51 protein-coding genes (1 of these 51 cut by a window edge) are annotated in these 56206 nt (G+C 66.6%); 23 read left to right on the top strand and 28 right to left on the bottom strand.

Annotated features, from left to right (window positions below):
* Positions 1 to 501, bottom strand: partial view of an anhydro-N-acetylmuramic acid kinase gene (locus ACOMG5_RS05270; RefSeq protein ID WP_420342740.1) — the start only. Its footprint begins 594 nt before the window's first position; only the first 501 of its 1095 coding nucleotides appear in the window; its start codon is at positions 499 to 501; the stop codon falls past the left edge of the window.
* A gap of 59 nt (positions 502 to 560) precedes the next feature.
* On the opposite strand from ACOMG5_RS05270, the gene tyrS reads away from it, so the two are divergent.
* A complete protein-coding gene (gene tyrS / locus ACOMG5_RS05265; protein WP_420342739.1) occupies positions 561 to 1811 on the top strand; it encodes a tyrosine--tRNA ligase in 1251 nt (416 codons plus the stop codon).
* Positions 1812 to 1844: 33 nt separating this feature from the next.
* Here tyrS and ACOMG5_RS05260 read toward each other — a convergent pair whose 3' ends face one another.
* The 3 genes from ACOMG5_RS05260 to ACOMG5_RS05250 form a co-directional block, all read right to left on the bottom strand.
* Positions 1845 to 3212: a hypothetical protein gene (locus ACOMG5_RS05260; protein ID WP_420342738.1), complete on the bottom strand. Its 1368-nt coding sequence runs from the start codon at positions 3210 to 3212 to the stop codon at positions 1845 to 1847.
* A 102-nt stretch (positions 3213 to 3314) separates the two neighbouring features.
* Entirely contained in the window at positions 3315 to 3902 is a 588-nt protein-coding gene (locus ACOMG5_RS05255; RefSeq protein WP_420342737.1) for a peptidylprolyl isomerase, read from the bottom strand.
* A complete protein-coding gene (locus ACOMG5_RS05250) occupies positions 3895 to 4401 on the bottom strand; it encodes a peptidylprolyl isomerase (RefSeq protein WP_420342736.1) in 507 nt (168 codons plus the stop codon). Before ACOMG5_RS05250 ends, ACOMG5_RS05255 begins: the two co-directional genes overlap by 8 nt.
* Before the next feature lie 159 nt (positions 4402 to 4560).
* Here ACOMG5_RS05250 and ACOMG5_RS05245 point away from each other — a divergent pair, with 159 nt between their 5' ends.
* From ACOMG5_RS05245 to ACOMG5_RS05235, 3 genes are all read left to right on the top strand, one after another.
* Positions 4561 to 5751 (top strand): phosphoglycerate kinase, encoded by a 1191-nt coding sequence (locus ACOMG5_RS05245; protein WP_420342735.1) that lies wholly within the window; start codon positions 4561 to 4563, stop codon positions 5749 to 5751.
* A 130-nt stretch (positions 5752 to 5881) separates the two neighbouring features.
* Positions 5882 to 6769 carry a fructose bisphosphate aldolase gene (locus tag ACOMG5_RS05240; protein WP_420342734.1) on the top strand — a complete coding sequence of 296 codons (888 nt, stop codon included), beginning with the start codon at positions 5882 to 5884 and terminating at the stop codon, positions 6767 to 6769.
* Positions 6770 to 6897: 128 nt separating this feature from the next.
* Positions 6898 to 7218: a TM2 domain-containing protein gene (locus ACOMG5_RS05235; protein WP_420342733.1), complete on the top strand. Its 321-nt coding sequence runs from the start codon at positions 6898 to 6900 to the stop codon at positions 7216 to 7218.
* On the opposite strand, the gene mprF is transcribed toward ACOMG5_RS05235, so the two are convergent.
* The 3 genes from mprF to ACOMG5_RS05220 form a co-directional block, all read right to left on the bottom strand.
* Complete coding sequence (gene mprF, locus ACOMG5_RS05230) at positions 7215 to 9749, bottom strand: bifunctional lysylphosphatidylglycerol flippase/synthetase MprF (RefSeq protein WP_420342732.1); 2535 nt, start codon at positions 9747 to 9749, stop codon at positions 7215 to 7217. The genes ACOMG5_RS05235 and mprF overlap by 4 nt on opposite strands.
* Before the next feature lie 68 nt (positions 9750 to 9817).
* The gene (locus tag ACOMG5_RS05225; protein WP_420342731.1) at positions 9818 to 10600 is read right to left on the bottom strand and encodes a heme-dependent oxidative N-demethylase family protein; all 783 of its coding nucleotides are present in this window, start codon (positions 10598 to 10600) and stop codon (positions 9818 to 9820) included.
* A gap of 24 nt (positions 10601 to 10624) precedes the next feature.
* Complete coding sequence (locus ACOMG5_RS05220; RefSeq protein WP_420342730.1) at positions 10625 to 11044, bottom strand: DUF6314 family protein; 420 nt, start codon at positions 11042 to 11044, stop codon at positions 10625 to 10627.
* 99 nt (positions 11045 to 11143) lie between these two features.
* Between ACOMG5_RS05220 and purB the strand changes: the two genes are divergently transcribed.
* From purB to gap (ACOMG5_RS05190), 6 genes are all read left to right on the top strand, one after another.
* A complete protein-coding gene (gene purB / locus ACOMG5_RS05215) occupies positions 11144 to 12448 on the top strand; it encodes an adenylosuccinate lyase (protein WP_420342729.1) in 1305 nt (434 codons plus the stop codon).
* Positions 12449 to 12514: 66 nt separating this feature from the next.
* Positions 12515 to 12667 carry a hypothetical protein gene (locus ACOMG5_RS05210; protein ID WP_420342728.1) on the top strand — a complete coding sequence of 51 codons (153 nt, stop codon included), beginning with the start codon at positions 12515 to 12517 and terminating at the stop codon, positions 12665 to 12667.
* 73 nt (positions 12668 to 12740) lie between these two features.
* Positions 12741 to 13802 (top strand): flagellar motor switch protein FliG, encoded by a 1062-nt coding sequence (locus tag ACOMG5_RS05205; RefSeq protein ID WP_420342727.1) that lies wholly within the window; start codon positions 12741 to 12743, stop codon positions 13800 to 13802.
* Positions 13803 to 13994: 192 nt separating this feature from the next.
* The gene (gene gap / locus ACOMG5_RS05200) at positions 13995 to 14999 is read left to right on the top strand and encodes a type I glyceraldehyde-3-phosphate dehydrogenase (protein ID WP_420342726.1); all 1005 of its coding nucleotides are present in this window, start codon (positions 13995 to 13997) and stop codon (positions 14997 to 14999) included.
* A gap of 27 nt (positions 15000 to 15026) precedes the next feature.
* The gene (locus ACOMG5_RS05195; protein ID WP_420342725.1) at positions 15027 to 15170 is read left to right on the top strand and encodes a hypothetical protein; all 144 of its coding nucleotides are present in this window, start codon (positions 15027 to 15029) and stop codon (positions 15168 to 15170) included.
* An 81-nt stretch (positions 15171 to 15251) separates the two neighbouring features.
* A complete protein-coding gene (gene gap, locus ACOMG5_RS05190; RefSeq protein WP_420342724.1) occupies positions 15252 to 16253 on the top strand; it encodes a type I glyceraldehyde-3-phosphate dehydrogenase in 1002 nt (333 codons plus the stop codon).
* A gap of 35 nt (positions 16254 to 16288) precedes the next feature.
* On the opposite strand, the gene coaD is transcribed toward gap (ACOMG5_RS05190), so the two are convergent.
* The 3 genes from coaD to ACOMG5_RS05175 form a co-directional block, all read right to left on the bottom strand.
* Positions 16289 to 16783, bottom strand: coding sequence for a pantetheine-phosphate adenylyltransferase (coaD, locus tag ACOMG5_RS05185; RefSeq protein WP_420342723.1), 495 nt, complete (start codon positions 16781 to 16783; stop codon positions 16289 to 16291).
* Between the two features lie 102 nt (positions 16784 to 16885).
* The gene (locus tag ACOMG5_RS05180) at positions 16886 to 17320 is read right to left on the bottom strand and encodes a CBS domain-containing protein (protein ID WP_420342722.1); all 435 of its coding nucleotides are present in this window, start codon (positions 17318 to 17320) and stop codon (positions 16886 to 16888) included.
* Between the two features lie 79 nt (positions 17321 to 17399).
* Complete coding sequence (locus ACOMG5_RS05175; protein ID WP_420342721.1) at positions 17400 to 18299, bottom strand: LysR family transcriptional regulator; 900 nt, start codon at positions 18297 to 18299, stop codon at positions 17400 to 17402.
* Positions 18300 to 18401: 102 nt separating this feature from the next.
* Here ACOMG5_RS05175 and ACOMG5_RS05170 point away from each other — a divergent pair, with 102 nt between their 5' ends.
* The 5 genes from ACOMG5_RS05170 (at position 18402) to ACOMG5_RS05150 (ending at position 23544) form a co-directional block, all read left to right on the top strand.
* The gene (locus ACOMG5_RS05170; RefSeq protein WP_420342720.1) at positions 18402 to 19901 is read left to right on the top strand and encodes a CoA-acylating methylmalonate-semialdehyde dehydrogenase; all 1500 of its coding nucleotides are present in this window, start codon (positions 18402 to 18404) and stop codon (positions 19899 to 19901) included.
* Between the two features lie 114 nt (positions 19902 to 20015).
* Positions 20016 to 21158, top strand: coding sequence for an acyl-CoA dehydrogenase family protein (locus tag ACOMG5_RS05165; protein WP_420342719.1), 1143 nt, complete (start codon positions 20016 to 20018; stop codon positions 21156 to 21158).
* On the top strand, positions 21155 to 22192 hold the full coding sequence (locus tag ACOMG5_RS05160; protein ID WP_420342718.1) for an enoyl-CoA hydratase/isomerase family protein: 1038 nt from the start codon (positions 21155 to 21157) through the stop codon (positions 22190 to 22192). Before ACOMG5_RS05165 ends, ACOMG5_RS05160 begins: the two co-directional genes overlap by 4 nt.
* 37 nt (positions 22193 to 22229) lie before the next feature.
* Positions 22230 to 23102: a 3-hydroxyisobutyrate dehydrogenase gene (gene mmsB / locus ACOMG5_RS05155; RefSeq protein ID WP_420342717.1), complete on the top strand. Its 873-nt coding sequence runs from the start codon at positions 22230 to 22232 to the stop codon at positions 23100 to 23102.
* 61 nt (positions 23103 to 23163) lie between these two features.
* Positions 23164 to 23544 carry an RcnB family protein gene (locus tag ACOMG5_RS05150; RefSeq protein WP_420342716.1) on the top strand — a complete coding sequence of 127 codons (381 nt, stop codon included), beginning with the start codon at positions 23164 to 23166 and terminating at the stop codon, positions 23542 to 23544.
* 16 nt (positions 23545 to 23560) lie between these two features.
* Here ACOMG5_RS05150 and uvrA read toward each other — a convergent pair whose 3' ends face one another.
* On the bottom strand, positions 23561 to 26419 hold the full coding sequence (gene uvrA, locus ACOMG5_RS05145) for an excinuclease ABC subunit UvrA (protein WP_420342715.1): 2859 nt from the start codon (positions 26417 to 26419) through the stop codon (positions 23561 to 23563).
* 212 nt (positions 26420 to 26631) lie between these two features.
* On the opposite strand from uvrA, the gene ACOMG5_RS05140 reads away from it, so the two are divergent.
* Positions 26632 to 26994 carry a rhodanese-like domain-containing protein gene (locus ACOMG5_RS05140; protein WP_420342714.1) on the top strand — a complete coding sequence of 121 codons (363 nt, stop codon included), beginning with the start codon at positions 26632 to 26634 and terminating at the stop codon, positions 26992 to 26994.
* Here the strand turns inward: ACOMG5_RS05140 and ACOMG5_RS05135 are convergent.
* The 6 genes from ACOMG5_RS05135 to ACOMG5_RS05110 form a co-directional block, all read right to left on the bottom strand.
* Positions 26984 to 28144: an MFS transporter gene (locus ACOMG5_RS05135; protein WP_420342713.1), complete on the bottom strand. Its 1161-nt coding sequence runs from the start codon at positions 28142 to 28144 to the stop codon at positions 26984 to 26986. The genes ACOMG5_RS05140 and ACOMG5_RS05135 overlap by 11 nt on opposite strands.
* A gap of 79 nt (positions 28145 to 28223) precedes the next feature.
* Positions 28224 to 29618, bottom strand: a complete 1395-nt coding sequence (gene lpdA / locus ACOMG5_RS05130; protein WP_420342712.1) for a dihydrolipoyl dehydrogenase — start codon at positions 29616 to 29618, stop codon at positions 28224 to 28226.
* A 36-nt stretch (positions 29619 to 29654) separates the two neighbouring features.
* The gene (locus ACOMG5_RS05125) at positions 29655 to 30236 is read right to left on the bottom strand and encodes a DUF924 family protein (protein WP_420342711.1); all 582 of its coding nucleotides are present in this window, start codon (positions 30234 to 30236) and stop codon (positions 29655 to 29657) included.
* A 57-nt stretch (positions 30237 to 30293) separates the two neighbouring features.
* The gene (locus ACOMG5_RS05120) at positions 30294 to 31547 is read right to left on the bottom strand and encodes an MFS transporter (protein ID WP_420342710.1); all 1254 of its coding nucleotides are present in this window, start codon (positions 31545 to 31547) and stop codon (positions 30294 to 30296) included.
* A 49-nt stretch (positions 31548 to 31596) separates the two neighbouring features.
* The gene (gene queA, locus ACOMG5_RS05115; protein WP_420342709.1) at positions 31597 to 32661 is read right to left on the bottom strand and encodes a tRNA preQ1(34) S-adenosylmethionine ribosyltransferase-isomerase QueA; all 1065 of its coding nucleotides are present in this window, start codon (positions 32659 to 32661) and stop codon (positions 31597 to 31599) included.
* The gene (locus ACOMG5_RS05110) at positions 32658 to 35957 is read right to left on the bottom strand and encodes a hypothetical protein (RefSeq protein WP_420342708.1); all 3300 of its coding nucleotides are present in this window, start codon (positions 35955 to 35957) and stop codon (positions 32658 to 32660) included. The genes queA and ACOMG5_RS05110 overlap by 4 nt, the downstream gene beginning before the upstream one ends.
* A 76-nt stretch (positions 35958 to 36033) precedes the next feature.
* Here ACOMG5_RS05110 and ACOMG5_RS05105 point away from each other — a divergent pair, with 76 nt between their 5' ends.
* From ACOMG5_RS05105 to ACOMG5_RS05095, 3 genes are all read left to right on the top strand, one after another.
* Complete coding sequence (locus ACOMG5_RS05105; RefSeq protein ID WP_420342707.1) at positions 36034 to 36498, top strand: peroxiredoxin; 465 nt, start codon at positions 36034 to 36036, stop codon at positions 36496 to 36498.
* A gap of 207 nt (positions 36499 to 36705) precedes the next feature.
* Entirely contained in the window at positions 36706 to 38016 is a 1311-nt protein-coding gene (locus ACOMG5_RS05100) for a DUF5930 domain-containing protein (RefSeq protein ID WP_420342706.1), read from the top strand.
* Positions 38006 to 38494, top strand: a complete 489-nt coding sequence (locus tag ACOMG5_RS05095) for a bactofilin family protein (RefSeq protein WP_420342705.1) — start codon at positions 38006 to 38008, stop codon at positions 38492 to 38494. Before ACOMG5_RS05100 ends, ACOMG5_RS05095 begins: the two co-directional genes overlap by 11 nt.
* 70 nt (positions 38495 to 38564) lie before the next feature.
* Here the strand turns inward: ACOMG5_RS05095 and ACOMG5_RS05090 are convergent, their stop codons facing one another.
* Positions 38565 to 39338, bottom strand: a complete 774-nt coding sequence (locus ACOMG5_RS05090) for a DUF2189 domain-containing protein (protein WP_420342704.1) — start codon at positions 39336 to 39338, stop codon at positions 38565 to 38567.
* 277 nt (positions 39339 to 39615) lie between these two features.
* Here ACOMG5_RS05090 and ACOMG5_RS05085 point away from each other — a divergent pair, with 277 nt between their 5' ends.
* Positions 39616 to 40176, top strand: coding sequence for a manganese efflux pump MntP family protein (locus tag ACOMG5_RS05085; protein WP_420342703.1), 561 nt, complete (start codon positions 39616 to 39618; stop codon positions 40174 to 40176).
* Here the strand turns inward: ACOMG5_RS05085 and ACOMG5_RS05080 are convergent.
* The 5 genes from ACOMG5_RS05080 to ACOMG5_RS05060 all read right to left on the bottom strand — a co-directional run bounded on the left by ACOMG5_RS05080 (position 40168) and on the right by ACOMG5_RS05060 (position 46960).
* Entirely contained in the window at positions 40168 to 40716 is a 549-nt protein-coding gene (locus tag ACOMG5_RS05080; RefSeq protein ID WP_420342702.1) for an AAA family ATPase, read from the bottom strand. The two genes, ACOMG5_RS05085 and ACOMG5_RS05080, sit on opposite strands and share 9 nt — an antisense overlap.
* A gap of 4 nt (positions 40717 to 40720) precedes the next feature.
* Positions 40721 to 41848 (bottom strand): peptide chain release factor 2, encoded by a 1128-nt coding sequence (gene prfB / locus ACOMG5_RS05075; RefSeq protein ID WP_420342701.1) that lies wholly within the window; start codon positions 41846 to 41848, stop codon positions 40721 to 40723.
* 67 nt (positions 41849 to 41915) lie between these two features.
* Positions 41916 to 44456, bottom strand: coding sequence for a penicillin-binding protein 1A (locus ACOMG5_RS05070; protein WP_420342700.1), 2541 nt, complete (start codon positions 44454 to 44456; stop codon positions 41916 to 41918).
* Between the two features lie 98 nt (positions 44457 to 44554).
* The gene (locus ACOMG5_RS05065; protein WP_420342699.1) at positions 44555 to 45772 is read right to left on the bottom strand and encodes an N-acetylmuramoyl-L-alanine amidase; all 1218 of its coding nucleotides are present in this window, start codon (positions 45770 to 45772) and stop codon (positions 44555 to 44557) included.
* 48 nt (positions 45773 to 45820) lie between these two features.
* Positions 45821 to 46960: a pyridoxal phosphate-dependent aminotransferase gene (locus ACOMG5_RS05060; protein ID WP_420342698.1), complete on the bottom strand. Its 1140-nt coding sequence runs from the start codon at positions 46958 to 46960 to the stop codon at positions 45821 to 45823.
* A 139-nt stretch (positions 46961 to 47099) separates the two neighbouring features.
* Here ACOMG5_RS05060 and ACOMG5_RS05055 point away from each other — a divergent pair, with 139 nt between their 5' ends.
* Entirely contained in the window at positions 47100 to 47840 is a 741-nt protein-coding gene (locus tag ACOMG5_RS05055; protein ID WP_420342697.1) for a DsbA family protein, read from the top strand.
* Between the two features lie 86 nt (positions 47841 to 47926).
* On the top strand, positions 47927 to 48409 hold the full coding sequence (locus ACOMG5_RS05050; protein WP_420342696.1) for a hypothetical protein: 483 nt from the start codon (positions 47927 to 47929) through the stop codon (positions 48407 to 48409).
* Positions 48410 to 48414: 5 nt separating this feature from the next.
* On the opposite strand, the gene ispG is transcribed toward ACOMG5_RS05050, so the two are convergent.
* The 3 genes from ispG to hemA form a co-directional block, all read right to left on the bottom strand.
* Positions 48415 to 49536 carry a flavodoxin-dependent (E)-4-hydroxy-3-methylbut-2-enyl-diphosphate synthase gene (gene ispG, locus ACOMG5_RS05045; RefSeq protein ID WP_420342695.1) on the bottom strand — a complete coding sequence of 374 codons (1122 nt, stop codon included), beginning with the start codon at positions 49534 to 49536 and terminating at the stop codon, positions 48415 to 48417.
* Positions 49537 to 49616: 80 nt separating this feature from the next.
* Positions 49617 to 50858 (bottom strand): RodZ domain-containing protein, encoded by a 1242-nt coding sequence (locus ACOMG5_RS05040; protein ID WP_420342694.1) that lies wholly within the window; start codon positions 50856 to 50858, stop codon positions 49617 to 49619.
* 110 nt (positions 50859 to 50968) lie between these two features.
* Positions 50969 to 52195 (bottom strand): 5-aminolevulinate synthase, encoded by a 1227-nt coding sequence (gene hemA / locus ACOMG5_RS05035; RefSeq protein ID WP_420342693.1) that lies wholly within the window; start codon positions 52193 to 52195, stop codon positions 50969 to 50971.
* A 209-nt stretch (positions 52196 to 52404) separates the two neighbouring features.
* Here hemA and ACOMG5_RS05030 point away from each other — a divergent pair, with 209 nt between their 5' ends.
* The gene (locus ACOMG5_RS05030) at positions 52405 to 53781 is read left to right on the top strand and encodes a M20/M25/M40 family metallo-hydrolase (protein ID WP_420342692.1); all 1377 of its coding nucleotides are present in this window, start codon (positions 52405 to 52407) and stop codon (positions 53779 to 53781) included.
* Between the two features lie 113 nt (positions 53782 to 53894).
* Here ACOMG5_RS05030 and proB read toward each other — a convergent pair whose 3' ends face one another.
* Both proB and obgE read right to left on the bottom strand, forming a co-directional pair.
* Positions 53895 to 55028 carry a glutamate 5-kinase gene (proB, locus tag ACOMG5_RS05025; protein WP_420342691.1) on the bottom strand — a complete coding sequence of 378 codons (1134 nt, stop codon included), beginning with the start codon at positions 55026 to 55028 and terminating at the stop codon, positions 53895 to 53897.
* Positions 55016 to 56041, bottom strand: a complete 1026-nt coding sequence (obgE, locus tag ACOMG5_RS05020; RefSeq protein WP_420342690.1) for a GTPase ObgE — start codon at positions 56039 to 56041, stop codon at positions 55016 to 55018. Before obgE ends, proB begins: the two co-directional genes overlap by 13 nt.
* Positions 56042 to 56206 lie beyond the last annotated feature (165 nt).

The following is a 56206-nucleotide window of genomic DNA, read 5'->3' as shown; positions in this document are numbered from 1 at the left end:
GAGGTTGCCGACCCCGCCGAGGTTGAGGAACGCGACCGGCGCCCGCAACCCCGCCCATTGCGCGCAGGCGAAATGGAAGAAGGGCGCCAGCGGCGCCCCCTCGCCGCCCATATCCACATCGGCCGAGCGGAAATCCCACACCACCGGCACCCCCAGCACCTCGGCCAGCACATCGCCCGAACCCGCCTGATGGGTGCCGCGCCCGCGCGGATCATGGGCGAGGGTCTGGCCGTGAAAGCCGATCAGCTCCGCCTGCGGGAAGCCCGACAGCAGCGCGGCATGGGCCGTCTCCACCACTTCGGCCGCGGGTTCCACTTCGGCCGCGCCCGGCCAGCGCCCGAGCGCAGAGCGCAGCACGGCACGCTCCCCGGCCTCATAGGCGCGATAGGCGGAGGCGCCGAATCCGGCGATCCGCACCCCGTCGGTGAGCACTTCGGCCGCATCCACCCCATCGAGCGAGGTGCCCGACATGGCGCCCACCGCCCGGATCAGTTCGGTCATGACTTCCCCTTTCGCTGCCCGCCCGGTATATGCGGGACACCAAACAAGGAACAAGCACGATGACCTTCCATCCCAAATCCGACTTCCTGTCGATCATCATCGAGCGCGGCTTCCTGGCGGATTGCACCGATCTGCAGGAGCTGGACGCGGCACTGAAACAGGGGATGGTCACCGCGTATATCGGCTATGATGCCACGGCGGCTTCGCTGCATGTGGGGCATCTGCTCAATATCATGCTGCTGCGCTGGTTCCAGAAAACGGGCAACAAGCCGATCACGCTGATGGGCGGGGGCACCACCAAGGTGGGCGATCCCTCGTTCCGCTCCGAAGAGCGGCCGCTGCTCACGCCCGAGAAGATCGACGAGAACATCGTCGGCATGGGCAAGGTCTTCGCGCGCTACCTCGATTACAGCGAGGCCGGCAATGGCGCGCGGATGCTCAACAATGCCGAATGGCTGGACAATCTGAACTACCTCGAATTCCTGCGCGACATCGGGCGGCATTTCTCCGTGAACCGGATGCTGTCGTTCGAATCCGTGAAATCGCGGCTGGACCGGGAGCAATCGCTGAGCTTCCTGGAGTTCAACTACATGATCCTGCAGGCCTATGATTTCCTGGAGCTGAACCGGCGTTACGGCTGCGCGCTGCAGATGGGCGGCTCCGATCAATGGGGCAATATCATCAACGGCGTCGATCTGACCCGCCGGGTGCTGGACCAGGAGATCTACGGGCTGACGACGCCGCTGCTGACCACCTCGGACGGGCGCAAGATGGGCAAATCGGCGGGCGGCGCGGTCTGGCTCAACGACCAGATGCTCAGCCCCTACGAATTCTGGCAGTTCTGGCGCAATACCACGGATGCGGATGTGGGCCGGTTCCTGAAGCTCTATACCGATCTGCCGGTGGCGGAATGCGACCGGCTGGCGGCGCTTGGCGGATCCGAGATCAACCAGGCGAAGATCGTGCTCGCCAATGAGGTGACGACGCTCCTCCATGGTGCGGAGGCGGCGATTGCCGCCGAGGCGACCGCGCGCGAAGTGTTCGAGCGTGGCGGCGTGGGCGAGGATCTGCCGCGGCTGCAGCTGGCGGCGGAGGAAGTGTCGGAGGGCATCAGCCTCGCGCAGCTGGTGGTGCGCTCGGGCCTCGCCAAGACCGGCAAGGACGGCAAGCGGCTGATCGCCGAGGGCGGGCTGAAGGTCAATGACGAGATCTGTCTCGATGCCGGGCGGATGTTCGGCGCGGGCGACCTCGCTGATCCGGTGAAGCTCAGCGCGGGCAAGAAGCGCCACGCGCTGGTGAGCATCGGATAAGAAAAGGCGCGCCCCGCGGCGCGCCTTTCGCGTTCAGCGGCGGCGGCGCAGCAGCGCCAGCCCGCCGAGCGCCGAGCCCAGCATCAGGAGCGGCGCGGGCAGCGGCACCGCCGGCATCAGCTCAGAAAGCGTGTAGCTGCGGGTGCCGAGCGTGACCGTCTCGAAGCTGGTCAGGCTGAGCGCGAAGCCGTCGGCGAAGGTGAGGCCGAGGATATCGTCGCTCCAGGACAGGCTGCTGATATCGCTGCGCAGGTACCCCGCGAAGCTCACCACATCGGTGCCGAGGCCGCCATCGAAGAGCCCGAGCCCCGCGCCCCCGAACAGGCCGGAGAAGGACAGCACATCCGCGCCCTCGCCCATCCGCACATCGCCGCTGACCATGGCCCCGGCCTCCAGCGCAAACAGATCGTCGCCCTGGCCGAGATCCGCCGCCCCGACCAGCACCGATCCGGCGGCGCCGAAATACCCGTCATCGCCCGCGCCGAGCTTCAGCGCCGGGCCGGATGTGGCCTCGATCCGCCCGCCCGCGAGGTTATACACCCGCTGGGCCGCAGTATTGGCCGCCTCGCCATTGAGGCTGCCGTCATCGTTGTGGCCGGTTTCGACGATGATGCCCGCCGCCCCCAGGATCCGACCCGAGTTGGTGATGACGGAGGCCAGCTCGGGCGCGCGGGTGGCGTCGAAGTCGATCGCCGCATCGTCATCCGACTGGATCAGCCCGGAATTGACCACCCGGCCGCTGTCGATGTCGATGCCATCCTGCACGAAATCAATGCCCAGATCGTCCTGCACCGAGTGGATGGTGCCGGTGTTGACGATGGTGGCATTCTCGCCCGCATTGATTGCGTCATCCTTCGCGGTAATGGTGCCGGTGTTGAGAATGCTGCCGTCGTCACCAAGCTCGATCCCCTCGGTGCCCGCGATGATCGTGCCGTGGTTGGTGACGGTGCTGCCATTGCCATCGCCGCCGTTCACGCCCTTCTTGCCCGCGGAGATCGTGCCTCCTTCCAGGATGGTCAGCGAGAGGCCGTTCTCGGCCTGCACGCCGTCGCTGTCGGGGTCGGGGGCGCTGACGGTGCCGTCGATGGTCACGCGGGCATTGTCCACCAGATTGATCGCATCCTTGACGCTGGTGCTCGTGAGCGTGCCCTGGACGGAAATGATGGCATCGTCGTTCAGGTGGATCACATGGTTATCGGTCTTGGCGGCGTTGCTGACCGAAGCCCCCGCCGCAATGGTGACGCTGACGCCATTCGCATCCTTGTTCTTGACACCCTTGGTGTCGGTGCCGGTGCAGATGACGACAGTGCCGTCCGCAGGCTTCGCATCCGAACAGGCGGCAAAGGCGGGCGCGCTCAGCGGCGCGAGCGCGACCGAGGCGAGGAGAATGCGGCGAAACATGGAGGACCCCCTTGAGTGTTTACGGTCCGTTAATCACCGGAGGTGACAGGGCCGTGACATCGGAAGGGGCAGAAGGAAAACGGCGCCCGAAGGCGCCGCCTGTCAGTCGATCGTGGCCGACTGGATGAAATCCGGGTCGGAGACCAGGCCATTCGCGCCCGGGTTGCCCTTGCGGATCTTGTCCACCACATCCATGCCCTCGATCACCTTGCCGACGACCGTGTACTGGCCATCCAGATGCGGCGCCGAGGCGAACATGATGAAGAACTGGCTGTTGGCCGAGTTCGGATCCGAGGAGCGGGCCATGCCCACCGTGCCGCGCACGAAGGGCTTGTCGGAAAATTCCGCAGGCAGATCCTGGTATTTGGAGCCGCCCATGCCCGCCATCGAGGCGTCCGCGCCGTCTCGCTTGCCGAACTGCACGTCGCCCGTCTGCGCCATGAAGCCCGCAATCACCCGGTGGAAGATCACATCGTCATAGGCGTGCTCGTTCGCCAGCTGCACGATGCGCTTCACATGCTGCGGTGCCGCGTCCTCGTAGAGGTCGATCACCACCTTGCCCGGCTTGCCCTCGAAACCGGCACCGCCGATTTCGAGCACCAGATTCGGGCCCGGCCCGTCGGCCTCCTCCGCCTGGGCGCCGCCCGCCGCGAAGGCGCACAGGGCCGTCGCGAGCAGGAACTTACGCATCGGCCGCCACCTTGACCGAGATCATCCGGTCGGGGCTCGCCGGCGGCTCGCCGCGGGCGATCTTGTCGACGAATTCCATCCCCGAGATCACCCGGCCATAGACGGTGTATTGGCCGTTCAGGAAGTGGTTGTTGCTGAAGTTGATGAAGAACTGGCTGTTGGCCGAGTTCGGGTTCATCGAGCGGGCCGCGCCCAGCGTGCCGCGATCGTGCGGCAGCTTGGAGAATTCGGCCGGAAGGTCGTCATATTGCGAACCGCCCGTGCCCGCGCGGCGCGGGTTATAGTCTTTTTCCATGTTCGCATGTTCCACGTCGCCGGTCTGCGCCATGAAACCTTCGATCACGCGGTGGAAGGCCACGTTGTCATAGGCGCCGTCGCGCGCGAGCTGCTTCATCCGCTCGGCATGCTTGGGCGCGACATCGGGCAGAAGCTCGATGACGACGGGGCCGTCCTTCAGTTCGATGATGATGGTGTTTTCCGGGTCTTTGATGTCGGCCATTTCTGGTCTCCTCACTGATCGGCCGGGACTTTAGGCAAGCTGCCTCCGATTTGGAAGGTGAAAGCGGCGCCTGCCGTTGACGTTCATCACACAGCGGGGCAAGTTTGCGTGAACCCAAGGGTCCGGCCTTCGGACCAAATTCAGAATCGGGAGAACCGCATGGCCTGGAAAACGCTCGACGACATGGATCTTTCGGGCAAGGTGGTGCTCGTGCGCGTGGATATCAACGTGCCGGTGGAAAACGGCGTGGTGACCGACGCGACCCGCATCGAGAAGATCGTTCCGACCATCAGCGACATCCTGGAAAAAGGCGGCAAGCCGGTGCTGCTGGCGCATTTCGGGCGCCCAAAAGGCAAGGTCGTGCCGGAAATGAGCCTCAAGCCGTTGGTGCCCGCGCTGGAAGCGGCGCTCGGGCGCAAGGTGACCTTTGCCGAGGATTGCATCGGCGGGCCCGCGAAAAAGGCGGTGGCCGCGATGCAGCCGGGCGATGTGGTCCTGCTGGAAAACACCCGCTTCCACGCCGGTGAGGAAAAGAACGACCCCGAGCTCGCCGCCGGCATGGCGGCACTCGGCGAGATCTATGTGAACGACGCGTTTTCGGCCGCGCACCGGGCGCACAGCTCGACCGAGGGCATCGCCCATATCCTGCCCTCCTGCGCCGGGCGGCTGATGGAGGCGGAGCTGAAAGCGCTCGAGGCCGCCCTCGGCACGCCGCAGCGGCCGGTCACGGCGGTCGTGGGCGGGGCCAAGGTCTCGACCAAGCTCGACCTGCTCGGGAACCTGGTGTCGAAGGTCGACAACCTGGTGATCGGTGGCGGCATGGCCAATACCTTCCTCGTCGCCAAGGGCATCGAGGTCGGCAAATCTCTGGCCGAGCGAGACATGGCCGAGACCGCAAAGGAGATCCTGAACAAGGCCGCGGCGGCGAACTGCCGGATCATCCTGCCGGTCGATGTGGTCGTCGCGCGCGAGTTCAAGGCGGGTGCCGAGAACGAGACGGTGGCGGCGGATGCCTGCCCGGCCGATGCGATGATCCTCGACGCAGGCCCCGAGACCGTGGCCGAAATCTCCGCTGTTTTCGAGAATTCGAAAACCCTGATCTGGAACGGCCCGCTCGGCGCCTTCGAGATTGCGCCCTTCGATGCCGCGACCAATGCCGCCGCAAAGAAGGCCGCGGAGCTGACCGAAGCCGGTGGGCTGATCTCGGTCGCAGGCGGCGGCGATACTGTGGCGGCGCTGAACAAGGCGGGCGTCGCCGAGGCGTTCAGCTATATCTCCACCGCGGGCGGCGCCTTCCTCGAATGGATGGAAGGCAAGGAACTGCCCGGTGTCGCGGCACTGAACAAATGAGCGGGCGGCCTGCGGGCCGCCTTTCTCCTGCCGTTAGCGTTCTCAGAATTGCGCCAGCACGGTCAGGGGGTTATCCGAAGACAGGGGCGCCTGCGCCCGCAATTGGCCAACATTCCCGGGGGAATAGAGCATGACCAACGCCGCACAATCCGAACAGATGAAGAAGGGGAACGGCTTCATCGCCGCGCTCGACCAGTCCGGCGGCTCCACGCCCAAGGCGCTGAAGCTCTATGGCGTGGCCGAGACCGAATATTCGGGCGAAACCGAAATGTACGACCTGATCCACAAGATGCGCGCCCGCATCATCAAGTCGCCCGCCTTTACCGGCGAGAAGGTGATCGGCGCGATCCTGTTCGAGCAGACGATGGACCGCGAGATCGACGGGATCCCGACCGCCACCTACCTGTGGGACAAGCGCGGCGTGGTGCCGTTCCTGAAGATCGACAAGGGGCTCGAGGCCGAGGCCGACGGCTGCCAGCTGATGAAGCCGATCCCGGGGCTCGATGACCTGCTCTCGCGCGCGGTCAAGGCCGGCATCTTCGGCACCAAGGAGCGCTCGGTGATCTCGGCGGCGAATCCGGCCGGGATCAAGGCCGTGGTCGCGCAGCAGTTCGAGCTGGGCGAAGCGGTGCTGTCGCATGGGCTGGTGCCGATCATCGAACCGGAAGTCACGATCTCGATCGCCGACAAGGCCGAGGCCGAGGCGATCTTGCGGGACGAGATCCTCGCCGCGCTGGACAAGGTCTCGGCGCCGGTGATGCTGAAGCTCTCGCTGCCGACGGTTCCGAATTTCTACAAGCCGCTGGTCGACCATCCGAAGGTGATCAAGGTCGTGGCGCTGTCGGGCGGCTATTCGCGCGACGATGCGAACGCGATCCTGGCGAAGAACACCGGCATGATCGCCTCATTCTCGCGCGCGCTGACCGAGGGCCTGAGCGCCCAGCAATCGGATGCGGAGTTCGACGCGGCGCTCGGCGCGGCGATCACCTCGATCCACGCGGCCTCCGTCGCAGGCTGATCCCGCCCGAGAAGGCATCGCGCCGGTCCTTCGGGGCCGGCGTTTGCATATCCGCCGCGCGCTCTGCCCCCGGCGGATTGACATCGCCTCCGCCGACCCCATATCAGCGCAATGTTTCGGAGGTTAACATGAACGACCGCGCCACCCGCGACCTGTATATCGAACAACGCATTTCCAACGAGCGGCGCTCGGCGCTGGTCGCCTATCTGCTGTGGTTCTTCCTGGGCTTCTTCGGCGCGCACAGGTTCTATCTCGGGCGCTGGTTCTCGGGGCTGGTCATGCTGGCGCTGTTCGGCATCGGCTCGGCGCTGGCGTTCATCCTGGTGGGCTATCTGCCGCTTGCGCTGGTGGCGCTCTGGTGGGTGATCGACGCGCTGCTGATCCCGGGCATGATCGGGCGCGATGTGCGCGACCTGCGCGGACGCCTGCGGCAGGGGTTCGACGCCTAGCGCGCGCGCCCGTCGGATATCAGCCAGGCCACATCGGCCAGTGCCATCAGCGGGGACACACCCACCGGAATCGCCAGATAGCGCGGCCGCCATTCCGGGCCGAACCGGGCGCGGAAAGCGCGCAGGTCTTCGAAGGTGGCGAAGGCGCCACCATGGCGGAACATGATGCTGCCAAAGCGGCTCCAGAGGCGCGCGGTGCGCCGCGCACCGAGGCCCGCAAGCGGGGTGATGCCGAGGCTCAGTTCCTCGGCGCCATCGGCCTGCAGCCGCGCGATCAGGGCGCGCAGGAAGCTCTCGATCAGCTCCGTCCCGCCCGATTCGGGCAGATAGCGCATGAGATCCATCGCCACATGGCGCCCCGTTCCCGGCCGGAGCAGCGTCGCGAAAGCGACCGCCCGGCCCTCGCGGCGCAGAACCGCGATCGGCCAGCGGTCCAGGTATTCCGGATCGAACCGGCCTGCGGAGAAGGCCTTGTCGCGCCCGAGCGGGCTTGCGAGCCAGGCCTCCGAGACGCGGCGCAGATCGGCGATGAGCGCCGGATCATGCGGCGGCAGATGCAGCGCCACCGCCTCGCCGGAGGCCGCGGGCGTGGCGCCTTGCAGGCGCACCACCGCCTCCTCGCCCAGCAGATGCCGCGCAAGGCCCATCTGCTCCAGAAGCGGCAGGTAACGCTCCGAGATATCGTAGAAAACCGGCCGGCAATGCGCTTTCTGCGCGGCCTCGACGAAGGACCAGCCCAGCCCTTCGACCGCCTCGGGCGCACCGACCGGATCGCCGAGTGCCACCCAATGCGTGCGGCGGCGGCGGAACATGATGAAGGCGCGCCCATCCTCGGAGAAGCGCAGCTCCTTGTCTCCGGTCAGGGCGAGGCAGGCCTGCGGATCCTCCTGCCGGGCGATGATCGGCTCGGCGCGCACCAGCGGATCCTCCGCGCCCGCAAGCGCGGCGCGATGCCGCACCGGCTGCAACGCCAGGAACACCGTGAACAGCAGGAGTACCGCAGAAGCGGCGAGCCCGGCGCGCAGGGCCCGCGGCGCATTGGCCGAGAGCGCGAAATCCGTCCAGTTCAGGCCATGGCCCGGCACCGCATGGACGAAGAAATAGAACGAGGCCGCAGCCGCGGTGACCGCGAGCACCATGCCGATCCAGGCCGGGCCGAACACGCCTTGGGTGATTGCCGTCTGGCGATAGAATTCGCGCCGGAACGGGACGAGCCCGAGCCCGCCCACCGCGAGCAGCACCGCGCTGGAGAGATCGAGGTTGTTCAGGATTGCCGCGAGCGCGCCGCCCGCGATGGCCACCAGCGAGAGCCAGAACGCGCCCGACACCCGCCGGATCAGCCCCTGCGACAGGATCAGCAGCCCGATCCCCGCCAGCGCCGAGGTGAGCGTGCCGCCCTCGAGCACCAGCGCGCCGATGAGGTCGTTGTCATCGACCGCGCTTGCCCGCACCGAGGGCATCAGCGACACCGCCAGCAGATAGGCGCCGAGCCCGAAGGCCCAGGCCCCGGCGAGCCAGGGCACGATCCCGGCCATGGCGCTGTAGGCCGGGCGCATCGGCTCCGAAATCTCGCCGAAGACCCGCACCGCCCAGCCGCCCGCCAGCCGCGCCTCGTTGAGCGACACCACCAGGAAGGCGATGGCGAAGGGCAGCAGGTAATAGATCATGCGGAACATCAGCAGCGCCGCCGCCACTTCGCCGGCCGAAGTGCCCGGCGGCATCGCGGCCATCACCACCGTCTCGAACACGCCGACGCCGCCCGGGACGTGGCTCATCACGCCGACCATCGTCGCCGCGGCATAGATGGCGAGGAAGGTGATGAAATCGGGCGTGCCCGCGGGCATCAGCACATAGAGCGTCAGCGCGGCCATGGTGGAATCGAACAGCGCCACCACCATCTGCCCGCTCAGGATCTTCGGGCTGGGCATGCACAGCTCGAACCGGCGGATCTTCAACGTGCGCCCGGAAAAGGCCAGCCCATAGAGAAGGAGCAGCGTGCCCCCGCCGCCCAGCACCGCCAGAAGCCGGATCACTCCTTCGGAAAGCGGCAGCACCCCGGTGAGCGCGCCCGGATGCAGCCCGAGCGCCAGCACCCCGACCAGGCTGAGCCCGGTGCCCATGGCGATTGCAATATAGGAGGCAAGAGCCGCCACTTCGAAGGCATTGAGCCCGAAGGCCGAATAGATCCGGTAGCGCACCGCGCCGCCCGAGAGCACCGATACCCCGATCGTGTTGCCGAAGGCATAGCCGAGAAAGCCGCCAAGCGCGACGACCCGGAGCGGCAGCTTCTTCTCCAGGAATTTCAGTGCCCAGAAATCGTAGCCGATCAGCGCGGTATAGCCGAGCGCGGTGGCCCCGAAGGCCACGATCAGCACATGCCAGGGCGTGGCCCGCATCTGGCGCATGATATCGCCCGGATGGACCGGCTGCAGCAGGTGATGCAGCGCATAGAGCCCGAGTCCGAACAGCCCCAGCCCCACCAGAACCGGGGCGATGTGGCGCAGCTTGCTGCCCCTGCCCGACCCGCTCATGCGGTGCGCCTCCCGTGCTTCGTCCTCATGCTGCCCTCAGTGGCAAAATTCCTCGCCCGAGGCAAGCCTCAGGCGGCGTGCCGGATCGGGAACTCGGCCAGTGTGGCGGCCTGCTCCGGGCTGAGATCGGCCGGATCGACGACATAGGTATGGATCGAGAAACACACGAGCCGGGTCTCCGGCAGGCGCAGCAGCACCTGACGCTCCACCCGGATGAAGGGAAGATCGCCCTCGGGCGCGCGGCCCATCGCCTCGGTGCGCGGGTTGTGCAGCGGGGCATTGGAATGGTGCGCGGTGCCCCGCATCAGCGGCCTGCCCGGCTGCACCCCGTCCATCAGGCGCTGCACGCGGGCGCCGACATCTTCGGTATATTTGGCCACCGGCCGGTGAATGCCCATCATCGCCCGGCCGAATTTCTCGCTCAATGTCCAGCCTGCCGGGAAGCACAGCGCGGCGCCCACCAGCACATGCCCCTCCGCGCCTTCGCGCATCAGGCACAGATCCTCCTGCAGCAGCCGGCCGAGCGTCTGGAGCGGGCGCGTGCGGTCGGGCGCGAGCTCGACCCCGTCGGGGCGGCGGATCGTCGCACCAAGGGTAAAGCCGAGCGCCGGCAGCCGCGCGAGGATCAGATCATAGAGCTCTTCGGCGGCCGGGCGCGCGGCCTCCTCCAGCCCGATCACCCGCTCCGGATGCGTTTCTATCAGCGCGTCGCGCAGCGCCATCTGCCCGGCATAAGCATCGTCCACCTCCAGCCAGTCCTCGAGCCCGACCGGGATCACCCCGGGCAGGCGGCGGGTACGGGGATCGACCCAGGGGGCGAAGGGGAGGCGTTTCTGGCGGATCTGGCTCATGGCTCGACTATTTTCAGGGAGGACTCAGGGCGCCACCCTCTCGTATTCCGAAAGCAAGGTATAGTCCTTGCGCGGGCCGCGGACCCGCCACTGCGCCTGCCATGCGGGCCATGCACCGAAGTCATAGCGCACGCGGTAATCGTCCGGCTCGCACCAATGCGCGGCCTCGAGGCTGGTGGCGGAGAAATCGTGAAAGGCGCGGCCATCGGGGAAGCGCACGCGGATGCGCCCGCCCTCCTGCGCCCACAGATAGCGCCGCTCGGCACTCATCGGGGCCGCGTCGCCAAGGCGCAATTCGCCGGTCTCGACCCAGAGCCAGGGCATGGTGGCGGCGGGCTGCATTTCGGCCAGGCCCTCGAACCGGGCCACCTGCCCCGCCAGATGATCGTCGATCCGGCGCCGGATCCGCCAGCGCCCCGCGAAATCCGCCAGTTCCAGCCGCATTCCCGCCCCCATTGGCCGCCCCAGGGCCTGACTCGCCTTGCCCCATGGGCATGGGCAGTCTAGAAGCCGCGCAAATCCTTCACAACCGAGAGACCCGCCATGATCCCGCGCTATTCCCGCAAAGAGATGGTCGACATCTGGGAGCCCGCCACGAAGTTCAAGATCTGGTACGAGATCGAAGCCCATGCCTGCGATGCGCAGGCAGCGCTCGGCGTGATCCCGAAGGCGAATGCCGAAGCCGTGTGGAAGGCGAAGGATGTGGAATTCGATGTCGCGCGGATCGACGAGATCGAGGCGGTGACGAAGCATGACGTGATCGCCTTCCTGACCCATCTGGCCGAGCATATCGGCTCGGACGAGGCGCGCTTCGTGCACCAGGGCATGACGTCCTCGGACGTGCTCGACACCACGCTGAACGTGCAGCTGGCGCGCGCGGCCGACATCCTGCTCGCGGATCTGGACAAGGTGCTGGCCGCGCTGAAGAAGCGCGCCTATGAGCACAAGGACACGGTGCGGATCGGGCGCAGCCACGGCATCCACGCCGAACCCACCACCATGGGCCTGACCTTCGCGCGCTTCTATGCCGAGATGGACCGCAACAAGCACCGCCTGCAGGCCGCGCGCGCCGAAGTGGCGACGGGGGCGATTTCGGGCGCGGTGGGCACCTTCGCCAATATCGACCCGGCGGTGGAGGAGCATGTCTGCGCCAAGATGGGCCTGATCCCCGAGCCGATCAGCACCCAGGTGATCCCGCGCGACCGCCATGCGATGTTCTTTGCCACGCTGGGCGTGATCGCCTCGTCGATGGAAAACATCGCGATCGAGATCCGCCACATGCAGCGCACCGAGGTGCTGGAGGCGGAGGAATTCTTCAGCCCCGGCCAGAAGGGCTCCTCGGCGATGCCGCATAAGAGGAACCCGGTCCTGACCGAAAACCTCACGGGCCTCGCGCGGCTGGTGCGGATGGCGGTGGTGCCGGCGATGGAGAATGTGGCGCTGTGGCACGAGCGCGATATCTCGCATTCCTCGGTGGAGCGTGGCATCGGGCCGGATACCACGATCACGCTCGATTTCGCGCTCAACCGGCTGGCCGGCGTGATCGAGAAGCTGGTGATCTACCCTGAGAACATGCTGAAGAACATGAACAAGTTCAAAGGCCTGGTGATGAGCCAGCGGGTGCTTCTGGCGCTGACGCAGGCAGGTGTGTCGCGCGAGGATTCCTACCGGCTGGTGCAGCGCAACGCGATGAAGGTCTGGGAGAAGGGCGCCGATTTCAAGACCGAGCTGCTGGCCGATCCGGAAGTCACTGCCGCGCTGAGCCCGGCCGAGATCGAGGAAAAGTTCGATCTTGGCTACCATACCAAGCATGTCGACACGATCTTCCGCCGCGTCTTCGGCGCGTAACGGAACCGTGATGCGTGGATCGGGGCGATTCGTGGTCTGATTTTGCTTTCAGCAAAGGAGATGACGATGAAGACCACGATCCTCGCGGCGCTGGCACTCACGCTCCTGCCGGCGCTGGCTTCGGCCGAATGCCCTTTCAAGGAAAAGACCGCCATGTCCTGCCCGATGGGGCAAAGCTGGGATGGGCATGCGCAAAAATGTGTGGCCACCAGCAGTTGATGGCCCGGCGCTAACCCGCCCTTAACGCCACGATGACAGCCTGCAGCGGAATACGAGTCAGCTGGAGGCCCCGGTGCAAGTCATCGCGCAGATGAACGGCGAAATGGTGACGGAGCGTGGCTCCGTCCGTCCCTTGTTGTCGGCCCGGCAGAAGGCGGCGGTAATCGTCCGCCTTCTGAGTACCGAGGGTATGAACATTCCGCTGACCGATCTGAGCGACGATCAGCAGACCCTGCTGACCGGACAGATCGCGCAGATGCGTCCGGTGGACCGGGACACGCTGATGGAGATCGTGAATGAATTCTGCCGCGAGCTGGAATCGGTCGGGCTGACCTTTCCGAAGGGCCTGCCCGAAGCGCTGGACATGCTCGATGGCCAGCTGTCCTCGAGCGCAACGAGCCGCCTGCGCCGGATGATCGTCGCGAGCGGCAGCTCCGACCCCTGGAGCCGGATCTCCGGCCTTTCCGCGGAGATCCTGACCCCGGTGCTGCTGGAGGAGAGCCCGGAGGTGGGCGCCGTGGTGCTCTCGAAGCTCTCCGTCGCAAAGGCCGCCGACGTGCTGGGGCAGCTGCCCGGAGACAAGGCCCGGCGCATCGCCTATGCGGTCTCTCTCACCGGCAATGTCGCCCCCGAGACCGTGCAGCGCATCGGCATGGTGCTGGCGCAGCAGCTCGACGCCCTGCCCGACAAGGCCTTCGATACCGGGCCGGTGGAGCGCGTCGGCGCCATCCTGAACCAGTCCAATTCCTCCGTGCGCGATTCCGTCCTGGAGGGGCTGGAGGAGGAAGATCAGGTCTTCGCCGATCAGGTGAAGAAGGCGATCTTCACCTTCGCCCTGATCCCGGCGCGAATCGAAGCGCGCGACATCCCGAAAGTCCTGCGCGGCGTGGATCAGACGGTGCTCATCACCGCGCTCGGCTCTGCCCTTCAGCCCGACGCCCCCGACCTGCAGGTGGGCGAGTTCATTCTCGCCAACATCTCGCAGCGCCTGGCCGCGAGCCTGCGCGAAGAGATCGAACAACGCGGCAAAGTCAAGGACAAGGACGCCGAGGCGGCCAAGTCGGAAATTGTGAATGCGATTCGCACCTTGGAAAGCGCCGGCGAACTCACCTTCATCGCCACCGATGAGGAGTGACCAGTCCGGCACCGCCCTGCCATTTCGGTAGACAACGGTGCACAATCGCCAGCGCTGTTACCGCAATCAGGCCATGTTTCCGCTATCATATTGATATTATGCATTTTCCTGAAAGGCCAGCCATGCTATTCGCGCCATAGACCCACGCGACGCATATGCTGCGGTGCCCCACCGCCTGACAGGAGAGCGCTCATGACCGTCACCATCGGCATCAACGGCTTTGGACGCATCGGCCGCTGCACGCTGGCCCATATCGCCGAAGCCGCGCGGAACGACGTTCAGGTCGTCAAGATCAACGCGACCGGCCCGATCGAAACCAACGCCCATCTTCTGAAATACGACTCGGTGCACGGCCGTTTCGGCGGCCCGGTGAAAGTCGAGGGCAAGACGCTCGACCTCGGCCGCGGCCCGATCGAAGTCATGTCGACCTACAACCCGGACGAACTGGACTGGGAAGGCGTCGACGTGGTGATGGAATGCACCGGCAAGTTCAACGCACGCGACAAGGCCGCCGTACACCTCGGCCGCGGCGCGAAGCGGGTTCTGGTCTCGGCGCCCGCCACCAATGCCGATAAGACCATCGTCTACGGCGTGAACCACCGCGAACTGCGCGCCGAGCATCTGGTCGTGTCGAACGGCTCCTGCACGACGAACTGCCTCGCGCCGCTGGCCAAGGTGCTGAACGATGCGGTGGGCATCGAATCCGGCATCATGACCACGATCCACAGCTACACCGGCGACCAGCCGACGCTGGACCGCCGCCACAAGGATCTGTACCGCGCCCGCGCCGCCGCCATGGCGATGATCCCGACCTCGACCGGCGCGGCCAAGGCCATCGGCGAAGTGCTCCCCGAGCTGGCTGGCCGCCTCGACGGAACCTCGCTGCGCGTGCCCACGCCCAATGTCTCCGCCGTCGACCTGACCTTCTATGCCGCGAAATCGGTGACGAAGGACGAGATCAACGAGATCATGCGCGAAGCGGCCGCGGGCCACATGGGCGCCGTTCTGGGCTACGATCCGGAGCCGAAGGTCTCGATCGACTTCAACCACACCACCCAGTCGTCGATCTTCGCCCCGGAGCAGACCAAGGTCACCGGCGGCCGCCTGGTCCGCGTCCTGGCCTGGTATGACAATGAATGGGGCTTCTCCTGCCGGATGGCGGATGTCGCGGGCGCGATTGGCCGCCTGCTGCACTGAGGCCTGCGCCCGGAGGCGAGCGGTGGCATGAGCAACCGCATCGCCTTCGGGCTCGCCCTTCTGCTCCTGCTCCTGCTTTGTGTCGACGGTCTGGTCAACGACTGGGCTGCGACAATTTTTCTGTCGATCCGGCTGCTTGATCTGATCGCCGCGGTAGCCTTCTGGCGCTGATTGCGGCACTCTTTGGTTGACCTTTCGCGCGCGCTCTGGATGTTAGCGCTAAACGTCAGGACAGGACCAAAGGAGTTTCTCATGACGGTCAAGGTGGCAATCAATGGTTTCGGTCGGATCGGGCGCAATGTGCTGCGCGCGATCATCGAATCGGGGCGAACCGATATTGAAGTGGTGGCGATCAACGATCTCGGCCCAGTCGAGACCAACGCGCATCTGCTGCGCTTTGATTCGGTCCACGGCCGTTTCCCGGCCGAAGTGACGACCGGAGAAGACTGGATCGACGCCAGCCGCGGCCCGATCAAGGTGACCGCCCTGCGCAACCCGGCCGAGCTGCCCTGGTCCGGCGTCGATGTGGTGATGGAATGCACCGGCATTTTTACCTCGAAGGAGAAATGCCTGCCGCATCTGGAAAACGGCTCGAAGCGGGTGCTGATTTCGGCGCCGGGCGACGGCGCCGACAAGACCATCGTGTTCGGCGTGAATGACAAGACCCTGACCAAGGACGATATCGTCGTCTCGAACGCTTCGTGCACCACCAACTGCCTGAGCCCGGTGGCCAAGGCCCTGAACGACGCGATCGGGATCGAGAAGGGCTTCATGACCACGATCCACAGCTACACCGGCGATCAGCCGACGCTGGACACGCTGCACAAGGACCTCTACCGCGCCCGTGCCGCGGCGCTGAGCATGATCCCGACCTCCACCGGCGCGGCGAAAGCGGTCGGCCTGGTGCTGCCGGAGCTGAAGGGCAAGCTCGACGGGGTGGCGATCCGCGTGCCGACGCCGAATGTCTCGGTCGTCGATCTGGTATTCGAAGCCAAGCGCACGACCACCGTCGAAGAAGTCAATGCCGCGATCAAGGCGGCCGCCGATGGCCCGATGAAAGGGATCCTCGGCTATACGCTCTACAAGAACGTCTCGATGGACTTCAACCACGACAGCCATTCCTCGGTGTTCCATATGGACCAGACCAAGGTCATGGACGGCACCATGGTGCGCATCCTCACCTGGTACGACAATGAATGGGGCTTCTCCAACCGCATGTCCGATACGGCGGTTGCGATGGGCAAGCTGATCTGAACCGCCTGACGGAGGGGGCCTGGCGGCCCCCTTCGTTACCGGCGCAGCTTCTGCAGGAGGCGCGCTTCCACCGCGGGCGTCACGAAGCGCGAGACATCGCCATCGAGCCGGGCGATCTCCTTCACCAGCTTCGATGCGATCGCCTGGCGCCGCGCATCGGCCATCAGGAACACCGTCTCGACGCTGGCATCCAGCGCGCGGTTCATGCCAACCATCTGGAATTCATATTCAAAATCCGCCACCGCCCGCAGGCCACGCACGATCACACTCGCCCCCACATCGCGCGCGCAATGGATCAGCAGGTTCTCGAACGGATGAACGACGATCTCGCAGCCGTGCTTGTCGGTCAGGGTGGCGCATTCGGCCTCGAGCATCTCGACCCGTTCTTCCAGCGTGAACAGCGGCCCCTTGTCGCGGTTGATCGCGACGCCAATCACCAGCCGGTCTACCAGCGCCGCGGCGCGCTCGATGATGTCCAGATGCCCCAGGGTCACCGGGTCGAAAGTTCCCGGATACAGGCCGACGCGCATGGGTGATCCTCCTCAGATGCCGGGCGACATGATGAAGGAACGCAACAATATTGCGCGGCGATTTGCAAGCGCCGACCTGATCCGCCGAACCCGCGGCCGGGATCAGTTGCCCATGATCATCCCGGTGAGCGCGTCCTTCTCCATCTTCAGCGCGGCGAGCCGTGCCTTCACCGCATCGCCGATCGAAATCAGACCGACCATTTCGGTGCCCTCCATCACCGGCATGTGCCGGAAGCGGCCTTCGGTCATGCGCTCCAGCACGTCCTTGATCGTATCGGTGCGGGTGCAGCCGATGATCCGGCGGGTCATGATTTCATCGACCGAAAGCGCGAGGCACTCCATCCCGCGCCGCGCCAGCTCGCGCACGATGTCGCGCTCCGACACGATCCCGGCGACAGCCTTGCCATCGGGCGAGACCACCACCGCACCGATCCGGCGGCTGGCCAGCAGCTTCATCGCCTGCTCCACCGTCGAGCCGGGCATCACCGTCACGACACCGTCATCTGCCTTCTCCTTGAGGATCTGAAGAACCTGCATTGCAACCTCCCCTTGCATCGCTGATGACCTTAGCGTCACAGTCACGAAACTTTCTGTCAAGTCGGCGGTTGGTCGAACATCATTGTTTCGCAGCAAGTGCCTCCAGGCGGGAAACCTCGGCCCGAATGCCCTGCGCCAGCGCCTCGGCCAGGCGGCTCAGCCGCTCCGAGCGGCGATCGTCGGCATGGCGCACCAGCCAGAAGGTGCGCTTCAGAGCGATCAGCTCCGGCAGAACCCGGCTCACCTCGGGGCAAAACGGAATGGCGAAATCATGCACGATGCCGAGCCCCGCCCCCGCCCGTACCATCTGCATCTGCACCGCCACCGAATTCGACGCGAGCCCCACCGTCTGCGCCCCGGTTTCCTGTAAATAGTCCAATTCCTTGTCAAAAATCATATCGGGGATATAGCCGACCATGCGGTGCCCGCGCAGATCGCCGCGCCCGAGGATCGGCGGGAACTGCGCCAGATAGGCCCGGTCCGCGGCCAGGTGCAGCTGGTAATCGGCCAGCTTCTGCACCGTGAGCCGCCCGCCCGTGGGCCGCGACACGGTGATGGCGAAATCCGCCTCGCGCTTCGACAGGTTCACCACCCGCGGCAGCGCCAGGAGCTGGATCTCCAGCCCCGGGTTGGCATCGCAGATCGCGGCACAGACCTGCGGCAAGAGATAATTCGCGCAGCCATCGGGCGCCCCGATTCGCAGCTGCCCGGTCAGGCTGCCGGCCGTGCCGGAAAGCTCCTCTTCGGCGCCGGTCATCGCGAGCTCGGCCGCCTCCGCATGGGGCGCGAGCCGCCTGCCCGCCTCGGTCAGCTGATAGCCCTGCGGCGATTTGACGAAGAGCTGCGCACCGAAGCCCTCCTCCAGCCGGGCGATCCGCCGCCCGACCGTAGCCGCATCGCATTTCAGCACCCGCCCTGCGCCCGACAGGCTTTCGGAGCGCGCCACCGCGAGAAATACTCTCAGGTCGTCCCAGTCCATCTCGTACCTTTGCATAAATGCAAAACCTATTTGCCTGAAATCCGCTTTATTCCGCATTTTCGCAACACTAATGTGCAGCCAAACCCAATTGCGGAGGACGCGATGAAAGAGATCGGACACTGGATCAACGGCAAGCATGTGCCGGGCACCTCGGGCCGCTTCAGCGACATCTACAACCCGGCGACGGGCGAAGTGCAGGCGCGCGTGGCGCTGGCGACGCTCGACGAGCTGAACGCCGCGATCGACGCTGCCGCCAAGGCGCAGCTGGTCTGGGCCGCTACCAACCCGCAGCGCCGCGCCCGGGTGATGATGAAGTTCGGCGATCTGATCAACCAGCACATGGACGAGCTGGCCGAGCTGGTCGCGGTGGAGCACGGCAAGACGCTGCCCGATGCGAAGGGCGACGTGCAGCGCGGCCTCGAGGTGATCGAAGTCTGCATGGGCGCGCCGACGCTGCTGAAGGGCGAATATACCGACAGCGCCGGCCCGGGCATCGACCTCTATTCCATGCGCCAGCCGCTGGGTGTGGTTGCGGGCATCACCCCGTTCAACTTCCCGGCGATGATCCCGCTGTGGAAGATGGGCCCGGCGCTTTCGGCCGGCAATGCGATGATCCTGAAGCCCTCCGAGCGTGTGCCCTCGACCTCGCTGAAGCTCGCCGAGCTGGCCAAGGAAGCCGGCCTGCCCGATGGCGTGCTGCAGGTGGTCAACGGCGACAAGCTGGTGGTGGACGGCATCCTCGACAACCCGACCATCCAGGCGGTGGGCTTTGTGGGCTCCACCCCGATCGCGCAATACATCTATGGCCGCGCCGCCAACAACGGCAAGCGCGCGCAATGCTTCGGCGGCGCCAAGAACCACATGATCATCATGCCCGACGCCGATATCGAAAAGGCGGCGGATGCGCTGGTGGGCGCGGGCTTCGGCGCGGCGGGCGAACGCTGCATGGCGGTGTCGGTCGCGGTGCCGGTGGGCGATGAGACCGCCGATGCGCTGATCAACGCGCTGATCCCGAAGATCGAAAAGCTGAAGGTCGGCCCCTATACCGGCGGCAATGACATCGACTTCGGGCCGGTCATCACCGCCCAGGCGCGCGACCGGATCAACGGGCTGATCAATTCGGGCGTGGAACAGGGCGCGAAACTGGTGATCGACGGCCGCGGGATCAAGATCCAGGGCTACGAGAACGGCTTCTACGTCGGCCCGACGCTGTTCGACGGCGTGACCCGCGACATGGACATCTACCAGCAGGAAATCTTCGGGCCGGTGCTCTCGACCGTCCGCGCCAAGACCTATGAGGACGCGCTGAACCTGGTGATCGACAACGAATACGGCAACGGCACCGCGATCTATACCGCCGATGGCGATACCGCGCGCGATTTCGCCAGCCGTGTGAACGTGGGCATGGTGGGCATCAACTTCCCGATCCCGGTGCCGCTGAGCTACTACACCTTCGGCGGCTGGAAGAAATCGGCCTTCGGCGACCTGAACCAGTATGGCCCGGACGCCTTCCGCTTCTATACCAAGACCAAGACCGTGACCGCGCGCTGGTTCTCGGGCATCAAGGATGGCGCCAGCCTGAACTTCAAGGCGCTGGACTGATCCGGAAGGCCGCCCTTCGGGGCGGCCTTTTCCTCCCGGCGGCCCTTGCATTTCCGGCCGCGCGGGACAAGAATTCAACATACGTTCATTTCCATGCACTTCGGGGGGAGACACATGGATTTCACGCTGAGCGAAGAAAGCCGCGCCATTTTCGAGATGGCCCGCGATTTCGGGGCCGAGCAGATTGCTCCCTATGCGCTGGATTGGGAAGAGGCGGGCACGATCCCGCGGGACCTGTGGCGCAAGGTAGCCGAGCTGGGCCTCGGCGGGGTCTATGTCTCGGAGGAATATGGCGGCTCGGGGCTCTCGCGTCTGGATGCGACGCTGGTGTTCGAGGCGCTGGCCATGGCCTGCCCCTCCGTCGGCTCGTTCCTGTCGATCCACAATATGTGCGGCGGCATGATCGACAAGTTCGGCTCCGATGCGGTCAGGGAAAAATGGCTGCCGGGGCTGTGCAGCATGGAGACGATCTTCTCCTACTGCCTGACGGAGCCCGGCTCCGGCTCCGATGCGGCAGCGCTGCGCACCCGGGCGGAAAAGGTCGCGGGCGGCTATCTGCTTAATGGCACCAAGGCCTTCATCTCCGGCGGCAGCTATTCGGACGCCTATCTGACCATGGTGCGCACCGGCGGCGACGGGCCGAAGGGGATCTCCACGGTGATCGTGGCGAATGGCACGCCGGGGCTGAGCTTTGGCGGGCTGGAGCGCAAGATGGGCTGGAAAGCGCAACCGACCGCGCAGGTGCAGTTCGACGATTGCCTGGCGGAGGACCTCGTCGGCGAGGAAGGCCGCGGCTTTGCCTATGCGATGGCGGGGCTGGATGGGGGGCGGCTGAACATTTCGGCCAGCGCGCTCGGGGGCGCGCAGGCGGCGCTGGAGGCGACGCTGGCCTATATGGGCGAGCGGCGCGCCTTCGGTCAGAGCCTCGACCAGTTCCAGGCGCTGCAATTCCGGCTGGCGGAGATGGAGACCCGGCTGCAGGCCGCGCGCATTTTCCTGCGTCAGGCAGCCTGGAAGCTCGACAATGCCACCCCCGATGCTACCAAATTCTGCGCCATGGCAAAGCTGATGGTGACGGATGCGGCCTTCGACGTGGCCAACCAGTGCCTGCAGCTGCATGGCGGCTACGGCTATCTGGCCGATTACGGAATCGAGAAGATCGTGCGCGACCTGCGCGTGCATCAGATCCTGGAAGGCACCAATGAAATCATGCGGGTGATCATCGCCCGCAGCCTGCTGGCGGAGCGCGACCGATGACCGAGCCGACCCTCATCGCCCGCAAGGAAGGCTTCGCGGGCTGGCTGACCTTCAACCGGCCGAAGGCGCTGAATGCGCTCGACCATGAGATGGCCGCGGCGATGGAACAGGCGCTGGATGCCTGGCGCGACGACGATGCGGTGCGGCTGGTGATCATCGACGCGGCCGGCGAGCGCGCCTTCTGCGCCGGAGGCGACATCGCCGCGATCTATCACGAAGGCCGCGCTGGCAATTACGAGATCGGCCCGCGGTTCTGGCGCGACGAATACCGGATGAACGCCAGGATCAAGGAATACCCGAAGCCGGTCGTGGCCTTCATGCAGGGCTTCGTGATGGGCGGCGGCGTCGGTGTCGGCGGCCATGCCAGCCACCGGATCGTTGGCGACACGACGCAGATCGCCATGCCCGAAACCGGCATCGGCCTGATCCCGGACGTGGGCGGCACGCTGATCCTCGCGCAGGCGCCCGGGCGCATCGGCGAATACCTCGGCGTGACCGGCAGCAGGATCGGCGCGCGGGACGCAATCCATGCGGGCTTCGCCGATATCTATGTGCCCGAGGACCACTGGCCCACCATCAAGCAACGCCTGGCCAAGAGCGGCGATGTGGGTGTTCTGCCCGGGAGCCACACCGCCGATCCGGGGCGCCTCGCCGCGCTGCAGCCGCAGATCGACGCGGCGTTTTCCGCGCCGGATGTCCGGGCGATCCTGGCCGCGCTGGAGGCCTCCGGGACCGATTTCGCGCAGGAAACGGCAAAGATCATCCGCCGCAATTCCGCCCTGTCGGAGGAGGCGACCCTGCGGCTGGTGCGGATGACGCGGGCCGACCCAACCATTCGCAACGCGCTCTCGAACGAGTTCCGCTTCACCCTGCGGGCGGTGGAGCACAGCGATTTCCTCGAAGGGGTGCGGGCGCAGATCATCGACAAGGACCGCAATCCGCAATGGAAATGGACGCTGGACACGCTACCTGAAGAAACCGTGGCGGCCCTGCTGGAGCCGGTGCCGGAAAGCTGGCGCATAGATTTCGCGTGATACCTGAAGAGTATCTCGCAAACATTTGGGAGGAAAGATGAAAATCGGATTTATTGGGCTTGGGAACATGGGCGGGCCGATGGCCGCCAACCTGGTCAAGGGCGGCCATCAGGTCGCGGGGTTCGACCTCACGGCACCGATGCCCGAGGGCGTCACCAAGGCCGCGACCGCGGCCGAAGCCGCGACGGACGCAGATGTGGTGCTGACCATGCTGCCCAATGGCGCCATCCTGCGCGCCGTGGCGGCCGAAGTGATCCCGGCGATGCGCAAGGGTGCGATCCTGTGCGATTGCTCGACCGTCGATGTCGACAGCGCGCGCGCCGTGGCCGAACTGGCCGATGCGGCCGGGCTCGGCGCGCTCGATGCGCCGGTTTCGGGCGGGATCGGCGGGGCCTCCGCAGGCACGCTGACCTTCATGGTCGGGGGCACCGACGAGGCCTTTGCCCGCGTGCTGCCGCTGTTCGATATCATGGGCCAGAAGGCGGTGCATTGCGGCACGGCCGGCGCGGGCCAGGCCGCGAAGATCTGCAACAACATGATCCTCGGCGTGACCATGATCGCCACCTGCGAGGCCTTCGCGCTCGCCGACAAGCTCGGGCTCGACCGGCAGAAGATGTATGACGTGGTCTCCACATCCTCGGGCTACAGCTGGAGCCTGAACGCCTATTGCCCGGCGCCGGGCGTCGGCCCCAAAAGCCCCGCCGACAACGAATACCGCCCCGGCTTCGCCTCCGAACTGATGCTGAAGGACCTGCGCCTGAGCCAGCAGGCGGCGGAATCGGCCGATGCGGACACCCCGATGGGGCAGCTCGCGACCGCGCTTTATACCAGCTTCGTCGAGGCCGAGGGTGGCAAGGGACGCGACTTTTCGGCCATGCTGCCTCGGTTCGAGAAGCGCCACCGGAATTGAGCCGCGACGGATCCGGGCTATCTGTGCGTTCAACCGTGACAGATCGCAAAGGAGAGCAGTCATGCGATTCACCCGAACCGGATCCCTTCTGGCCATCGCGCTGATGCTGGGCGTCAGCGCGCCGGCCATGGCCCAGCAGGGCAACACCGTCTGCGAAAACCGCGGCGGCGCGCCCTGCACCAACCCGCTCACCGGTGAGCGCAGCCGCCCGCACGACCGCCAGGACACGCGCAAGGAAACCAAGCACCACCGTGAACCGCGCGCAGGCGACAGCGCCCGCCGCGCACCGATGCTGCAGCAGGCCAAGGCCAGCCGGCTGCCGAAGCCGCCGAAGGGGCAGCATTACCGGATCATGGATGACCGCGTCGTGCGCGTGGACGACCACAGCAAGAAGGTCGTGGCTGTCCTCGGTCCGGTGGATCGGCTGATCACCCGGCACTGAGCCCGGAGGCGGCCGGTTACTCGGCCGCCGCCCGCATCCGCAGCAGCGGTGCCAGGTAATGCCCGGTATGGCTGCGCGGATTGACGGCGAGCTCCTCCGGCGTCCCGGTCCCGACAATCTCGCCGCCGCCTTCGCCGCCCTCGGGGCCGATATCGACGATCCAGTCCGCGGTCTTGATCACGTCCAGATTGTGCTCGATCACCACGACGGTATTGCCCTGATCGACCAGGCTGTGCAGCACCTCCAGCAGCTTGCGTACATCCTCGAAATGCAGGCCCGTGGTGGGCTCATCGAGAATATAGAGCGTCCGCCCGGTGGCCCGCCGGCTGAGCTCTTTTGAGAGCTTCACCCGCTGCGCCTCGCCGCCCGAAAGCGTCGTCGCCTGCTGCCCGACCTTGATATAGCCCAGGCCCACCTCCACCAGCGCATCCATCTTCTCCCGGATCGCCGGCACCGCCTTGAAGAAGGCCTGCGCGTCCTCAACCGTCATCTCAAGAACGTCTGATATGTTCTTGTCCTTGAACTTTATTTCCAGCGTTTCGCGGTTGTAGCGCTTGCCGTGGCAGGTCTCGCATTCGACATAGACATCCGGCAGGAAGTGCATCTCGATCTTGATCACGCCATCGCCCTGGCAGGCCTCGCAGCGCCCGCCCTTCACGTTGAAGCTGAAGCGCCCCGGCTTGTAGCCGCGCGCCTGGGATTCCGGCAGCCCGGCGAACCAGTCCCGGATCGGGCCGAAGGCGCCGGTATAGGTCGCGGGGTTGGAGCGCGGCGTGCGCCCGATCGGGCGCTGGTCGATGTCGATCACCTTGTCCAGATGCTCGAAGCCCTTGATCGTCTCGCAGGGCGCAGGCGTCTCATGCGCGCCGTTCAGCCGCATCGCAGCGTTCTTATACAGCGTCTCGATCGTCAGCGTGGATTTTCCGCCGCCCGACACCCCGCTCACGCAGACGAACTTGCCCAGCGGAAACTCGACGGTCAGGTCCTTCAGATTGTTGCCGCTCGCCTTCACCACGGTGAGCTTCTTGCCGTTGCCCTTGCGCCGCTCGGACGGCACCTCGATCCGCCGGGTCCCCGCCAGATATTGCCCGGTGACGCTCGCCGGATCCGCCGCGACCTCCTCAGGCGTGCCCTTGGTGATTACCCGCCCGCCATGAACCCCGGCGCCCGGCCCGATATCCACCACGAAATCCGCATGCCGGATCGCATCCTCGTCATGCTCCACCACCAGCACGGTGTTGCCCTGATCGCGCAGGTTCTTCAGCGTCGCCAGCAGGCGGTCGTTGTCGCGCTGATGCAGCCCGATCGAGGGCTCATCGAGCACATAGAGCACTCCCGTCAGCCCCGAGCCGATCTGGCTTGCCAGCCGGATCCGCTGGCTCTCGCCACCCGAAAGCGTACCCGCCGCGCGCGAAAGCGTCAGGTAATCGAGCCCGACGTTCACCAGGAACCCCAGCCGCTCGCGGATCTCCTTCACGATCGAGCGCGCGATCTCGTTCTTCTGCACGCCCAGCGTCGCGGGCACCGTCTCGATCCATTCATGCGCCTCGCGGATGGATTTCTCCACCACCTGGCCGATGTGGATCCCCGCGATCTTCACCGCCAGAGCCTCCGGCCGCAGCCGGTAGCCGTGGCAGGTGCCGCAGGGGCGGTTGTTCTGATAGCGCTCCATCTCCTCGCGCGACCAGTTGCTGTCGGTCTCGCGGTAGCGCCGCTCCATGTTGGGGATCACGCCCTCAAACGTGCGGCTGACCTGATAGACCCGGCCGCCCTCGTCGAAGCGGAACGGGATTTCCTCCTCGCCCGAGCCATAGAGGAAGATCTTGCGCACCGCCTCGGGCAGGTCCTTCCAGGGCTTGCGCTTGTCGAAGCCATAGTGCTTCGCCATCGCCTCCACGGTCTGGGTGAAATAGGGGCTTTTGGATTTGCCCCAGGGCACGATCGCGCCCGAAAGCAGCGTCAGCGACTGATCGGGCACGATCAGCCGCGCGTCGAAGAACAGCTCCACCCCCAGCCCGTCGCAGACCGGACAGGCACCGAAAGGCGCGTTGAACGAGAACAGCCGCGGCTCGATCTCCGGGATGGTGAAGCCACTGACCGGACAGGCGAATTTCTCGGAGAAGGTGATGCGCTCGGGCTCTTCGCCCTCGGGCACGGCGGTCTCGAAGAAGGCGATGCCATCGGCCAGATCCAGCGCGGTCCGGAAGCTGTCGGCAAGGCGCGTCTCCAGCCCTTCGCGCACCACGATCCGGTCCACCACCACGTCGATGTTGTGGCGGAATTTCTTGTCCAGCACCGGGGGCTCTTCCAGGTCGTGGAAGGTGCCGTTGACCTTCACCCGCTGGAAGCCCGCCTTGCGCCATTCGAGGAATTCCTTGCGGTACTCGCCCTTGCGGTCGCGCACCACCGGGGCCAGCAGATAGCCGCGGGCGCCCTCGGGCATGGCCATCACCCGGTCCACCATGTCCTGCACCTGCTGCGCCTCGATCGGCAGGCCGGTGGCCGGGCTGTAGGGCACCCCCACCCGGGCAAACAGAAGCCGCAGGTAATCGTAGATTTCGGTCACCGTGCCCACGGTCGAGCGCGGGTTCTTCGAGGTGGTTTTCTGCTCGATGGAAATCGCCGGGCTCAGGCCGGAGATATGGTCCACATCGGGCTTTCCGGCCATATCGAGGAACTGGCGCGCATAGGCGGAGAGGCTCTCCACATAGCGCCGCTGGCCCTCGGCATAGATCGTGTCGAAGGCGAGGCTGGATTTCCCGGAGCCCGAGAGCCCCGTGATCACGGTGAACTTGTCCCGCGGAATGTCGAGGTCGATGTTCTTGAGGTTGTGTTCGCGCGCGCCGCGGATCTCGATGAACTTCTGCTCGACCATGGATGCCCCCGTTTCGACACCCCCTAGATAGGCGAAAGGGCGCGAGTCTCCAACCCATATATGTGAACGGATGATGAACAAATCCGGCCAACGCATGAAGTTTGAGCGGCGGCGGCATCGCATTCCAAAATGTGAATGCCACGCGCGCGATCCGGGCTTGATCTCCGGGCGCGGCCGCACGATTACCATGGGGTTGCAAGAAGGAGCCAGGGATGTTCGGTTTCACGCGTACGGGGGGCCCGCGGGTCGAGAGGATTGCGCCGAAGGATGCGGTCGCGCGCGCGGCGGCGGGCGAGGTCGTCGTGCTGGATGTGCGCGAGGCGGCGGAGCTCGCGCAGACCGGGATCGCCGAGGGCGCGGTGCATGTGCCGCTGGCGGAGGTGGCGCAGCGCTGCGACCCGGCGCATGGGCAGGTGCCGGGCCTTTCGAAGGGCCGGCCGGTGGTGATCTATTGCGCTGCGGGCGGGCGCGCGGGCCGCGCGGGCGAGGCGCTGATCGCGATGGGCTATACCGAAGTGTATAACCTCGGCGGCATCGGTGACTGGCAGGCGGGCGGCGGCAAGGTCACGCGCTGAGGCGGCGGCGGCGCGCCAGCCACAGGTGCATGGCGATCCCGCCGAGGCACAGCGGGACGGCGAAAACCGTGATCGCCCCCGGCCCCATCGCCGCCACCAGGAGCGCGAGCAGCGGTGTGCCGAGTGTCGTGCCGACATTGCCGAGCTGCGCGATCGCGCCAGCGGCTTCGGCGCGCTGCCCGGCGGAAGCGTTCAGCTCGGGGATGGCGGCGAAGCTCGCCCCCTGCACCAGCCCGAGCCCCGCCGCGAGCAGGAAGGCGGCCGCAACCGCAGCCATCCCCGAAGTGGCCGCCCAGAGGAGCGCCGCGGCAGCCCCCACCGCAAAGCCGATCTCTACCGTGCGCACCGCGCCCAGCCGGCGGCTGAGCTGCACACCAATGCCCAGAGACGCGACGATGGAGGCGAGCGGCATCAGGGTCGCGGTCGCGGTGCGGTATTCGGGCGCGACGAGGCCGGGCAGCAGCGTCATCACCGCCACAAAGATCAGCGTATAAAAGACGAAACCGAGCGCCGGCGCCGCGAGCCGCGGATCGGCATAGATCCGCAAATGATCGCCCAGAAGCCCGCCGAGCCGGAAGGGCGGCACCGGCCCGCGCGGCGCCCTCGGCAGCACCGCATGCAGCAGCCCCGCCGCCGCCAGCGTAAGCCCCGCATGCACCGTCCAGAGCGCCGCAGCCCCCCGCGCATGCACCAGCGGCAGCCCGAACAGCGCCGTGACCGCGAAGGCGAGGCCGAAGAAGGTGGACCACAGCGTCATCGCCGCGGCCTGATCGCGCGGCGCGGCCAGCCCGGCGATCAGCACCGGCCCGGCAACCACAATCGCCAGATGCAGGAACCCCTCAGCGACCCGCGAGGCGATCATCAGCCCGAGCGGCAGCCCCAGGCATTGCAGCGCCGACATCCCCGCCGCCGCCACCAGCGCACCGATGATGAGCCGCCGCGCGCCAATGCGCGCCACCAGCAGCCCCGCCGTGGTGCCAAACACGATCCCCACCGCGCCCACGACCGACACCACCAGCCCGAGCCGCACCCCGGCGCCCGGCCAGATCCCGGCAAGCTCCTGATAGATGACGCCGATCTTGGAGAATTGTCCGGCGGCGCAGAGCCCGGCAAACCACAGCGCGAAAATCGCGCCCCATCGCGTATGCATCCGGTCCTCATGCAAAAGGGGCCTCCCGGCCCCTTCTGTCGCGCCCCGCCGCGCGGAGCAAGGATTTTCGACCCTTTGGTCAGAAATGGATCGCCCGGCCGTAGGCGTTCAGCACCGATTCATGCATCATCTCCGACAGGGTCGGATGCGGGAACACGGTCTCCATCAGCTCGGCTTCGGTCGTCTCCAGCGTGCGGCCGATGACATAGCCCTGGATCAGCTCCGTCACCTCGGCCCCGACCATATGCGCCCCAAGCAGCTCGCCCGTCTTCGCATCGAACACGGTCTTGACCAGCCCTTCGGGCTCGCCAAGCGCGATCGCCTTGCCATTGCCGATGAAGGGGAAGCGGCCGACCTTGACATCATAGCCCGCGGCCTTGGCCTTTTCCTCGGTCAGGCCGACGGACGCCACCTGCGGATGGCAATAGGTGCAGCCCGCGATCGAGCCCGGCTTGATCGGATGGGCATGCTTGCCCGCGATCAGCTCCGCCACCATCACCCCTTCATGCGAGGCCTTGTGCGCGAGCCAGGGCGCACCAGCGATATCGCCGATGGCATAGAGCCCCTCGACCCCGGTGCGGCAGAATTCATCGACCACCACATGGGTGCGGTCGATCTTCACGCCGAGCGCCTCGAGCCCGAGACCCTCCACATTGCCGACGATGCCCACGGCCGAGATCACCGTGTCGAATTCCGCCGTGGTGGTGCCCTTCGCGTCTTCGAGATGCGCGACCACCTTGCCCGGGCTGCGGTCCAGCTTCTTCACCGTGGCCTTTTCGAGGATCGTCATCCCCTGCTTCACGAACTGCTTCTTCGCGAAGGCGGAGATTTCCGCATCCTCCACCGGCAGCACCCGGTCCATCACCTCGACGACCGTGGTCTCGGCGCCAAGCGTATTGAAGAAGGAGGCGAATTCGATCCCGATTGCGCCCGAGCCGATCACCAGCAGCTTCTTCGGCATCCGCTTCGGCACCAGCGCGTGCTTGTAGCTCCAGACCAGATCGCCATCGGCCTCCAGCCCCGGCAGCGTCCGCGCGCGCGCGCCGGTGGCCAGCACGATCGCCTTCGCGGTGAGCTCCTCGGTGCCCTTGTCGGTCTTCACCGAAACCAGGCCCTTCTTCGGCAGGCTGGCCTCGCCCATCACCACGGTGACCTTGTTCTTCTTCAGCAGGTGCCCGACCCCGCCCGCGAGCTGCTTCGACACCGCGCGCGAACGCGCCACGACCGCATCGAGATCATAGCCGATCTCGCCCGCCTTCAGGCCGAATTCCTTCGCCCGGTGCATCAGGTGGAACACTTCGGCCGAGCGCAGCAGCGCCTTGGTCGGAATGCAGCCCCAGTTCAGGCAGATGCCGCCCAGGTGCTCACGCTCCACCACGGCGACGTTGAGCCCCAGCTGCGCCCCCCGGATCGCGGCGACATAGCCACCCGGCCCCGCACCGATGACGATCATGTCGAAGCTCTTTGCTGCCATGTCACTCCCTCCGGCTGAAAGTAGTTTGGTATTAAACTAATTCGGCACAGCCCGCAATGGCGGGATCGCGCCAAGCGCATGGGCATAGCCGCCCGCCTCCAGAAAGGCGATTTCCTCGGCGGTACTCGGCCGGCTCAGCACCGCATTGCGCCAGGGAAAGCGGCCGAACTGCGCGATCACGTCGCGATGCGCGTGGGCGTGGCGGATACTGTCGCCGGGCATGCGCTCCTCGAACAGGACGACGCTATGCGTCTGCGCCATCAGGTCCTCGGCATGCATCAGCGGCATATAGAAGAACTGCCGCAGCGGCGGCGCGATCAGAAGATCCTGGCCATGCCCGATCGCCCGGATCGCCGCTTGCAGCGCCAGCGCATCGGTGGCGAAGCTCTCGGGCCGGTTGCGGAAGATGTTGCGCGGGAACTGATCCAGCACCAGCAGGCGGGCCAATGCGCCTTCGGCCGTCGCGTCCCAGGGCTGCAGGCCGGTGCGGCGCGCCTCGTGCCAGAGCGGCTCGAACCGGCTCCGGAGCGCGGCGTCGATCTCGGCGCTGCCCTTGTACCAGCCCTGCGGGCCAAGCTCCTCCCAGTATCGCAGGACCGAGTCGATGCGATTGTCCATGATATGTCCTCCCCCGGCTTCAGGCTGCCAGCGCAGCCCGGCCGGAGCAAGCCACGATCACGCGCGCGCGTCGTCCTCGTTCGCGCCTTCGGCCGCCTTCAGCGCCTTATCCACGGCCAGCGCCGAGGCCGCGGGCGAGATCACCGCATAGGCACCCGGATATTGTCCGATGCGGTTCGGATGGCGCAGCATCCGGTAGAGCGCATAGCCCGCGATACCGCCGAACATGATGACGAGGAACAGGAAATAGCCGCCGCTGCCGATCCGGACCATGAGCCAGCCGGTGATCGGCGGCCCCATCATCGCGCCGACCCCGTTGATGAACAAAAGCCCGCCTGAGGCGGCCGCCATGTCGTTCTGATCGAGGTAATCGTTGGTATAGGCGATCAGCAGCGAATAGAGCGGGTTCGCCACGCCCCCCGCCACCGCCGCCAGCACCGAAAGCACCGCGAAGCCCGGCGAGAAGATCACCGCGAGCAGCATGGCCACGGTGCCCACCGCCGAAATCACGCAGATGATCTTGCGCCGGTCCATCCGGTCCGAGGCCCAGCCGATCGGATATTGCGCCACCAGCCCGCCCACATAGATCGCGCCGACGAAGACCGAAATCTCCGGCACGCTCAGCCCCGCCCGCATCCCCCAGACGGAGGCCATGCCGAACAGCGCCGAGAAAGTGCCCCCCATCAGGAACATGCCCACCACGCCCAGCGGCGAGACCTCGAACAGCTTGCGCAGGCTCAGCCGCTTCACCTGGGCGAAGGGGGGCGCCGGCGCGACCGAGAGCAGGATCGGCGTGAAGGCCACGGAGACCAGCACCGAGGGGATCACGAACAGCAGGTAGCCCTCCGGATCGGCCGTGTTCATCAGCAGCTGCGCCGCGATGATGCCGATCATCTGCACGATCATGTAGGCCGAGAGCGCCTGACCGCGGGTTTCATTGGTGGAGGAGGCGTTGAGCCAGCTTTCGGCGGTGATGTAGACGCCGGAGAAGCTGAAGCCGATCACCACTCGCAGCGCCGCCCAGACCAGCCAGTGCGGCATCGCCGCATAGAGGATCAGCACCGCCGAGATCATCGAGCCGAGCGCCGCGAAGACCCGCACATGGCCCACCCGGCGGATCATGATCGGAGTCATCTGCGAGCCGAACAGGAAGCCGAGGAAATACCCCGACATCACCATGGACATCTGATAGGTGCTGAAGCCTTCGAGCCCGCCGCGGATGCCCAGCAGCGTGCCCTGCATGCCGTTGCCCACCATGAACAGCATCACCCCCAGAAGCAGGGGCCAGGTGGTGCGCAGGACGGTCAGCATGGAGGGCTCCGGTTTGTTTGCGGCAGGTTAGCGGCCAAAAGCGGCGAATCTACGCCGTTTCGCGGCATTCCGGGATCAGAAGCGACGCATCGCCATAAGAAAAGAAGCGGTAGCCGCCCTGCACCGCGTGATCGTAGATCCGCCGGATCCTGTCGCGCCCCATCAGCGCCGAGACCAGCATCATCAGCGTGGATTTCGGCAGGTGGAAATTGGTCATCAGCGCATCGGTCACCCGGAAGCGGTAGCCCGGATAGATGAAGATGTCGGTGGTGCCGCGGAAGGGGCGCAGGGTGCCATCCGCGGCCGCGCTCTCGATCAGGCGCAGCGCGGTGGTGCCCACCGGAATGATCCGCCCGCCGGCGGCGCGGGTCGCGTTGATCTCGGCCGCGGCCTGCTCGGTGACCTCGCCCCATTCGGCGTGCATCCGGTGCGTCTCCACATCCTCGACCTTCACCGGCAGGAAGGTGCCCGCGCCCACATGCAGCGTGACTTCGGTGAATTCCACGCCCTTGGCATGGATCGCCTCCAGCAGCGCGCGGGTGAAATGCAGGCTCGCGGTCGGCGCAGCCACCGCGCCCGAATGGCGCGCAAACACGGTCTGGTAATCGGTCTTGTCGGCCTCGTCGGGCGCGCGCAGGGCGGCGATATAGGGCGGCAGCGGCATCGCCCCCGCCTCGGCCAGCGCGGCATCGAAATCCGGGCCGGTGAGGTTGAACGCGATCCGCATCTGCGCCTCCTCAATGGCGCGCACTTCGGCGCTGAGCGCCTCCGAGAAGCGGATCACCTCGCCTGCGCGCAGCTTGCGCAGCGGCTTGGCCAGCGCCGTCCATTCGCCGCCGGGTGCAGGCTCCAGCAGCGTGACCTCCACCTTCGCGCGCACCGGGCCCTGCCCCGTATCGCGCGTGCGGCTGCCCGTCAGCCGCGCTGGGATCACCTTGGTGTTGTTCAGCACCAGCCGGTCTCCGGGGCGGAACAGATCCACCAGATCCGCCACATGCAGATCGGTGATCCGGTCCCCCTCCGCGAGCAGCAGCTTCGCCGCCGTGCGCGGCCGCGCGGGGCGCGTGGCGATCAGCCCTTCGGGCAGGTCGAAATCGAATTCTTCGAGCTTCATTTCATCCGTACCAGTGGCGGGGCGCGCCGGAACAGATCGCGCAGCGCCCCCGGTGTCAGGATCGAGAGCGGGTTCACCGTCACGCTGGGCTGCCTGGCCAGGCCGCGGACGGTGTAGGTGAACCCGAACAGCCCCTCCCCCTTGCGCGAGATGATCTGCCCGATCGAGTTCAGGATGTAGAGCGGCGAGACGACGCCCTCCATGTCGATCTGCCCCGACTTTGGAAAATAGTTGCCGGTCATCGTGACGCCCATGGAGGCGCCCGTGGCCTCGCCGCTTGTGATGCTGATGCCATCCGGCGTCAAGCGGAAGCTGCTGTCCACGTTGGAAAACAGGATGCCCTCGCCGTTCAGCTGCTCCAGCAGCCCGACGATCGAAGCCGCCGAGAGCATCGAGGCCAGCACCGGCGCATCGGTGACGCGCAGCCCGTCGACATGGAGCGCGCCCTCATAGCTTTGTTGCGCGATGGGCGAGAGGTTCAGCACCATGTTCCCCCCCGCCGCGCGATCGGTGATCCGGGCGGAGGCCAGCACCGCGCCCGCATCCGGGCTGCGCACCTGTACCGCCGTGCGCCCGCCGGCCGCGGGGCCGAGCGCGCCTTCGATCTGCGCACCGCCATTGACCCGGGCTGCGAAATCGCCCGCGAGGCCGTTGCGCGTGGTGAAATTGCCGCGCAATGCGGTGAGCGCCAGCCCGTCGGTGACGATCAGCCGGTTCAGGGTGACGTCGATCCGGCTGCCGGAGCCGCCACTGCCGCCCCCCGATTTGCCGAAGTTCATCCGCCGCAGGTCCAGCACGCCCGAGCGGATCACCACATCGGGCGCCCGCCCCGCCCCCTTGCCCACGAGATCGACCGCGCCATCGAACCAGCGCCCGACCGAGAGCTTGTCGAAGCTTGCCCGCTCCATGCCGGTGGCGCGCAGCGCGACCCGCCCGCTGGCTTCCAGCCCCTCCGCCTTCAGCTCCAGCCGCTCCACCGTCGGCGGCTTCGACAGCACACCGCTCAGCGCGAGCCGCCCCTCGGGCGCTGCGGGCTTGCTCCAGTGGATCTCCGGCACCGCCATGCCGATCCCCTTCAGGTCGGTCACGAACTCGTATTTCGCAGGCTGCCCCTCCACCAGCCCGAGCGAAAGCTTGCCCCAGCCATTGCCCGACAAAAGCCCCTTCGGCAGGTCGATCCCGATCCCGTCCAGCGCCTCCGGGGTGACGTTGACATAGCCCTCCAGGGTCGAGCGGCCCTTGTTCTCGTCGCCGAAGCGCTGCGACCAGCGCGCATCGAAAGGCACACTCTCGAACTGGCCCTTGCCGGAAATCGTCATGCCCTGACGGTCCGCGCGCAAGATCAGCTGCGGCGCGCTGATATGCTTGCCCGGCACCACCTTGTCGGAGCGCACGTCGCGCAGCTGCGCCACCACGTCGAAATCCACATCCTTCGGATTGACCTTCTTCACCAGGCTGAAGCGCAGGTTCGTGCGCGCCTCGGCCCAGCCATCGGCCAGATCCGTGCCCTTGCCCGCCTTGGTCAGGAATTGGAACGGCGGCTCGTCCAGCAGCGACAGCGCCGCCGGGATCGGCGCGCGCGTCACCAGTGCCACCTCCGCGCGGGAGGGCTTCTCGCGGATATCGGGCACGGCCATCACCGAATCCGCCACCTCGATCTGCCCGCCCGAGGGCGCATCGACGGAGCCCTCCTCCACCATCAGCGTGTGGCTGTTGTCGTGGATGGTGGCAAAGCCCCGGCCCTGCTTCACCGGCGGCAGCGTGTTCAGCACGGTGACCTCGGCGCCACTGAACTCGTAGCCCAGCTCGAAGCGCGGCGCCTGCCCGGGCGCGATCCGCATCGCGGCATGGGCATTGCGCAATTCGCCGGTGGCCACATTTTCGGACAGCCAGTTGCGCGTCTGCGGGACCAGCCGCGGCGGCCAGAGCGCCAGAAGATCATGGGTGTTGATCCGCCCGATCCCCGCATCCAGCGCGACGGACCACCCCTTCGGCCCCGCCGAGATCCGCCCCTGCCCCGAGATCCGTCGGTCCCCCTCCACCAGCTGCAGCTGGCCAAGCTCCACCGAGAACGGATCGAGCCGCACCCGGGCATCGAGCGCGCCCACGGAAAACCGCGCCGGCGCCTCGAACACGCCCTCGGGATCGGCCTCGATGTCGTGCAGCTGCACCTGCACCAGCGCCGTGCGCGGCAAGCCATCCACGAAATCGCGCAGGTAGCTCTGGCCGCTGCTGCGCATCCGCAGCGCCCGGCTGGTGAAGCTTGCGTCGCTGACCGTCACCTTCTGCGCCTGCGGGTCGTAGCTCATCTCGACCGACGCGCCCTCGAAGGGGATCGGCGTCGCGCCCTCTGCGGGGCTGATCGCGCCCGCGCCCATCGTGAGCGTGGCATCGGTGCGCAGCATGGCGCCCGCGCTGTCGATCCCGGTGCGGAAGCTGCCCGAGATCGGCGCATCCAGCAGCCCGAGCATCGCCACGGCCGGAGACTGCACCGCGAGATCCTGGCTGCGCACGTTGTTGAAGGTCATGCCGAAACGCGCCTCCGGCCCGAGCTTCGAGGCCGCGGCGCGGAGCCCGATCCGCGCGGGCTGCGCCGCGTCCGCAGCCACGTCGAAGCCGAGCTCCAGCCCGATCTCCGCCCCGGTCTGGGTCAGGCGCAGGTTGCCACCGCTGATCTCCCAGATCCGGTCCAGGCGCGAATCATCGATCCGGATCCGCAGCGCATCGGCGGAGATCTGTTCGAGTGCGCGCAGCGGCGCCGTATCGAAGGCGGCCTTCACCGCTTCGCTGATCTGCCCCATGTTGCGCAGATCGAACCCCTGCATCGCGCCCGCCCCCCCGAGATCGAGGTCGATGCGCCCGTCGGGCAGCCTGCGCAGCGCGATCTCGGCGCCGCTGATGCGCAGCGCCGAGGGCACCATCCGGCCATGCAGCAGCGGCTCGGGCCAGAAGCTCACCCGCACATCCGGCAGCTCCGCGATCGGCTGGCCCGAAACGCGCGCGAGCTGCACCTGCCGCAGCCGGACCCGCGGCACGAAGCCCTCATCGATGATGAGATCCACCCCCCCCGGCACGGAGACCTTCATCGTCCCGGCGAGCGCGCCGTTCAGCCGGGTTTCGAGCTCCGCGATCACCCAGCCCGGGACCGGCACCGGCATGTGGCTCAGCGCAAAGAACCCGCCCGCCGCGGTCAGCGCAGCGATCGGCACGATGATGACGGACCACAGCCCCAGCCGCGCCCGGCGGCGGCGCGGCCGTGCGGTCGCCTCCCCGCTGCGCTCACTGGCTGTGCCCATTCCACCCCGTCGAGAGTTGATTTCCTTGCGATCCGTCATAGACCTTATCCGCGAGACCGCAACAAGGAGAAGCCACATGATCGGCACCGGCGACATCGCACCAGACTTCACCCTGCCACTGACCGGCTCCGACACGCCGCTCACGCTCTCGGCGCTGCGGCCGAAGCCGGTGGTGCTGTATTTCTACCCGAAGGACGACACGCCGGGCTGTACGCTGGAGGCGATCGACTTCACCCGCCTCGCCCCAGAATTCGCCGCAAAGGGCGCGGTCGTGATCGGGATCTCGCGCGACAGCCTGGCCAAGCACGAGAAGTTCTGCGCCAAGCACAGCCTCGGCATTCCGCTGGTGTCCGACGAGGACGGCACTGTGTGCGAGGCCTATGGCACCTGGGTCGAAAAAAAGATGTATGGCCGCACCTCGATGGGGATCCAGCGCGCGACTTTCCTGATCGACGGCAGCGGCCGGGTGGCGAAGGTCTGGCCGAAGGTCTCGGTCGATGGCCATGCGGCGGAGGCCCTTGCGGCACTGGACGCATTGTGAGAACGATCGGCGGGAATCTGCGCAGATTGCGCCGGTTCCCGCGCACACGCGGACGTGACCGGGAAAACCGGTTGCGTGAGGTCGGGCGCGGTTGCTAAATCCGGGATGCCCTACGGGGGGCGCATTGGCGCCTGTCGGGGTTCAGGAGTGTCGGGGGTCAGGGGCCGCTGCGCTCCGCCTTGATCGTACCATCACAGGAACACCGGCGTGCCCAGACGTTTTCTCGACCGCATCAACACGAGCCTTGAACGCTGGCTCCCGGAGCAACGTCTCTTCATCAAGTCCGAGACCGCGACCCGGTTCGTGCGGCTGCGCCCGCTGACGCAGCTGGGCGCACTGGCAATGGGCGGCGCGCTCTTTGCCTGGGCGGTGGGGGCGAGCTCGATCCTGTTCATCAACCACATCTCCTCGGGCAGCGCGCGCGATCAGGCCGCGCTGGCGCAGGCCGCCTTCGAGCAGCGTCTGGTCGCCCTCGCGCAGGAGCGCGACGCACGCGCAAGCGATGCCGCCGCCGCGCAGAAGCGGTTCCAGGTGGCGCTTGGCCAGGTCTCGCAGATGCAGTCGCAGCTTCTGGCCAGCGAGGAGCGCCGCCGCGAGGTGGAGACCGGCCTCGATGTCGTGCAGGCGACGCTGAAGCGCACGATGGGCGAGCGTGACACCGCCCGCAAGGCGCTGGCCGAGACCACCGGCGAGGACCGCGCCGGATCGCTCGCCGCCCGCGCCGACGACATGTCGAGCACGGTGGACATGCTGACCGCGGCCCTGGGCGCGACCGCCGCCGAACGCGACACCGCCGTGCGCGACGCGCAGGACGCCCGCGTGGAAGCCGACCGCATCGCGCAGGACAAGCGCCTGATGGAAGAGCGCAACGCGCGGATCTTCACCACGCTGGAAGGCGCGGTGAACATCTCGCTGAAGCCGCTCGACCGCATGTTCCGCAACGCGGGCATGAACCCGGAGTCGATCCTGTCGCAGATCCGCAAGGGCTATTCCGGCACCGGCGGCCCGCTGATGCCGATCAGCATGTCCTCGAAGAACATGGACGAATTCGCAGGCGATACCGCCCGCGCGCAGGGCATCCTGAATACGCTCGACGAAATGAACATGTACCGCATCGCGGTCGACCGGCTGCCCTTCGCGGTGCCGCTGGAGGGGGGCTACCGCTTCACCTCGCCGATGGGTTATCGCTGGGGGCGGCTGCATGCGGGCATCGACCTCGCAGGCCCTGTGGGGATGAAGGTCAAGGTTCCGGCCGATGGCACCGTCGTAGAGGCCGGCTGGGAGAATGGCTACGGCCTGATGGTGAAGGTGCAGCACGAATTCGGCGTCAGCACGGTTTACGGCCATCTGTCGAAAATCCGCGTGAAGGTCGGTCAAAAGGTGTCGCGCGGGGAGCTGATTGCTGATAGTGGGAATACCGGGCGTTCCACGGGACCGCATCTGCATTATGAAATCCGGGTTGGCGGCGCGCCGATCAATCCGATGACCTTCATCAAGGCTGCACAGAATGTTTTCTAAGAGCAAAATCCACGAACCCGGCCCGAAGGCCGCTCCGGAAACCGAAAAGGCAGAGGCCCCCGCCGTGCCCGGCCCCGCGGGTGGATTCTCGGCCCCGCGCGCGAAGCCGCCGGTCTCGGTCCTGTCCTCGGATCTGGTGATCAGCGGCAACATCAAGACCACCGGCGACATCCAGGTCGAAGGTACGGTGGAAGGCGATATCCGCGCCCATCTGCTGACCGTGGGCGAAACCGCCACGATCAAGGGCGAGATCGTCGCCGATGACATCGTCATCAACGGCCGCGTCGTCGGCCGCGTGCGTGGGCTGAAGGTCCGGCTGACCTCGACTGCGAAGGTCGAGGGCGACATCATCCACAAGACCATCGCGATCGAATCCGGCGCGCATTTCGAGGGCTCGGTCCAGCGCCAGGAGGACCCGCTCCAGGGCGCCTCCGCGCCGAAGCTGGCACCGCCGACCGAAAACAGCTACGCGGGCTGATCCCGCCGCTCCCGGCCTTTCAGGGCAGCCCGTGGGGCTGCCCTTTTTCATGCGCTCAGTCCGTCACCTCTCAGTCCGTCACCTCGCGGTAGATGTGCCAGCTGGCATGGCCCAGCACCGGCAGCACCACGAAGAGCCCGAGGAACATCGGCACCATCGCCGCAAACAGAAGCACAGCGATGGTCGTGGCCCAGCCAAGCATCATCCCCGGATTGGTCCGTACCGCCTCCACCGAGGCAATCATCGCCGTGACCACATCGACTTCACGCTCCATCAGCAGCGGCAGGCCGATCACCGTGATCGAGAACAGCACCGCGGCCATCCCCGCGCCCACCAGCGTGCCCACCGCCAGCATCATCACCCCATGCGGCGTGAGCAGGACTTCGGGCGAGGTGCTGATATTGGTCAGCGCGCGGGTGCCCATGAACACCGCAAAGATCGTATGCGCCACGAAGACCCAGAACATGAACATCATCAGCACGACCATGCCCATGGAGGGCAACTGCCGGTCCTTCTGGGCGAAGACCACGCCGAGCACCTCGCGCCACAGGAGCGGCTCGCCCGCCTCCAGCCTGCGGCTGACCTCGAACAGGCCAATGGCCGCGAAGGGCGCGATCAGCGGAAAGCCCGCGATGAAGGGGATCAGCCACCATTCGTGGCCATTCGCCCAGAGCACCAGCCAGAGCACGATGCCCCCCAGCACATAAACCCCCGAGAAGAACAACCCGAAAGCCGGCGCCCGGCGGAAATCCTGCATGCCGCGGCGCAGGGCCTCGGGCACGGTGGAGATCGGCACGTCGCGGATCACAGGCAATTCCGACGGGGCATCAGCAATCTGCACCATCCTTTTCCTCCCTGAAACCGGCCCCCTCCCAAGGGCCTCGGGCAAGGATGCGGAGCAAATTCCCGTCCGGCAAGAAAATCCCTCGCGGCGGCGCGGCACGGCAGCTGCGGAAAGCGCGTCAGTACTCCTGCCGGGACTGTAGAATACAGCCCCGTGCACGAAACATGCGCATGGCTTTATCTATATGTTTTTATTTACATTTAATTCTCGCACAGGCACAAGGCCCGGACTTCGCCGCCGCAGCATCGAAGCCCCTCCCAGCGAATGGAGTTCTTCCATGGCCCCCTTCACCATCGGCCTTCTGGCCATGAGCATGTCCGTCGATGCCTTCGCAGCCTCGATCGGGCGCGGCGCGAGCACGGCGCGGCACGGGCTCGCCGCGATCCTCGCCACCGGGCTGACCTTCGGCATCATCGAGGCGATCACGCCCCTGATCGGCTGGGGGCTGGGCATGGTCGCGAGCCGTTATGTGGAGGCGTTCGATCACTGGGTCGCCTTCGGGCTGCTGGCCTCGGTCGGGCTGCACATGGCCTGGCACGCCCTGACCGCGGAGGAAGCCGCCACCCCCCGCCGCGGCGGCCGCTGGGCGCTGGTGGCAACTGCCATCGGCACCTCGCTCGATGCGATGGCCGTCGGCGCCTCGCTCGCCTTCCTCGATGTGAACATCCTCGTCATCGCTGCCGCCATCGGCCTTGCCACCATGGCGATGAGCACGCTCGGCCTGGTGCTCGGGCGCCTTCTCGGGCAGCGCTTCGGGCGCGGAACGGAAGTGCTGGGCGGCGTGGTTCTGGTGATCGTCGGGCTCGCGATCCTCTACGAGCATCTCGGCTCAGCGTAACCGCGCCAGCGCCGCATCGACCATTTCCGCGAGAGGGCGCGTCCCCACCAGCTCCAGCACCGGCTCCGCCCGCCCCGCCAGCCATTCGCGATGCCGCTGCAGGCTGCGGCCGCCGAAATAGGGGTCGTCATAGGAGGCGGCCCATTTCAGGAATTCGCGGTGATTGTGCTCCATGTCGCCGCCGGGCTTGATCCTGTCACCGAATTTTTCGGTCTCGCGGCGCCGGATTCGGGCGAGGCGCACCGGCGTCGGCGTCTGCATCAGGATGATCAGCTGCGCGCCCTGAATGGCGGGCTCGCCCCAGCCATCGGCCGAGCCCGACAGAACCCAGCCGCCCGCCACGCCCTGCGCCACCTGCTCGGCCAGGATCAGCGCCACGCGCTCCGCAACCGGGCGCTTCACGGTATAGGGAGGGTCGCTCGGCGCCCAGTAGAAGTCATCCGTATCCAGATGCACCACGCCGAGACGCTCGGCCAGACCCCGCCCGAGCGACGAGGTCCCCGATCCTGCGGCGCCGGTGATGTAGACCCGCGCCGCCACCCGATCAATCCTCGGCCTGAGCGTCGGCCCGGGATTTCCCCTCGACCCCGAGCGCCAGCGTCGCCGCCATGAAGCCGTTGAGGTCGCCGTCCAGAACGCCCTGCGTATCCGATGTCTCGTATCCGGTGCGCAGGTCCTTCACCATCTGGTAGGGCTGCAGCACATAGGAGCGGATCTGGTTGCCCCAGCCCGCCTCGCCCTTCGCCTCGTGCTGGGCGTTGATCTCGGCGTGGCGCTTGTCCAGCTCCATCTGATAGAGCCGCGCCTTCAGCGCGATCATCGCCGCTTCCCGGTTCTGGTGCTGTGATTTCATTGAGGAGGTGGTGACGATGCCGGTGGGCAGGTGGGTGATCCGCACGGCGGAGTCGGTCGTGTTCACGTGCTGGCCGCCCGCGCCCGAGGAACGATAGGTATCGATCCGGATATCGGAGGGGTTCACCACGATGTCGATATTGTCGTCCACCACCGGATAGACCCAGACCGAGCTGAACGACGTATGCCGGCGCGCCGCGGAATCGTAGGGCGAAATCCGCACCAGCCGGTGCACGCCCGATTCCGATTTCAGCCAGCCATAGGCATTCGGGCCGCTGATCTTGTAGGCGACCGAGCGGATCCCCGCCTCATCGCCCGCAGTTTCGGATTGCAGCTCGACCGTATAGCCCTTCTTCTCCGCCCAGCGGGTATACATCCGCGCCAGCATCGAGGCCCAGTCGCAGCTCTCGGTGCCGCCCGCGCCCGCGTTGATTTCGAGGAAGGTGTCGTTGCCGTCGGCCTCGCCATCCAGCAGTGCCTCCAGCTCCTTCTGATCGGCCAGAACCTTCAGCTCCTTCAGGCTCTTCTCCGCCTCGGAGACGATCTCCGGATCGTCCTCCATCTCGCCAAGCTCGATCAGATCGACATTGTCGGTCAGCTCGCGGTCGATGCGGCGGTAGGTCTCCACCTTGTCCATCAGCATCTGCCGCTCGCGCATGAGCTTCTGCGCGCGCTCCGGATCAGACCACAGGTCGCCATCCTCGATCATCGCGTTGAACTCTTCCAGCCGGTGCGGGGCGGTTTCCCAATCCATCCGCTGGCCCAGCAGTTTCAGCGATTTGCGGATCGCGTCCACGATGTTCTGCGTTTCGGCGCGCATAGTCTTCCTCTTGTCTGTCAGGCGCGGTGATACAGCCTCGGGCGCGCCCGGGCAAGCGGCACGGGGCTCAGTAGAGCCCGCCCGAACTCACCGTGCCGAAATCGGCCTTTTTCGGGATCACCTTGGTCTCGCCGGTGGAGGTGGTCACGGACTGGCCGCCCTCGTCGGTCTCGCCCGCGTGGAACAGCGGCAGGTTCTGCCCCATGGCGAAGCCGCCATCCACCACGATGCCGAGGCCGATCAGGTCCTGGCCCTCGCGCAGATATTCGGCCTGCACGAAATCGCCGGTCGCATCATCGGCCAGCCGCTCCCCGGTGAAGCGGTTGAACTTCGCCCAATAGCCCCCCGGCGGCACCTTGAACTGGCTGCCGCCATAGACCTTCACCGCCTCGGTCATGAATTGCTGGAACACCGGGCCGCAGAGCGTGGCGCCGAAGGCACTGTCGCCGAGCGTGCGGGGCTGATCGTAGCCGATGTGGCAGGAGGCCACGATATTCGAGGTGAAGCCGGTGAACCACACGTCCTTGGCGTCGTTCGTGGTCCCGGTCTTGCCCGCCACCGGCACCGGCAGGTTGATGCCACGGCCGGTGCCGCGCTGCATCACGCCCTGCATCATGGTGATCATCTGATAGGCGGTGATCGGGTTGATCAGCTGCTCCTGCGGGTTGTCGATCCGGGGGCCGAGCCCCTGCGCGAGGTTCAGCCGGTCGCAATCCTCGCAGATGCGCTGATCGTGGCGGTAGATCGTGCGGCCCCAGCGGTCCTGCACCCGATCGACGAGGGTCGGCTCCACCCGCTTGCCGCCATTGGCAAACATCGCATAGGCGGAGACGAGCTTGAACATCGTCGTCTCCTGCGAGCCGAGCGCGTTCGCGAGATAGTGGCTCATCGGCGTATAGACCCCGAAGCGCTCGGCATAGCCTGCGATCGTGTCCATGCCCACTTCCTGCGCAATCCGCACCGTCATCAGGTTTCGCGACTGTTCGAGCCCGGTGCGCATCGGCGTCGGGCCGTAGTATTTGTTCGAGGAGTTCTTCGGCCGCCACAGGCCCTGCGGCGTGTTCACCTCAATCGGCGCATCGACGACGATCGTCTCGGGGCTGAAGCCCGAATCCAGCGCCGCAGCATAGACGAAGGGCTTGAAGTTCGATCCCGGCTGCCGCATCGCCTGCGTCGCGCGGTTGAACACCGAGGACTGGTAGCTGAAGCCGCCCTGCATCGCGATCACCCGGCCGGTGTTCACGTCCATCGCCATGAACGAGCCCTCGACGAGCGGCACCTGCCGCAGCGACCAGCGCCGCGCATCGCCCTGCCCGATCTCGCGCACCAGCACCACGTCGCCCACCGAGACGAGATCCGCAGGCACCTTCGCGCGCGGCCCGAGCCGGCCGTCGCTGCCGAGCTTGCGCGCCCAGGTCATGTCGCTCGCGGGGATGGTCGCGGCCTCGTGATGGCCCTCGATCCCGATCCGCGCGCCCTTGGCATCCATCGCCAGCACCACCGCCGGATACCAGCCCGCGATGTCGCGGGGCGCCTTGTCGGTGGAGATCGCCGAAAGCGCCGCGCGCCAGTCCTTCTCGTCCTTCAGCTTGTCGGGCGCGATCACGGCGCCGGTCCCGCGCCACACGCCGATGCCGCGGTCGTATTTCTCCAGCGCATCCTGCAGCGCCTTCGCCGCCTCCAGCTGCATCTCCGGGTCGATCGTCGCGCGGATGGTAAGCCCGCCGCCGAAGAACTCGTCCTGGCCGAAGCTGCGCGACAGCTGGCGCCGGATCTCGTCGGTGAAATAGTCGCGCGGGGGCAGGTTCTGCCGGAAGGGCGCATAATCGCCGCGCTGCACCGTCTTCAGCGGCTCGGCCACGGCCGCGGCCATCTGGTCCACGGTGATCTTGCCGTCCTCGAACAGCCGCCGCAGCACATAGTCGCGCCGCTGCACCGCCTCGTCATAGGCGCGCACCGGATGCAGCGCCGCCGGCGCCTTCGGCAGGGCGGCCAGATAGGCGGCCTCGGCCGGGCTCAGCTGGCTCAGTGTCTTGCTGAAATAGGTCTGCGCGGCCGCGGCCACGCCATAGGAATTCTGCCCGAGGTAGATCTCGTTCAGATAGATCTCGAGGATCTTGTCCTTCGGAAGCGCCCGCACCAGGCGCGTGGACAGGATCAACTCCTTGATCTTGCGCTCGATCGAGCGCGATCCATCGAGGAGAAGGTTCTTCGTCACCTGCTGCGGAATGGTCGAGGCGCCGCGCACGTCGCGCCCGCCCGATTTGATCGCATCAAGCCCGGCTGCGACCATGCCGCGCGGATCGAAGCCCGCATGGCTGTAGAAATTCTTGTCCTCGGCCGAGATGAAGGCATCCTTCACCAGATCCGGCACCTGATCGATCGGCACGAACAGGCGGCGCTCCTCGGCGAATTCGTCGATCAGCTTGCCTTCGCCCGAATAGATCCGCGAGATCGTTTTGGGCGTGTACTGCGCCAGCTGCTCATAGCTCGGCAGGTTGCGCGAATACATCCAGAACACGCCCCCGACCGTCAACGCCGCAAAGAACAGCGCGGTGACGACCCAGGAGAAGATCCCCCCGAATGTGGACAGCACGAAACGGATCAAGCGGCACCCCCATCGGGACGGCAGGCCCCGGACGGGACCCTATAGCGCGCATGCCCGGCCGGGTCAAAACAAGATCGGGTCACAGTCGCGGGAGGCCGCTACTGCCGCAGGAGCTTGCCCTCGGCCGCGTCCGCCTGCGCCCAGCTCTGCACCCCGCGGGTGACCGCCTGCGCCATCGAGGCGCGCCAGTTCGGATCCAGCAGCCGCGCCCGGTCCGCGGCCGAGGACAGGAAGCCCAGCTCCAGCAGCACGGAGGGAATATCGGGCGATTTCAGCACGGAGAAATCCGCCCGCTGCACCGGGTGCTTGTGCATCTGCATGCCCGCGCCCTTGATCGCGCCCGCCATCACCTGCGCGAGCCGCACCGAGCGCGGCTGTGTCTCGACGCGCGCCATATCCATCAGCACCCCGGCCACATTGTCGTCATGCCCGGTCAGGTCCACCCCGGCAAGCAAATCGGCGCGGTCGTGCCGCTCGGCGAGCTTCTGCGAGGCCGCGTCCTGATCGCCCTCATCGAGCAGATAGACGGTGGCGCCATTCGCCTCGCCCTCGGCCAGCGCATCGGCATGGAGCGAAATGAACAGATCCGCCCCCGTCACCCGCGCCAGGGTGATGCGCATTTCCAATGGCACGAACACGTTCTCGTCGCGGGTGAGCGCGACTTCCATCCCCGCGCGCGTCATCGTCTCCTTCAGCTCGCGCGCGAAGGTCAGCGTGAGGATCGCCTCGTGCAGGCTGTCGGCCTCGGCGCCCGGATCGATGCCGCCATGGCCCGGATCCAGAACCACCCGCAGCGGGCGCGATCCATCCTGGCGCTGGTGCGGCGCCATGTCCGAGGAAGCAGGCTGCGGCAGATCCCACAGCGCCGATTCCGGCGCCCCGGTGCGCGCGGCGAAATCCGCGGCCTGCGTGCGCGCCAGCCGGAGCACGATGCGGGCCGCGTCGCCGGTCTCCTCGACCGCGGTCTCGATCCGCGCGGGGCCCGAGAGCTCCGCCACCAGCCGCGACCAGCCCAGCCGGAACCGGCCCCACCGCAGATCCCGGATCAGGCCCTTGTCGCCCGCCGGCTGCGGCTCCGCCGTACCGAAATCCACCTCGCGGAAATCCGCGACCAGCCGCGGCGGATTGTCCAGCAGGAAGGCACGGAACGGCACCGGCTGGCTGAGGCCAAGGGTGATCTCCGCCTCCGCCGCCCCGTTCTCGAAGGTGCTGCGCCCGGCCTCAAGCCGCGCCAGCCCCGACAGCTGCTGCGCCGCCACCGGCAGCGCCAGCCACAGCGCGCACAGCAGCGCGACAATGCCCGTTCCGTATCTCATGCCTGCTCCGTTTTCGGCCTTATAGCGCGGCCGGAGCCCGCCGAACAGCTAGCGCGCGGCCATGAAGGCGGTGAGCCGCCGCAGCCCTTCGGCGATATCCTCGGTCGCGCGGGCATAGGAGAAGCGCAGGGTGCGCGCACCGCGGTGCGGATCGAAATCGAGCCCCGGCGTCACTGCGACACCGGCCTGATCGAGGATCTCGCGCGCGAGGAGCTGGCTGTCTTCGGTCAGCTCCGACACATCGGCATAGATGTAAAAGGCCCCGTCGGGCGGCGCGATCCTGGTAAACCCGGCCTTCGGCAGCCCTTCCAGCATAAGCCGGCGGTTCTCGGCATAAACGGCGCGGTTCGCCTCCAGCTCGTCCACCGCCTCCAGCGCCGCGAGCGCTGCGACCTGGCTCGCATGGGTCGGGCAGATGAACATGTTCTGCGCCAGCCGCTCCACCGTGCGCACATGATCCTCCGGCACCACCATCCAGCCGATACGCCAGCCGGTCATGCTGAAATATTTGGAGAAGGAGTTGATCACATAGGCCTCGTCCGAGATTTCCAGCGCGCTGACCGCGCGGCCCTCGTAGTGCAGGCCATGGTAGATTTCGTCGGAGACGAAGCTGATCCCGCGGCGCGCGGCTTCGGCCATCAGCGCCGCCAGCGGCTCGCGGCCCAGCATCGTGCCCGAAGGGTTGCCGGGCGAGGCCACGATCAGCCCCTGGACGCCCGCGGGAATTTCGGATGGCACCGGCTGGTAGCGGTTCTCGGGCCTGGTCGCGAAGCCCACCGGCTCCACCGACATCGCCCGCAGGATCTGGCGGTAGCTCGGATAGCCGGGCTCCCCGAGCGCCACCCGGTCGCCCGCATCGAACAGCGCCGCGAAAGCCAGCAGGAAGGCCCCGGAGGAGCCGGCAGTGACCACGACCCGCCCCGGATCCAGCTCCACCCCATACCAGCGCCGGTAAAGCCCCGCGATCCCTTCGCGCAGGGCCGGCAGCCCGAGCGCCACGGTATAGCCGAGCGCATCACGCTCCAGCGCATCGGCCAGCGCCGCACGCGCGGCCCGGGGCGCGGGTGTGGAGGGCTGGCCCACCTCCATATGAATGATGTGGCGCCCGGCATCCTCGGCCGCGCGGGCGGCTTCCATCACATCCATCACGATGAAGGGATCGACCTGACCACGGGTTGAGAAACGCATGCAGCACCTCCAGTATGCGCGCCACCGCCACCGGCGGGCACCCTGCCGATAGGCCGCGCGGGGGCTGTGGTCAATGCCGCTTGCACCCGCCCGGCGGTTGGACCACTGTGCCCGCGCCCGCCATTGCCTGAGGATCCAGATGAAACGCACCCTGTTCGCCGCCCTGCTCGCCATGACCGCCCTGCCCGCCCATGCGCTCGATCTTTCGGCGATGACGGAGGCGGAGAAGGCCGCCTTCGGCCAGGCAGTGAAGGACTACCTGATGGAGAACCCGCAGGTCCTCGTCGAGGCGATCAACAAGCTGGAGGAGCGCCAGGCCGCGGCCGAGGCGCAGAACGACAAGCAGCTCGTCGCGACCAATGCGAAGGAGATTTTCGAGGACGGCCATTCCTGGGTTGGCGGCAACCCGGAGGGCGATGTGACCATCGTCGAATTCATGGATTACCGCTGCAGCTACTGCAAGAAGGCCTATTCCGAGGTGGACCAGCTGCTGAAGAAGGATGGCAAGATCCGCTTCGTGGTGAAGGAATTCCCGATCCTCGGTCCGCAGTCGGAGCTCGCGGCGCGGTTCGCGGTGGCGGTGCAGCAGGTGGCGGGCGATGCGGCCTATGCGCAGATCCACGACGACCTGATGACCTTCCGCGGCGATTTCACCCTCGAAAGCCTGAAGCGGCTGGCTGAGAGCCGCAAGCTCGACAGCGACGCCCTGTTCAAGCGGATGAACGAAGAGGAAGTGAGCAATGTGCTGCGCGCGAACTACAAGCTCGCCGAACGGATGAACATCTCCGGCACGCCTGCCTTCGTCATCGGCGGCGACATGCTGCGCGGCTATGCGCCGCTGCCGCAGATGCAGAAGATCGTGGCGGATCAGCGGGGCTGACGAGGGCGGTGGGGGGAGCTTTCCTCAGATCAAAGGAAGGGCGGTTTCTAGGTACCGTCCATTCGTTCCTGGGAGCGGCGGAGTATTTGCTGACAGTTCCGGAAGACCGCCGGGGCGAAGTGTTCCGGCCGACGCATTTCCTAGCGGCACATGGGCTTGAATTGATGATCAAGGCCTGCCTGATACTGAATAAAAAGAAAGTTAAAAAGGAGGATGAAAAGGAAGCCCCTCAGAAGAAGAAAAATGGGCACGACATTGCCGCAGACTGGGCTTCGGAACTTTGCGAAAAACTGCGGTACTGTGCTCGCGTCCATGCAGCCGCTGTCGGTGTCGAAATGCAGCAGCACGGATACCTGAATCCGGACTTGACGGAAGACGGGCACCGTTCTGTTTTTGACATGCACGTCTCAGATCTTATCGCACTGCTTGGTGAAAGCGGCTATCCGCTCCGCTATCCCTCGGCCGACGGAAGCAAAAAGGCCCCGCCGCTCCCGTTCATGGTTACGGTCCTGCACCGGACAGCCAACGAGTTTCTCGAACACCCGATGGACTTTCGCATCAAGGGCTAGCGCGGCTATTCCGCCGCGTCCTGCGCGCGCTCGATCGCCTCTGCGCGGGCTTCCACCAGGCGCACGATCTCGTCCACCATGTCCGCGTTGGACATCTTGTGGCTCTGCTTGCCCGCCAGATAGACCATGCCCGAGCCGGCACCGCCGCCAGTGAAGCCGATATCCGTCATCAGCGCCTCGCCCGGCCCGTTCACCACGCAGCCGATGATGCTCAGGCTCATCGGCGTCTTGATATGCTCCAGCCGCTTTTCCAGGAGCTCGACCGTCTTGATCACGTCGAAGCCCTGGCGCGCACAGGAGGGGCAGGAGATGATCTGCACGCCGCGGGTGCGCAGGCCGAGCGATTTCAGGATCTCGAAGCCCATCTTCACCTCCTCGACCGGATCGGCCGAGAGGCTCACGCGGATCGTATCGCCGATCCCCATCCACAGCAGGTTGCCGAGCCCGATCGCGGATTTGACCGTCCCCGACATCAGCCCGCCCGCCTCGGTAATCCCGAGGTGGATCGGCGCGTCGGTCGCCTCAGCCAGCGCCTGATAGGCCGCGGCGGCGAGGAACACGTCGGAGGCCTTGCAGCTGATCTTGAACTCGTGGAAATCGTTGTCTTCCAGGATCTTGATATGGTCGAGCCCGCTCTCGACCATCGCCTCCGGGCAGGGCTCGCCGTATTTCTCCAGCAGGTGCTTTTCCAGCGAGCCCGCATTCACCCCGATCCGGATCGAGCAGCCGTGGTCGCGCGCCGCGCGAATGACTTCCTTCACCCGGCTCTCGTCGCCGATATTGCCGGGGTTGATCCGCAGGCAGGCCGCGCCCGCCTCCGCAGCCTCGATCGCGCGTTTGTAGTGGAAATGGATATCGGCCACGATCGGCACCGGGCTTTCCCGAACGATCTCGCGCAGGGCCCGCGTCGAGTCCTGATCGGGGGTGGAGACGCGGACGATATCCGCCCCCACCTCAGCCGCGCGGATCACCTGATCCAGCGTCGCCTTCACATCGGTGGTCAGCGTATTGGTCATCGTCTGCACCGAAATCGGCGCATCGCCGCCCACCGGCACGTTCCCCACCATGATCTGGCGCGATTTGCGGCGATCGATGCTGCGCCACGGGCGGACGGAATTGAGCGACATGTCAGGCCTCCGGTTTGCCCGCCACAAATAGGACAGCCGCCGCCCAAGGGCAACGGCTGCATCCACCATTCAGAAAAATGTCACTCGCCGACGGCAGGCTGCGCGAGCATCGGCCCGGCATCGGCGACGGTCACCATCTTCGCCAGATCGCCATCGGAGGAGGCATTGGCGACGGCGAATTTCTGCTCCAGCGCCTCGGGCGACAGGATCACATTCTTCACCACCTCGCCGCGCTTTCCGGCCGGGCCATGGGCCACGCCGTTCACAGCGAAATAGACGGCCCCCGACTCGCCGATCCGCATCACCGGCGGCTCCTCAAGCTTGGGCAGCGCGAAGCGCTCACCCGCGTCCATCACCTTTTCCAGCAGAACCGATCCATCCGCGGCCTTGATCCGCACCCAGGAAGGCCGCACCGCCAGAACCTCGACCGCGGGCGCCTCGGCGCCGGTGGTGCGCACCACCATCGGGCCGGATTGCGCCTCAGCGAGCTGCATCGGCGGCTGCGGCGCCGCGGACGCGGGCATCGGGCCCTGCGCCAGCACAGGCTCCGAAGGGGCGATACCGGTTCCGGCCAGCGCGCCGGTCTGGTTCGGGTCGATCGCCGCGATGGGGCCATCGCGCGCGATGAGCACCGGGGCCTCCAGCGCCTGCGGGCGATAGAGCCGGTCCAGCGCATCGGCCGAGGGCGCATCGGGCGCGCTTTCGTTGGCCGCGGTCTGCATCGAGGCCTTGGCACTGTCGAGCGGATCGATCTCCGCCGCCACGCCCGGGGCCTGATCCACCGGCGCGAGCTGCACCCGCTGCACTTCCTTCAGTACCGTCCAGCCACCATAGCCGAGCCCGCCCGCCATCAGCCCGAGCAGCAGCACGGAACCCACCGCGCGCAGCTCGATCTTGGCCCAGAACGACTCGGGCTTCGGGATGAAGGGCGTCGCCGGATTGGTGAGCGCATCGGTCATGTCGAGCACACGGGCGGTCGCCTTCTGCCCGGAGGCGGCAGGCGCCATGCCATGGGTGGGCTGAAACCCGGATTCCTCGCAGAACCGGGCGAAGGCCCATTCCGGATCCATGCCCAGATAGCGCGCATAAGACCGCACATAGCCCGCCACGAACGAGGGCGCATCGAAGGCCGAAAGATCGGTGCCTTCGATCGCGGCAATATAAGCCGCCTTGATGCGCAGCTCGCGCTGCACATCCAGAAGGGATTTGGCAAGCGTTGCCCGCTCGCCGCGCATGATATCGCCCAGCTTCAGCTCGAAGTCGTCAAAGCCTTTCGGCTTGACCTCTTCCTGCGTCGAAGGAGTGCTCCTCCGCCCGATCATCTGCCTGATCCTGCCTTCCCGAACAAAGATTATTGATTCGCGAGCCTATGCCCGCAATCCTTGACGGAGTCCTATCACAAGCCAGAGAGCCGTGCATCCGCAGAACGGGCTCAGGCGCTGGCCTCGGCGCGATTTAGCGCGCAGCGCGACCACAATGCATCCATGGACCGCACCAGATGGTCGATCTGTTTCGAATCGTGCACCGGTGAGGGGGTGAAGCGCAGCCGTTCCGTCCCGCGCGGGACGGTGGGGAAATTGATCGGCTGGACGTAAATCCCGAATTCTTCCAGCAGCATGTCGGACAGCATCTTGGTATGCACCGGGTCGCCGATGATCACCGGCACGATATGGCTGCCGTGGTCGATGATTGGCATGCCGAGGCCCTTCAGCCGCATCTTCAGGATCCGGGCATGCAGCTGCTGTGCCTCGCGCAGCTTCTGCCCTTCCGGCCCCTTCAGGTACCGGATCGAGGCCGCCGCCCCCGCCGCCACCGCAGGCGGCAGGGAGGTGGTGAAAATGAAGCCCGGCGCATAGGAGCGCAGCGCATCCATCATCTTCGCGGAGCCCGCCACATAGCCGCCATAGACCCCGAAGGCCTTGCCGAGCGTGCCGTTGAAAATGTCGATCCGGGTCTCGCCCAGCATTTCGGCGATGCCCGCCCCGCGCGGGCCATACATGCCCACCGCATGGACCTCATCCAGATAGGTCAGCGCATTGAATTCCGCCGCGAGGTCGCAGATCTCGCGGATCGGGCCGAAATCGCCATCCATCGAATAGACCGATTCGAAAGCGATCAGCTTCGGCGCCGCCGGGTCATCGGCCGCAAGCAGCGCGCGCAGATGCGCGAGGTCATTGTGCCGGAAGATCCGCTTTTCGCCCGGGCCGCGTTTGATCCCCTCGATCATCGAGGCGTGGTTCAGCGCATCGGAATAGATGATCAGCCCCGGGAACAGCCGGCGCAGCGTGCTCAGCGTCGCGTCATTGGCGATATAGGCCGAGCCGAAGACCAGCGCCGCCTCCTTGCCGTGCAGATCGGCAAGCTCCGCCTCCAGCGCCTTGTGGTAGCCCGTGGTGCCGGAAATATTGCGGGTGCCGCCCGATCCCGCGCCCACCGCATCCAGCGCCTCATGCATCGCGGCCAGAACCACCGGGTTCTGGCCCATGCCCAGATAATCGTTGCCGCACCAGACGGTGATCTCCTTCTGCGAGCCGTCCGGCCGGGTCCAGAGCGCCTTCGGATAGGCGCCCTTCTCGCGGACGATGTCGATGAAGGTGCGGTACCGCCCCTCGTCATGCAGCCGGGTCAGCGCCTGATCGAGTGTGCGTTGGTAGTCCATTTCCGTCTTCCCTTGCCTGTTCGCGGGGGTGCGTTTCCGGAAGAGCCATAGCGGCCGGGAGCGCCTTTCCCCTTGATAAAGATCAAATCCCCCGGAGGGGAGGGATAAATTGTCGCAAGGATGCATCAATTCGTCGTACGGCGGCTCCGGGCGGGCCGGTCTGGACAGTGCCGCACCGGGTGCTAGTCTCGCGCCAAAAGGAGGCTCCCATGACCCTTGACGCCGTTCTCACCCGCATCGACGACAGTATGCCCGCGGCGCTCGACCGCCTGATGGCGCTCTTGCGGATCCGGTCGATCTCCACCGATCCGGCCTACAAGGCGGAGTGCACCGCCGCGGCGGAATGGCTGGTGGCGGAGCTGAACGGGCTGGGCTTCGTGGCCGAGCTGCGCCCCACGCCCGGGCATCCGATGGTGGTCGCGCGCCATGAGGGGCCGGGGCCGAACCTGCTGTTCTATGGCCATTACGACGTGCAGCCGGTCGATCCGCTGAACCTGTGGCACCGCGACCCCTTCGACCCGGCGATCGAGGAAACCGCGAACGGCCCGGTGATCCGCGGCCGCGGCTCCTCCGACGACAAGGGCCAGCTGATGACCTTCATCGAGGCCTGCCGCGCCTGGAAGGCGGTGCATGGCACGCTGCCGGGCAACCTGACGATCTTCCTGGAGGGGGAGGAGGAATCCGGTTCGCCCTCGCTGATCCCGTTCATGGAGGCGAACCGCGCCGAGCTCAGCTGCGACCTCGCCCTCATCTGCGACACCTCGATGGTCTCCCCCGGTGTGCCCTCCATCGCCGGGCAGCTGCGCGGGATGCTGAAGGAGGAATTCACCCTCCACGGGCCCCGCATCGACCTGCATTCGGGCCATTACGGCGGCCCGGCGCTGAACCCGCTGCGCGAGATTTCCCATATCATCGCCTCTTTCCACGATGCCGATGGCCGGGTGGCGGTGGAGGGCTTCTACGCGGGCGTGCATGAGGTGCCCGAGGCGCTGAAGCGGCAGTGGGAAAGCTGCGGCTTCGACGAAAAGGACTACCTCGCCCATGCCGGCATGACCGTTGCCCACGGGGAAAAAGGCTACAGCACGCTGGAGCAGCAATGGGCCCGCCCGACGCTGGAGATCAACGGCCTTTGGGGTGGCTATCAGGGCGCAGGATCGAAAACGGTGATCCCGGCCGAGGCGCATGTGAAGATCACCTGCCGCCTGGTGGGCGACATGGACCCGGCCGATGTGCGGCGCAAGCTGCGCGCCCATGTGGAGGCGCGGCTGCCGGTGGATGCGACGGTGAGCTGGGACAGCGATCTGGACGGCGCACCCGCCGCAGTGATGGAGACCTCGCGCCCCGAATTCGAGGCGGCGCGGCAGGCGCTGTCGGATGAATGGAATCGCGAGGCGGTGATCGTGGGCATGGGCGGCTCGATCCCGATCGCCTATTATTTCAAATCGCTGCTGGGCATGGATGCGATGCTGATCGGCTATGCCAACGATGACGACGCCATCCACAGCCCGAACGAGAAATACGATGTGAAGAGCTTCCACAAGGGCATTCGCAGCTGGGCGCGGATCCTGGAGCGGATCGCAAAATAGGGGGCCGTCGGCCCCCTCCCCGGCGCGCGCTCCGTCCGATTTCGTTCGGAGTGTCGCCGCAGGCGAACGGTGGCTCCGCGGCTCCCGGAGCCTGCCGTCCCGGCCTGCCCGGGTCAGCCGATCACCATATCGTCGCGGTGGATCAGCGCCGCCCGGCCCGGATAACCGAGGATTTCTTCGATCTCGCGCGAGCGGTGCCCGGCGATACGCAGGGCCTCGTCCGCGGTATAGCGGATCAGGCCCTTGCCGAGCGCCGCACCATCCGGCCCCACGATCATGACGGGCTCGCCGCGGCCGAACCGGCCCACCACCCGCATCACACCCGCGGGCAACAGGGACTTGCCGAGCGCCAGCGCCGCCACCGCGCCCGCATCCACCACCACCTCGCCGCGCGGCTTCATCGCCGCGATCCAGCGTTTGCGCGCGGCCTGCGGATCGCCCTCCGGCAGGAACCAGGTGCAGCTCGCCCCCTCGGCCAGCGCCGTGAGCGGGCGCGGGGTGGAGCCCTCCATGATCGCCATGGCGCAGCCCCCGGCCACCGCCGTTTTGGCCGCGAGCAGCTTGGTCTTCATCCCGCCCTTCGAGAGCCCTGAAATCGGATCGCCCGCCATCGCCTCGATCTCGGGGGTGATATGGTCCACCACCTCGAAGCGCACCGCCGTCGGGTCCTCCTTCGGATTGGCGGAATAAAACCCGTCCACATCCGACAGCAGGATCAGCTGATCCGCACCGACCGTTACCGCGATCTGCGCCGCGAGGCGGTCATTGTCGCCGAAGCGGATCTCGTCCGTCGCGACCGTGTCGTTCTCGTTCACGATCGGCACCACGCCGAGGCCCAGCAGCGTCTCCATCGTGGCGCGGCTGTTCAGATAGCGCCGGCGGTCGTCGGTATCCTCCAGCGTCACGAGGACCTGCGCCGTCTTCACCCCATGCGGGGCCAGCACCTCCTCATAGGCGCGCGCGAGCCGGATCTGCCCGACCGCGGCCGCCGCCTGCGATTGCTCGAGCGCCAGCGCCCCCGCCGGCAGCTCCAGCACCCGCCGCCCGAGCGCGATCGAGCCCGACGACACCAGCACCACATCCGTGCCCCGCGCCCGCGCCGCCGCCACATCCTCGGCCAGCGCCCGCACCCAGTCTGTCTTCAGCCCGCCCGCGCCCACCAGGAGCGCCGAGCCGATCTTCACCACCACCCGGCGCGCCGCGCGCACATCGGGCTTCACCAGACTGTCCAGCGTTACGGCTGCCACGGCTGTTCCTCTTCCACATCGCGCCGGTCATCCTCGATCTGCGCCCAGATCGCCCGCAGCACCTCGGGCACGCCCTTCCGCGACACCCCCGACATCAGATACACCGGCCCGCCGACCGCCTTCTCCAGCGAGCGCTTGCGGCTGGCGAGCGTCTTCGGATCCAGCGCGTCGATCTTGTTCAGCGCGGTGATCCTCGGCTTGCCCGAGAGTTCCTCCGAATAGGCCTCCAGCTCGCCGATGATGGTCCGGTAATCCTTGGTGATCGTGCTCGACGTGCCATCCACCAGATGCAGCAGCACCGAGCAGCGCTCCACATGGCCCAGGAACTGATCGCCAAGGCCGCGCCCTTCGGAGGCGCCCTCGATCAGCCCAGGAATATCGGCCATCACGAATTCCTTGCCATCCACGCCCACCACGCCCAGGTTCGGCACCAGCGTGGTGAACGGATAATCCGCAATCTTCGGCCGCGCATTCGAGACCGCCGCGAGGAAGGTCGATTTCCCCGCATTCGGCAGCCCCAGAAGCCCCGCATCTGCAATCAGCTTCAGCCGCAGCCAGAGGGTACGCTCTACCCCCTCCTGCCCCGGGTTCGCGCGCGCGGGCGCCCGGTTTGTCGCGGACTTAAAGCGCATGTTGCCCCAGCCGCCATTGCCGCCCCTGGCCAGCAGCACCCGCTGCCCGACCTCGGTCAGATCGGCAATCACCGTCTCCTCATCCTCGTCGATGATCTCGGTGCCCACCGGCACCTTCAGCACCACATCGTCGCCATCGCGCCCGGTACACTGGCTGCCCATGCCATGCTGCCCGGTCTGGGCGAAGAAATGCTGCTGATAGCGGAAGTCGATCAGCGTATTCAGCCCCTCGACCGCCTCGGCCCAGACCGAACCGCCCTTGCCGCCATCGCCGCCATCTGGCCCGCCGAATTCGATGAATTTCTCGCGCCGGAACGACACGCAGCCGCCGCCCCCGGCGCCCGAGCGGATATAGACCTTCGCTAGATCGAGAAACTTCATCGTCCGAACCCTTGCTTTGCAAGGCGCCGACATACGCTGCACCGCGCGGCAATTCAAGCATCGGGTTTCGGCGCGGGGTGGTCCGGGAGGGCAGCGCCCTCCCGGCGGGTGGGGCTCGGGGAGGGCTGGCCCTCCCCGACCACCCTCCCGGCCCCGCAGATCACC

Source organism: Paenirhodobacter sp. (assembly GCF_041916475.1).
Lineage (GTDB): Bacteria > Pseudomonadota > Alphaproteobacteria > Rhodobacterales > Rhodobacteraceae > Rhodobacter.
This window is presented reverse-complemented; position numbering and strand designations above follow the sequence as displayed.

Coding starts and splice junctions, on each gene's coding strand:
- gap (WP_420342726.1), top strand. CDS start 13,995: ATGACCGTCACCATCGGCATCAACGGCTTTGGACGCATCGGCCGCTGC.
- ACOMG5_RS05235 (WP_420342733.1), top strand. CDS start 6,898: ATGAACGACCGCGCCACCCGCGACCTGTATATCGAACAACGCATTTCC.
- ACOMG5_RS05250 (WP_420342736.1), bottom strand. CDS start 4,401: ATGGCCGACATCAAAGACCCGGAAAACACCATCATCATCGAACTGAAG.
- ACOMG5_RS05140 (WP_420342714.1), top strand. CDS start 26,632: ATGTTCGGTTTCACGCGTACGGGGGGCCCGCGGGTCGAGAGGATTGCG.
- ACOMG5_RS05055 (WP_420342697.1), top strand. CDS start 47,100: ATGAAACGCACCCTGTTCGCCGCCCTGCTCGCCATGACCGCCCTGCCC.
- ACOMG5_RS05125 (WP_420342711.1), bottom strand. CDS start 30,236: ATGGACAATCGCATCGACTCGGTCCTGCGATACTGGGAGGAGCTTGGC.
- ACOMG5_RS05165 (WP_420342719.1), top strand. CDS start 20,016: ATGGATTTCACGCTGAGCGAAGAAAGCCGCGCCATTTTCGAGATGGCC.
- mprF (WP_420342732.1), bottom strand. CDS start 9,749: ATGAGCGGGTCGGGCAGGGGCAGCAAGCTGCGCCACATCGCCCCGGTT.
- coaD (WP_420342723.1), bottom strand. CDS start 16,783: ATGCGCGTCGGCCTGTATCCGGGAACTTTCGACCCGGTGACCCTGGGG.
- ACOMG5_RS05225 (WP_420342731.1), bottom strand. CDS start 10,600: ATGAGCCAGATCCGCCAGAAACGCCTCCCCTTCGCCCCCTGGGTCGAT.
- ACOMG5_RS05220 (WP_420342730.1), bottom strand. CDS start 11,044: ATGCGGCTGGAACTGGCGGATTTCGCGGGGCGCTGGCGGATCCGGCGC.
- ACOMG5_RS05135 (WP_420342713.1), bottom strand. CDS start 28,144: ATGCATACGCGATGGGGCGCGATTTTCGCGCTGTGGTTTGCCGGGCTC.
- ACOMG5_RS05110 (WP_420342708.1), bottom strand. CDS start 35,957: ATGGGCACAGCCAGTGAGCGCAGCGGGGAGGCGACCGCACGGCCGCGC.
- hemA (WP_420342693.1), bottom strand. CDS start 52,195: ATGGACTACCAACGCACACTCGATCAGGCGCTGACCCGGCTGCATGAC.
- mmsB (WP_420342717.1), top strand. CDS start 22,230: ATGAAAATCGGATTTATTGGGCTTGGGAACATGGGCGGGCCGATGGCC.
- ACOMG5_RS05180 (WP_420342722.1), bottom strand. CDS start 17,320: ATGCAGGTTCTTCAGATCCTCAAGGAGAAGGCAGATGACGGTGTCGTG.
- ACOMG5_RS05255 (WP_420342737.1), bottom strand. CDS start 3,902: ATGCGTAAGTTCCTGCTCGCGACGGCCCTGTGCGCCTTCGCGGCGGGC.
- prfB (WP_420342701.1), bottom strand. CDS start 41,848: ATGCGCGCCGAAACGCAGAACATCGTGGACGCGATCCGCAAATCGCTG.
- ACOMG5_RS05175 (WP_420342721.1), bottom strand. CDS start 18,299: ATGGACTGGGACGACCTGAGAGTATTTCTCGCGGTGGCGCGCTCCGAA.
- queA (WP_420342709.1), bottom strand. CDS start 32,661: ATGAAGCTCGAAGAATTCGATTTCGACCTGCCCGAAGGGCTGATCGCC.
- uvrA (WP_420342715.1), bottom strand. CDS start 26,419: ATGGTCGAGCAGAAGTTCATCGAGATCCGCGGCGCGCGCGAACACAAC.
- gap (WP_420342724.1), top strand. CDS start 15,252: ATGACGGTCAAGGTGGCAATCAATGGTTTCGGTCGGATCGGGCGCAAT.
- ispG (WP_420342695.1), bottom strand. CDS start 49,536: ATGTCGCTCAATTCCGTCCGCCCGTGGCGCAGCATCGATCGCCGCAAA.
- ACOMG5_RS05085 (WP_420342703.1), top strand. CDS start 39,616: ATGGCCCCCTTCACCATCGGCCTTCTGGCCATGAGCATGTCCGTCGAT.
- ACOMG5_RS05210 (WP_420342728.1), top strand. CDS start 12,515: ATGAAGACCACGATCCTCGCGGCGCTGGCACTCACGCTCCTGCCGGCG.
- ACOMG5_RS05105 (WP_420342707.1), top strand. CDS start 36,034: ATGATCGGCACCGGCGACATCGCACCAGACTTCACCCTGCCACTGACC.
- ACOMG5_RS05240 (WP_420342734.1), top strand. CDS start 5,882: ATGACCAACGCCGCACAATCCGAACAGATGAAGAAGGGGAACGGCTTC.
- ACOMG5_RS05120 (WP_420342710.1), bottom strand. CDS start 31,547: ATGCTGACCGTCCTGCGCACCACCTGGCCCCTGCTTCTGGGGGTGATG.
- ACOMG5_RS05030 (WP_420342692.1), top strand. CDS start 52,405: ATGACCCTTGACGCCGTTCTCACCCGCATCGACGACAGTATGCCCGCG.
- ACOMG5_RS05150 (WP_420342716.1), top strand. CDS start 23,164: ATGCGATTCACCCGAACCGGATCCCTTCTGGCCATCGCGCTGATGCTG.
- ACOMG5_RS05090 (WP_420342704.1), bottom strand. CDS start 39,338: ATGGTGCAGATTGCTGATGCCCCGTCGGAATTGCCTGTGATCCGCGAC.
- obgE (WP_420342690.1), bottom strand. CDS start 56,041: ATGAAGTTTCTCGATCTAGCGAAGGTCTATATCCGCTCGGGCGCCGGG.
- ACOMG5_RS05170 (WP_420342720.1), top strand. CDS start 18,402: ATGAAAGAGATCGGACACTGGATCAACGGCAAGCATGTGCCGGGCACC.
- ACOMG5_RS05065 (WP_420342699.1), bottom strand. CDS start 45,772: ATGAGATACGGAACGGGCATTGTCGCGCTGCTGTGCGCGCTGTGGCTG.
- purB (WP_420342729.1), top strand. CDS start 11,144: ATGATCCCGCGCTATTCCCGCAAAGAGATGGTCGACATCTGGGAGCCC.
- ACOMG5_RS05060 (WP_420342698.1), bottom strand. CDS start 46,960: ATGCGTTTCTCAACCCGTGGTCAGGTCGATCCCTTCATCGTGATGGAT.
- ACOMG5_RS05040 (WP_420342694.1), bottom strand. CDS start 50,858: ATGATCGGGCGGAGGAGCACTCCTTCGACGCAGGAAGAGGTCAAGCCG.
- ACOMG5_RS05160 (WP_420342718.1), top strand. CDS start 21,155: ATGACCGAGCCGACCCTCATCGCCCGCAAGGAAGGCTTCGCGGGCTGG.
- ACOMG5_RS05245 (WP_420342735.1), top strand. CDS start 4,561: ATGGCCTGGAAAACGCTCGACGACATGGATCTTTCGGGCAAGGTGGTG.
- ACOMG5_RS05260 (WP_420342738.1), bottom strand. CDS start 3,212: ATGTTTCGCCGCATTCTCCTCGCCTCGGTCGCGCTCGCGCCGCTGAGC.
- lpdA (WP_420342712.1), bottom strand. CDS start 29,618: ATGGCAGCAAAGAGCTTCGACATGATCGTCATCGGTGCGGGGCCGGGT.
- ACOMG5_RS05195 (WP_420342725.1), top strand. CDS start 15,027: ATGAGCAACCGCATCGCCTTCGGGCTCGCCCTTCTGCTCCTGCTCCTG.
- ACOMG5_RS05095 (WP_420342705.1), top strand. CDS start 38,006: ATGTTTTCTAAGAGCAAAATCCACGAACCCGGCCCGAAGGCCGCTCCG.
- tyrS (WP_420342739.1), top strand. CDS start 561: ATGACCTTCCATCCCAAATCCGACTTCCTGTCGATCATCATCGAGCGC.